Genomic DNA, 57,479 nt, shown 5'->3' with positions numbered 1-57,479 from the left:
GATGACCTGTAAAGAATTAATGACCTATTCTGTCGGCGAAGACCGATTTACAGGAGATTTTTATATGATTGGTTTAAAGAAAATCAAGTCTGGTTACGTGTTGTATGGCAAAACCAAGTACGACCACAATAATGGCTCGGCGGTTTTTATGAAACCCAGACAAATCATTGAAGTTCGTAATGTGCAGTTTGCCGAAAAAGGGTTTGTGATGTTTTTCCACGAAGATTATCTTTCGGGGCATCCGCTGAATGAGCAAATCAAAAAATACGGTTATTTTGAATATGAAATTAATGAAGCGCTTCACATTTCGCCTTCGGAAGAAGTGATTATGTGGGAACTTTACGAGAAAATCAGAAGAGAGTACGAGGAAAACTCTGACGAATTCAGCAGGGAAATTATTCTGTCACATATCGATTCAATTTTAAAATATTCTGACCGTTTTTACAAAAGACAGTTCATAGACCGAAGCCCAAATGTTTCAGGAAGTATGGTTAAAAAATTCCTGACGGTTCTGGATGATTATTTCAAAGCCAACAAACACATTGAAGATGGTTTGCCAAACGTTAATTTTATGGCTGGAGAGCTTGCAGTTTCTCCCCGTTATCTCAGTGATATTCTGAAACAGGAAACTGGAAAAACAGCGTTGGAACACGTTCATATTTATTTAATTAAAGAAGCTAAAAATCTGTTGCTGAGTTCGGAAAGCAACGTTGCAGGAATTGCTTATGATTTAGGTTTTGAAAGTCCGTCTTATTTTACCCGATTATTCAAAAAAGTGGTTGGGGTAACGCCTGTTCAATATAAAAAGGAAGCGGTTAAATAATATTCAAATATTAAAAACTGAACTTTTTTACAAACTAACATTGAGCTTTTTTACAAAGTCTGTCTTTCATTTCTCCTCTAATTTTGTACTATAAATTTTTAGAAATGAAAACAGTAAACAAAATTTACATCAATGGTGAGTTTGTAACGCCTAACGGAACTGAAACTTTAGACTTAATCAATCCCTCTAATAACCAAAAAATAGGAGAGATTACTTTGGCTGACGAAGTTGATACCCGAAATGCCATCACGGCAGCAAAAGAAGCTTTCAAAACCTTTTCAAAATCTACAGTAGATGAGCGAATTTCTTACCTTGAAAAACTGAAAACAGCAGTAGAAAATAAAAAACAGGAACTTATCGACGTGATGATTGAAGAATATGGAGGCAGCAAACAGTTTGTCACTTTAAGCAACAATAACACCAACAGTTGGTTCGATTCAATGATAGAATCTATCCGAAATTTTGAATTTGAACAAACCATTAATTCTTCAAAAGTCCTTTTACAGCCAGTTGGTGTTGTAGGAATTATCACTCCCTGGAATGCCAGCAACAGTTCGGTTTGCAGTAAAGTTGCGACTGCAATTGCTGCAGGTTGCACAGTAGTTATCAAGCCAAGTGAAATGAGCGGTTTGCAGACTCAGGTGTTGATGGATGCCTTTCACGATGCGGGTTTGCCAAAAGGAATTATCAATTTTGTAACAGGGTTGGGCAATGTAGTCGGAACTGAATTAACCATTAATCCTACTGTTTCAAAAATCTCTTTCACAGGTTCTACGGCGGTTGGAAAACTCATTGCGAAAACAGCGGTCGATACCATGAAAAGAGTGACTTTGGAATTAGGTGGAAAATCACCCAATATTATTTTGGATGATGCTAATCTTGAAGAAGTGATTCCGACAGCGATTTTTGGAGCGTATATGAACAGCGGACAAGCTTGTATCGCGCCAACGAGACTTTTGGTTCCTGAAAATCAAATCGATAAAGTGAATGAAATTGCCAAAGCAACCGCAGAAAAAGTGGTGGTAGGATTACCTCAAAATGATACCACAAATTTGGGACCGATGGTGAGTGTAAAACAATTTGAAAGAGTTCAAAACTACATCAAAATCGGATTGGAAGAAGGCGCAGTAGTTTTAGCCGGAGGTGAAGGTAAACCTGAAGGATTGGAAGCTGGAAACTTTGTAAAACCGACCATTTTTACTAATGTAAATAATAAAATGAGAATTGCTCAGGAAGAGATTTTCGGTCCTGTATTGTCTATTATTCCTTATGAAACGGAAGAGGAAGCGATAGAAATTGCAAACGATACGCCTTACGGTTTGGCGGCTTATATCAGTTCTTCTGATGTGGAAAGAGCTCAAAAAGTAGCTTCACAGATTGATGCGGGAAGAGTTTGTATCAATGGCTTTAAGCACGATCCAATGGTTCCGTTTGGCGGTTTCAAACAGTCCGGAATTGGCAGAGAGTACGGAGTGTACGGCTTGGAAGCTTATCTTGAACCGAAAGCTGTGCTGCAATAATATTTTGTAAATTTGATAAAGCGTTGTTGTAAAAAATGGCGCTTTGTCTTTTAGCATTCAATCAAAATGGAAAAATCTGATATTGTCTATTCCTGCTATCACGAGGTAAGCCGAAAAGGCGAAAATTTTGTTCCTCAGCACGTCCTTGCTTTTCAAATTTCGGGGCAATTTGTGCTGTCGGACGGTCAGGAAAAATACGTTGCAAAAGAAGGAGATTTTAATTTAATTCGGAAAAATCAGCTGGTAAAATTTACCAAATGTCCGCCTGAAAATGGGAGTTTTGAAAGCCTGAATATTTACCTGAATCAGGAGGTTTTACAGAATATGGCGAAAGAATATCATTTTTCATCCAATCATTCCGAAGTTTCCAAGCCTTTGGTTTCTATCGAAGTGAATGCTGTGCTGCAGAATTACATCACATCGTTGCAGACCATTCTTGAAAACCCAAAACTACTGACCAAAGATTTTATCGACCTTAAAATTAAAGAGTTATTATTTATCTTAATCGAAACACAGCCTGAACTCAAAAATATTCTCTTCGATTTTTCAGAGCCTTTTAAAATTGACTTGGAATCTTTTATGATTCAAAATTACAAATACAACGTGAATCTCGAACGTTTTGCTTATCTCACGGGAAGAAGTTTGGCGACTTTCAAACGTGATTTTGAGAAGATTTTTCACTCTTCACCACACAAATGGATTTTACAGAAACGTCTGGACGAAGCTTATTTTTTAATGAAAGAAAAACAGCAGTCGCCTTCCGAAATCTATGTAGATTTAGGTTTTGAAGATCTTTCCCATTTTTCTTATGCCTTTAAAAAACAGTTTGGGTTTAGCCCGAAAAATATTCTGGATAAACAAACTGTTTCATAATAATTCGTTTTTAATAGTGTAATTCTGTGCTATTCTTCCGCTGAAATGAGCTACACTTTAGGCTTGAAGCAGATTTAACTTTGTATCAACAAAATGAAATAATTTTAAATCATAAAAAAATGAAAACAATTTCAGTACCCGAAAAAGAACAGCTAAGTTTTGGCACACAGAGCATTTTAGAATCTGTAGAGAAAAAAATGGGGAAAATTCCCAACTTGTATGCCACGATAGGTTATTCATCATCCGCTTTAAAATCGATGCTGGAAACCGAAGCGTCTTTGGCTCACGACTCATCGTTTACGGCAAAAGAAAGAGAAGCTATTAATCTTATCGTTTCGCAAGTCAACGAATGTGATTACTGTTTGGCGGCGCACACGACATTGGCGAAAATGAGAGGTTTCACAGAAGAAGATACACTGGAAATCAGAAAAGGAAGTTTTTCTGAGGTAAAATTAGACGCTGCGATTAAGTTGGCTCACTCCATTGCAAACAATAAAGGAAATGCAGGAAACGGAGCTTTAGAAAACTTCTTCAACGCCGGATATGACGAAAAAGCTTTGGTTGAACTGACGGCTTTGGTAGCGCTCAGAAGTTTTACCAATTATGTATTTGCCAACACTCAGATTCCTATTGATTTTCCTTTGGCACAGGCTATTTAAGAAGTGTTTTAATATAAGTATTTAGTTTTAAGTGAAAGCCTTCCGGAATTTATTTTAGGAAGGCTTTTTTTATTAAGGTGAAACTGTCATTTTCTGACTAATGATAAAATCTTTCCTCAACTTTTCTTCAGCTTCTTTGATTTGAATTTTACTCAAAGGCTTTTCTTCAAACCTTTCATAGACAGAATTATCATTATCAAATGTAATTTTCTCAACAGAATAAATCTCTTTCGGAATATTTCCGCCAAACCATAATTTATCGGGCTTTTGCTTCCACGTTACTTCATATAAAACTGCATTTTTCGGATAATTGGAATCTGAATGTTGTTTTGCATAATCAAAAGCAATTTCATTTCCATATAAAGTTGACATTGTGCTGTCTTTTGGCTGAATTGATGATGTGATGGGATTCATCAACAAAGGATTTTCCTTCAATTCGTCATTTTGTTGAACAGATGCTCCGATATTCAAAAACTCTTTTGATTTTTGTTCGCAGGAAACGATGATTGCCAATGCGAAGAATAGAATCATATTTTTCATTATTTCTGAATTTTTTTAAGTTGAGAAATCAAATACAATGGAGAAGTAAAGACATAATCCCGATTTTCCATCGGCTTGTGACATTCGATACATTCTTTATCAAAATCAGGCGTTTCTCCGTAAGGTTTCAGGTCATTTCCTTTCCATCTTCCCCAAGCCCAGCCTTTGGTTTTCTCATATTTTTTCGCATCTTTTACCATCAATTCCACCTGAACAAATTCTCCGGTTGCAATACTTCCATCGTTATTAACTCTTTGTTTCCAAGCGGTTTTCGCGAAAGAAGTTCCATCAGGCCAAGGATTCGTATTTTTCTCCTGAATGGCTTTTACCGCAATATCATTTCCGAAAATAATGCGCATCGTTCCGTTATCAAAACGGTCTGTCGTGCTGATGGCTTTCCAGTTTCTGTAATCAGGAATATATTGCATACCGTTTGGTGAAGGTTTTACAGTAGGATGTTTCAATTCACCATTAATCCACGAATTGTACTGTTTTTCTGCCGAACTGATTTGCGAACTGTCCGAAATTTTTCTTGAAGCAAGTGACAATGCATAATTTTTAAGAATTTCAATTTGGCGTTCATTCAACTTTGCAGAAGAATGTATCGCAGCATAACTCGGAATGGGCATTTCGCCTGATAAAACTTTATTAATAGCGTAGTAAATTGTAGAGTTTTGCTGAAGTTTTGGCCACGAATTCCATTTAGAGAAATCAAGTGCTTCACGACCTTCTTTGATGTGAGAAGTGACCAAAAAATTTGCAGGCGTAATTTTATCATACCAACGCAAATTGGCTTCCGAAGAATGACAATCAAAACACGAATTTCTTAGAATTGTATTGACTTCTTTGGGAACATTCACAAGGTCTTGCGTAGGTTTTCCGTCATTAATATTTTCAGGTCTGAAAAGCTGAATGAGCAGAAAACCAGCAAGTAAAATCCAAATGAGTTTATTGATGTTTTTCATTAGATTAATTTAAGAATTAATTATAAATCTACAATCATACCTTTCCACGCGGGTCGTCGATATGAATTTTTGAAACATCATAACGAACGCCTTCTCGGTCAATAATTCTAACGTTTTTCACAACAATACTCAAAGCTTTTAAAAACGTTTCCGAATTTTCGTGACGTTCATACGCTTCTTTATCTTTCCAGCCTTCCAAAAGGTGAAATGTGTTTTCATCTGCCAAATCTTGGGAAAAAGCATAATAAATACAGCCTTCCAGTTGATTTGCGGCAATCATTTCTGGGATAACAGCGTCAATGAAAATTTGTCTGTCTTCGGGATGCACTTTGTAATAAGCACTTACCGTAATTTCTGTCGTTTGTGTTTTATCGTGGTTATTGGATGTTCCGATTTTTTCTGAATGATTCATATTATTTATTTTAAAATTAATGATTAAAGAAAAGTCACAAACTCCTCAAATGGTTTGCGCACTTTTTTCTGATTAAGATTCCAGTCATTTTCTGTGTCTCTGTAGCCTAAAGCCAACAGCATTGAACTTCGTAAACCTTTGGATGAAAGTTGTAAAAATTCATCAAGTGCAATTGGGTCAAAACCTTCCATCGGTGTAGAATCTATTCCTTCTGAAGCAGCTTCAATAATTGCTAAACCTAAAGCAATATTCGCTTGTTTTGCTGCATGATGAAAGTTTTCCTCGATGCTCATATTTCCGAAAAACTGCTTTGAAAATGTTCTTTGTTTATCATAATGAGCAGAATCTACACTGCGTTTTTCTGCCAGATAATCGAATACATTATCAATTCTTTCTTTAGAATATTCGTCCCAAACAGCGAAAACTAAAAGATGTGATGATTCAATAATCTGAGGTTGATTCATTGCGATGGGTAATATTTTCTTTTTGATTTCGGGATTACTGATGACGATGATTTCGTATGGCTGTAATCCAATTCCGGAAGGTGCCAAATGAGCCGCTTCCAATATGTTATTGATTTTTTCTGAAGAGATTTTTTCGCCCGTCATTTTTTTTGTGGCGTATCTCCAGTTTAATAATTCTATGATATTTTTCATTTGATTTTATGTTTTAAATCAAGGTAAATGATTACTCGCATTTACCTTGATTGGTTTATTTAAAAAACTCCTAATTGCCCTAAAAGTATCGTTCCCGCATTATAACAATGGAATGATTTTACTTTTCCGTTTTCAATTTTGAAGACGTCACAACAAGGCACTTCGATGGTTTTCCCCGTCGGTTCCAAAGTTCCTGATGCTAATTGAAGCGGTCCGTTATGTGTTCCGTTCAATGATAATTCTACAATTACTGTATTTTCATCTTCCAAGACGTACAATTCGTACAATTCTCTGTGCATATCTGGAAAAGCTGTAGCAAAAATATCCACCGTTTTACCGATGTCCTGACCGTAATATTTGGTTCCGGAAGATACATCCCAGAAATATCCGTCTTCTGCAAAAAGTTCTGTAAATCCTTTTGAATCCTGAACTTCGGCGATTCTATACAATTCACGGATTAATGTTTCGTTGGCTGAATTTTGATTGATTAATGATGCTTTCATATTGTTTTATTTTAAATGTTAAAGATTGAGTTTGATTAAAAATTGAATTAGATTTAAAAGAGAATTTAATTTTTGTTATCTACAAAGACATAAAGTTTCACAGCTTTTCCATTTTCGAAAACGAATAAATCCATTCCTGTTACTGCGTCCGGTTTTTCGGGAGTTCCGTTTTGCCAATACAATCTTGCGATGTTGTGATTGACGTCTATTGCTTTAATGTGAGAGAATTTAGAATTCGGACTTTTCTGTTGTAATCCATCCACAAACCCATTGATTTCTTTATGACCAACTGCGATAAAATGACTGTCTACCATTTCGATATCATCGGCATAGATTTTTGCCATCAAAGCTTCACGTTTTTTAAGGTCTCTCTCGTTCCAAATTGCTAAATGTCCTTCTACTAAAGATTTAATTTCTGCTTCAGAAAGTGTTTTTGAATCTGATTTTTCGGTTTCATTTTTTACAGCATCTTTTGGTGACCATAAAATTGTTGTCGGATTTTTTTTCTCATAACCTTTTCCGTTCGGGTAAGAAACCAATTCCATTTTAGAACCCCACGGTGTTACAAAATACACCCAAGTTTCGCCTTCTGTATCTCCTGATGGCATCAAAAACGGTTCTCCTAAAAATTGAACGCCTTTGCTTTTAAGATACGCTACACTTTTGCTGATATCATTGGTGTAAAAAGCAATGTGACTCGCTCCGATATCGTCTCCTGCAGGTTGTTGAGCACTGCCTTTGTTATCTTGATATTCGAATAACTCGATGTTGGCTCCTGTTCCTGCTTTTAACATTTTGATGGTTACGGGACCAGTTTTAGCGTTCATATGATTGTTCTTTTTCCAAGCATCATCCAAAGGAATCGGACCTAAAGTTGTAACTGCTGAAAATCCTAAAACGTCTGTAAAGAAATTCACTGCCTGTTTCATATTTGGAACGTTTATTCCCACGTGGTCGATTCCAAGAATTCCTGTTCTTTCCTGCGCTGATGTGTTTGAAACTGCTGTTGATAATAAAAGTGCACTTGCTACTACTGTTGCGTTGGCTTTGATTTGTTTTTTTAAATTGCTCATTGTGATAATTTTTTGTTGTTATTGTATGAAGCAAATTTCCAACATTCAGTAGCCTTCTTCCATTGACAAAAGCTTGAAAAAAAAGCAAACAAATGTCAATGAAAATGATGATTTGAATACGAAGCTTTCTCTTTAGCCCCGATTGCAACGGCATCCTTTTGTGGAGCAAAGCGGAACAAAAGATATAGTGGAAAGCGGGAAATAGCTCCAAATAAAAATCAAAAAGGCTGGAACTAAACATTCCAACCTCATCAGTTATGATTTAAAATTATATTTATTCGCTGTATTTTGCCAACCATTTTGCTTTCAATTCGGCTCTGGCATTAATGAATTCCAAATCTGTTCCCTGCGCAACGGCATCCAAAGGAAAACGTAACGGACGAGAACTTTCTTTCATCTGAATCAATTCTAAAATTCCGTCTGCGATGGTTTGCGGATTCATATTAAATTCTTTCATCTTGCCAAATAATGCAGCGCCAATCGCATTAAATTGTTCTGTCGCAACAGGGTCATACAATGTCGCAATTTCTGGTTTGTCTGCATTAACTCCAGCTTTTTCGCCTGTGTTCATTTCTGTCGGATAAACGCCCGGCTGGATGGAAACGTTGTCGATATTGAACTGTTTCAATTCATCCTGTAAACCTTCTGTAATGCTTTCAACACCGAATTTGGATGCAAAATAAGGAACCATAAAGGGCGAAGTATGCGCACTTGCTCCAGAAGTGATATTGATAATCAAACCGCTTTTATTCTCCCTCATAGAAGGCAATACAGCCTGATAAGTTCGGATAACGCCATAGAAATTCACTTCAAACATTTGGCGGATTCTGTCCAAACTATAAGCTTCCAACAATCCAAAACCTGAAACGGCTGCGTTGTTGACTAATACATCGATTTTGCCATACTTTTGAAGTACTTTTTCGAATGCATTGGTTACCGAAATATCGTCGGTTACATCAATTTCAACGACTTCTAAATTAGGAAGTGCTCCTAATTCTTTGGCTACGGTTTCATTTTTTCCTGAAACGCCTCGCATTCCTGCGATTACGGTGTAACCTGCATTGGCAAGTGTGGTTGCTGTTAATTTTCCAAATCCTGTGCTTGTTCCTGTGATAAAAACTGTTTTGTTCATTTTGTCTTATTTTTAATTGTTAATTTTAATAAGACAAAGATGTTGCAAGATGAAGTTTTCTTCCATTGACAAAAGCTTGAAAATAATGCAAACAAATGTCAATGAAAATGAAACGTTTTATTTCTTAACCATATTTCTACGCAGTCTGGTAAGGGTTTCTGGTGTAATTCCAATATAGGAAGCAATCATATGTTGCGGAATACGATTGACGATATGAGGATATTTTTCAAGGAAATTCTGATATTTTTCTTCTGCCGTAAAACTGATATTCGCCAAAATTCTACCTTGAGAAACAATAAAACTCTTCTGAATAATCTGATTGACCATTTGATTCAGTTGAGGAATTTCTGCGCAAAGCTTTTCAAAATCTGCTTTTTCTATTAAAATCAATTCTGTTGGTTCGATTGCATCAATATTAAGACGAGAAGGTGTTCCATTAATTAAACTTTCACGGTCGCCTGTCCAATAATTTTCGGGAGCGAAGTTGATAATATGTTCTGTTCCGTTTTCAGCGATGGAAAAGGTTTTCACCAAACCTCGACAAATAAAAGCGTTGTAATGCCAAACGTCTCCTTCCTGACAAAGAAACTGTTTTTTGCGGAGTTTTTTAGGCTTGCAAACAGATTCTATTAATTGTATTTCCGAAATGGAAAGTTCTATTTTGTCGGTAAGGTATTTTAGGAAAATCTCGAACATTGATTATGAGTTATAGAACAAATTTAATTATTATATCTAAAATTAATCGATTTTAAATTTCAAAACGTATTTCTGTGCTATTTTTCAGCTAAAATGAGCTACCTGCTCCGTTGGGTTTGATGATAACTTTGCTTCATTAAATAACACTAAAAAATTAAAACAATGAGTAAAATAGTTTTTATCACAGGAGCATCAAAAGGATTCGGAAAATTATGGGCAGAAGCACTTTTGGAAAGAGGAGACAAAGTAGCGGCAACAGCAAGAAACATTGCTGCATTACAGGATTTGAAAGATAAATACGGCGACAATATTTTGCCTTTAAAGCTTAATGTCAACAACCGTTCAGAAGTTTTTGAAGTAACGGAACAAGTAGAAAAACATTTCGGAAGAATTGATGTCTTGATTAATAATGCAGGTTTTGGCTTATTTGGAACGACAGAAGAAACGACGGAACAGCAGGCGAGAGAACAAATGGAAACTAACTTCTTCGGTTCACTTTGGGTAGCACAGGCCGTTTTACCGGTAATGAGAAAACAAAAAAGCGGACATATTATTCAGATTTCCAGCTTTTTGGGACTAACGACTTTACCGCTTTTAGGATTGTACAACGCTTCAAAATTCGCAGTAGAAGGGTTGATTGAAACCATCGGTTCGGAAACAGCTCATTTGGGAATTAAAACGACGTTGATTGAACCAAACGGATTTGCCACAGATTGGGCAGGAGCTTCGGCGGTACAGACTTCTTCGGATATTGCAGATTATAATCCGGTGCGGGCGGCTTTTGCAGAAAGTGGAGAAAATCCGGATACCTGGGGAAAACCGGAAGCGACAGTAGAACCTGTTTTGAATCTTATCGACAATCAAAATCCTCCGCAAAGATTATTGTTTGGTAAAATTGCTTATCACGTTGTGAATGAAGTTTACACGAAAAGATTAGACGAAATCCAAAACTGGAAAGAAGTGAGTATCGCCGCTCACGGTCATTAATTAAATAATTATCTGTTTTTTCATAATACAAAATCAGCAGTCATTTTGTCATTCCGTAGGAATCTAAACTGCATTATTTTCAGTTTGTTGAGATTCCTACGGAATGACAAACAAGCTGTAAAAACAAAACTATTATAAATTACGGACATTCATATTAATCAAATTTAAAATCTAAATCGGCGGAAAAAATAACAATGTTTTTTTGTGCTAAAGTTCCGCTGATTTGTGAAATTAATTCCAACTAAATATTCTCAACTTTGAACTACTAAATAACAAACAAAATCTTAATACTTATGAAAACAATAGCTTTAAACGCAGAAACACAATTTGCAGAAATCAACAACAATAAAATTGCTTACAGACAATTCGGAAACGGAGCTCCATTGTTCTTTGTGAACAGATTCAGAGGCATTATGGATACTTGGGACCCTTTGTTCTTAGATTCTTTGGCAGAAAAAAACACCGTTATTCTTTTTGATTATCCGGGAATTGGAAGTTCAGAAGGCGAATTGCCTTTGGATATTGTAGAAGTGGCGAGTACGGTTCCTGCTTTGGCAGACCATTTGGGAATCGATATGTTTAATGTGTTGGGTTGGTCGTATGGTGGATTGGTGGCGCAGGCCGTTACTTTTCAGAATCAAGACAGAGTTTTGAATACCGTTTTAATCGGAACAAATCCTCCGGGAGAAAATGAAATTCCAATGGAACAGGTATTTTTTGACCATGCTTTAAAACCGATTAATGATTTGGAAGATGAATATTATCTGTTCTTTGAGCCGGCTTCCGAAAAAAGCAGACAGGCGGCCCAGGAATCTCACGACAGAATCGGGAAGAGATTAGAACGTTCGTTGATTCCTTCTACAATGGAGGCTTTCCAGAGATATTTTGCAGGTTCGGCAACGATGAAAGAAGATAAACTGAACTTCAGAGAAGGTTATAAAACACTGAAATCTCCCGTTTTGGTTATTTCCGGAGACCACGACATCAGTTTTGCAACAGAAAACTGGTTTCCATTATTGAAAAATGCACCTACAATGCAGCATATTATTTTGAATGATGCGGGGCACGGTCCTCAACATCAGCATCCGGAGCTTACAGCAGGATACATCAACCTTTTTTTAGGATAATAGTAAATCCTGTTTCCGGTAAATTATTTTAACTTAGATAAAATTAAACCGATGCAACATTACAAAACCCTTACCGAATTACATTTGGGTAATCATTGGGACGCTCCGGAACATCCGCTTTTCAGTATGATTGGCTGTCAGTCGGAGTGTAAATTGGGGAACAGAGAGTTTACCACAGATTGTTATGTGATAGCTTTCAAAAAAATAAAATCAGGGATTTTTATGTACGGCCGCACACCGTATGACCACGACAACGGCTGTCTGTTTTTTGCGAAACCGAGACAGATTATCGAGATGAAAAATCTTGAGTTTGAAGAAAAAGGCTATATGCTGATGATTCATGAAGATTATCTCAACGGTCACGAGCTTTTCAAGGAAATTGAAAAATACAGTTTCTTTGATTATGAAGTAACGGAAGCTTTGCACCTTTCTCCAAAAGAAGAGCAGATTATTTTGGAACTTCACTCGAAAATTCAGGGAGAATATTTTAATAATCCCGATGAATACAGTCGTGAGATTATCTTAAGTCATATTTCATCGATTTTAAAATATGCGCAGCGATATTACAAAAGGCAGTTTATCGACAGAGCGCAGGTGACGGGAAAAACGGCTTCGAAATTCAATGATGCGCTCAGAAAATACATCAGCGAAGGTTTGCTGGAAAAAAACGGACTTCCGAATGTTGCATTTTTAGCTGACCAGCTTTTTGTTTCACCAAGATATTTAAGTGATTTATTAAAACAGGAAACAGGGAAAACCGCAATGGAACTCATTCATATTTTTATGATTTCCGAAGCGAAAAATCTGTTGCGATTAGGAGAAAAAGGCGTCGCTGAAATCGCCTATGAATTAGGATTCGAAAATGCGTCTTATTTCACAAGATTGTTCAAAAAACAGACGGGAATGAAACCTTTGGAATTCAGGAAGTCGCAGATGAATTAAACATACATTAATTTTAGCTAGAAAAGAAAATTGGTTTTCTTTTTGAGATCGTGTCAATTGATTTTGGATAATTGTTTAAATAAAGAATCTGTCTCATTTTTGAGACAGATTCTTTATTTAGTATATATTACAAGTTGCAGATCAAATTTATTTTTTCGGTTTTAGAGAAAGGTTGTCCACATAAACTGCTTGATGCACTCCATTTAATAAAACTTTAAGACCTACATGTGAGTCTTTCTTTAAAGAAATAGTAAATGTTTTTTTATCTCCCGTTATTTTTGACGGCTTAGCTATTGAAACAAAAGATTTTGTATCAGCTGTATTGTTGATTGAGAATAGCTCTAATGTAGTTTCTCCTCCATTGTCAGAAGCATCAAGAGTAAGTGTATAATTTCCCGCTTTGATTTTAGGGGTAATTAAATACATGTTTTCTCTAGGACTGGTCATTGAATAAAAGGTGATTTTTTTCTCATTAACGTAAAGCATTGCTTTCCCTTGTTGAGCAGTCCAACATTTGTTAATGTCTTTCCAGGTGTCAAAGTTTTCAGTAAGAGTAGATACGGTTTTGCATTGCGCTTTTGCAGTTAGTAATCCTCCTAAAGTTAATATTCCTGCAAATATTATTTTTTTCATAGTATTATTTTAATCTATTCTAGGTAAAAATAACTAAAAAAAGACTAAGCCATGAGCATCATGTCAAATATCATGTTTTACTATGAATAGATTAAAGACAGATTTTCTAGAGACAAGATGTTGTTAGTGATTCGGTTACGTAATTAAAGTAGCATGATAATTTAAAAAAAACTCATTGAATAATCATCTGATTCCCAACACCTGATACAGTTCCTCTTTTTTGTTCATCGCAATAGAAATAGATTTTCCATTGATCAATTCAGCCATATTTCCATTCAGACTTCGGATGGCTTCCAGATTAATAATAAACGAACGTTGAATTCGGAAGAACTTAGGAAGGGTAAGAACTTCATCCATAGATTTCAAAGTTGCCAGTGTTGTGTATGCTTCATTATTAATTACAATTTTAAGATAATCGCCCTGAGCTTCTATATAAAGGATCTCATCCAAAAGAATCTTCGTGAGTTTTCCATTAGACTTAATGAAAATTCGGTCAGAATTTACCTGATGAACGGTAGAGTTTTGTTTTAAACTGATATACTCTTTTGCTTTGTTTACAGCTTTCAAAAATCGGTCGAATCTAACGGGTTTTACCAAATAATCTGTTGCGCCGGTTTCAAAACCGTCTAAAGCAAAATCTCTGTGAGCCGTTATAAAGATGATAACGGGTGGATTTTCTAAAGTCTTTACGAAGTCTAAACCATTGATTTTTGGCATCTGAATGTCACTGAAAATAATATCAACCGAATTGTTTTCCAAAAACATCAGTGCTTCCACTGGATCTCCAAAAGAGTTAGTCAGTGTCAAAAACGGAATTTCCTTAACAAAATTTTCAATAATTTCTCTTCCAATCGGTTCGTCATCAAGTACGATACAACGTAGTTTTTCCATTTTTACAAATTAATTTTTAGTTCGACTCTGAAGCTGTTTTCCAATGTCTGGATATTCAGAATATGCTGATTTGGGTAAAGTAAATGCAGTCTTTTTTTGATGTTTTCTAATCCGATTCCTCCCCATTCTTTTCTATTTTCGGTTTTATCAATATCATTTTCCAAAACAAAATAAAAGGTATTGTTTTTAATTTCGATTTCTTGTTTGATATATTGATTTTGAGAGCTTCTTAAACCATATTTGAAGGCATTTTCTATAAAAGTAAAAGTCATTAAAGGTGCAATATAAAGTCCTGAAAAATCATTTTCTGCAAAGATTTTCAACTCAATATTTTTATCTTTAGGGTATCGCATTTTTTCAAGCTCAAAATAGTTTTTGATAAAATCAATTTCCTTTTCCAGTGCTACTTTTTCAGTATTGGATTCGTAAAGCGTGTAGCTCATGATATCGGAAAGATTCAAGATGACTTCGGGTGCGGTATCATCTTTTTTGACACTTAAACCGTAAAGATTATTCAGTGTGTTGAAAAGAAAATGAGGGTTCAGCTGAGATTTCAGGAAGTCTTTTTCGATGTTGATATTCTGGATTTCGACTTCCAGTTTTTGCTCCTGTAATTGGATGGCTTTGTTGTAAATTCTTACGATTTCAAATACGATCTTCACAAAGAAAAACGGCGACAATGTATAGATGACAATCATTGCATTAGACAAAACTGTCTCAAATTTGATGGCCTGTAAATAGCTCTGAGAAGCATTTTGACTTATAATATTTTTGAAACGTTCATGATCAATTTCGTAACCTAAATAATGATAAAGACAAAAAATAAAATAATTGACAGACAACCAAATATAAATACAAAATGGGATGCTTATGAGAAACAGTAGAACAGAAATTCCTCTTTTTTTTGAAATGATAAACGGGACAAACAGATAGAAAAAACTGTAAAAAACCACTGCATTATTGATTGCGTTTCTGAGTGTCAGAATAAAGCTATCAAAAACTGATACTCCGAATTCCAGATGATAATTGAGAAACAATAGAGCGGAGCACACGAACCACATCAAAAAATGGAAAATTATTTTCGGACTTTTGTTATAGAATTTCTCAAATTCTAACAAGGTATTTTGATTGGAAATAAATTCGTTTTGGTTAAGTTTTATCTGCATTTTTCTTTTGGCGTTTTCAAAAATAAGCTTTTGAGATTAGAATTAACGGCTGAATGAAGATTTTCAATATTCAGATTTTTATTCTTTTTGAAATTTTACAAAGGTTTTTTGAAAACCTCAGTTTTTCCTTCTTGTGTTAAAGTAAATTTCTTTTTTTCCGGATAGAAAGTTAGCTTTACATTTTCAGATTCAAAATTATGATCTCCCATATTGTTTAATGTGAAATAAATTTGACCAGTTTGAGATGCCTGAAATGTTAGCTTTTTTCCGTTTGAAGAAATCGTTACAGATTCTTTTTTATCATCTCCTCTGTAAGTTCCCTGGATTTTAGAAAATTGATCTTCTGGCATTTCATCAATTGTTTTGAAGTTAGGTAAAACCGCAGCTTTTCGATAAGCGTACCCTAATAAATTTCTCATCACATCGTCCGTATTAATATTTACTGCATTGGTAAGACAGACAAGACCCAATTTTTGTTTAGGAAAATACCAGTATTCTGAAATGAAATTTTCAACACGTCCGCTGTGATCGTATCCTTCGATGTCTGTAAAACCTAATTTCATAATTCCCAATCCGTATTCTCCTCCTTTTTTCGGGAGCATGATTTCTAAATTTTTAGCAGCAATCAATTTCCCTTCAAAAACAGCAGAGATAAATATGTTAACTTCTCTTGGAGTAGAAGTGATTCCGCCACTTCCGGGATGATTAGAATAATGTACGGTTGTATTTTTTAAATAATTATCCTGAATATTGTATGACAAAGCCTCATTTTTGGTTTCATCAATCTCAAAACTATAATAGGTATTCTTTAGATGCAGCGGTTTAATTATTTTTTCATCTAAAATTTCAGCATAGGGCTTCTGATAGATTTTTTCTAAAATAAATCCTAATAATGCGTAATTCGTGTTACTGTATTCATATTCAGCTCCAGGTTTGAAATTGCTCTTTTCTTTTGAAAAATAATTGATGAACTCATCTTCGGTATGGAAGTTTCTTTCCCAATCCAATTCTCCATCTTTTTCTGTGAAATTATAAATTCCTGTTCGATGTTTTAGTAACTGTTCGATGGTTATCTTTTCTGCATTTTTTATTTGAGGGTAATAAGATGATAATTTCGTTGTGAATTTCAGTTTTTGTTCCTCAATGGCTTTTAAAATTAAAACGGCAGTGTAAGTTTTAGTAATGGAACCTACCCGAAATTTGGTGTTTTCGTCGATCAGTTTTTTTGTCTCGGCGTTGGAATAGCCAATCTGCTTAGAATAAATAATGCTGTCTTTGTACGAGATAGCAACACTTCCCATCATTTTTCTATTGTTAAAAAGATGATCTAAATAAGGATCTAAATTTTGTTGAGCCGAGAATTTCTGATTTGCTAAAAAAAGAAGAAGTAGGGTGAAAATTGTGTGTTTCATTTTTTAATATTTTAATTTACAGAAGTCTGATAATTACATTCATTACATTGATTATGTTATGCCCAAGAATCGGGAAAATAAGATTTCCGGAGAATTTTCTTAGAATTCCAAGACTTAACGATGAAATCAAAGTGAGATATATAATTGTGATAATGTCAAATTTTAATTGATGATCCGATGTCAAAACGAATCCATGACTAATTCCAAATAGAAGCGTAACGATGATGAATCCCCAACCAAACTGAATTTCTTTAAAGTTCCAGTTGGGTAAAAATACTTTATCAAAAATCCACAAGTAGATCCCTCGGAATAATAATTCCTCCGTCAATCCGGGTAATGTAGCCTGAAAAGCAAAGGTTTCTAAATCAAATTCGCCCCCTTTGGGAAATAGAATGAATTTAAAAATGAAATCAAAAATCAAGAACCCAAGAAAAACTAAAACACCATATTTTACCTGATCTTTTGAATGGATAGAAGTTGTGAATCCGATTTCTTTTTGACTGTTTTTATTAACCGAAAAAATGAAAATTAAAGAAATTGCTAAAGCTAATAATTTCCCGATCCAGGCGAATTTGAATCCAAAATTTGGCAGGAATTCTTTGCTTACAATCTGAACATAGTTGTCAGCTAAAAAGATAAGGATGAATAATAAAAGAAATTTCAGATTTCCTTTTTGAGATTTGAAAAGGGCAAGAATGAAAATTGGTAGCATTACCAAAAGCCATATAAGTGGAGTGAATAGAGACATTTTTAGTTGTTTTTAATTTCTGATTCAAAAGTAGGCTTGAGGGAAATCGAATACAATTAAAATCGGTGAAAGAGAAATTTTATCGGTCAGAATTTTAGTATTTTCCGATTAATGAAATGTTGATAATTCTGTACTAAAAGCTAATCAGCCATACAAAATAAAAAATGGCAACTATATACAATTTTACACATTGTCATTCTGACGAAGGAAGAATCTAATGATAGCTTAGATTCTTCATTTTACTGCGTTACATTCAGAATGACAGAGTCATAGTAATTAAGACAGCCGAATTAATATAAAATTGTATATAATTATCTAAAAAAATATCTAAAACTGAAGTACAAGAGTAGGCTTTTTAAAAAGAGAAAATATTTAAAATCGAACAAAAATTTTAGATTTACTGTCTGTGTAATGTATAAAAAATAGCAGACTGTAAAAATTTGATAAAGATATTTTATGGCATAAAAAAAGAGACAACTATCAAATAGTTGTCTCTCTATGTACCCAGGACCGGGATCGAACCGGTACTCCTAAGAACTGGTGTTTGAGACCAGCGCGTCTACCAATTCCGCCACCTGGGCTTGATGTTTACTTTAAGCGTTACTGCTTGTTTCAAATTGGTGTGCAAATATAGGAACTTTTCTTTATACTCCAAAGTTTTTTGTAGAAAATTTTTTAGAAATGTATCTCCAAACCATCGTATCCAAGGTGTATTCCGGGTGGAAGTTGCTTGTCTTCAATATCATGCAATCCGAGATGATGACTTATGTGAGTTAAAAATAATTTTTTAGGTTTTAGCTCATCAAATAGCTTTATCACATCCGGAAGGATAAAATGGGCAGGATGAGGATCAAATTTTCGGATACAGTTTAAAATAAGAACATCCAGATTCTTTAACTTCTCTTTTTCCGTATTAGAAATAAATCCTGCATCAGTAATATAAGCGAGGTTTTTAAATTTATAACCAAAAACTGTGATTTTATAATGTATTACTTCAATAGGAGTGATTTCTATGTCCAAAATATGGAAAGGTTTATTTTCAATATCATGAAGATCAAATGCAGGAGCTCCGGGATATCTTACATCTGCAAAAGCATACGGAAAACGATTTTTTACTTCATTTCCGACTCTTGGGGAGCAATAAAGGGGAATATTTTTTCCACTTTTGAAAATCAACGGTCGCATATCATCAAGACCAATTACATGATCATTATGTTCATGAGTAAGCAAAGTGATATCCACGTGAGTTTCGTGGTTTGAAAGCATTTGTTGCCTGAAATCAGGTCCGCAATCGATCAGTATTTTCTTGTTTTCATCTGTAGTTACCATTACAGAAGATCGGAGTCGACTGTCTTTTGGATTTTTTGAAGTACACACTTCACAAGTGCAGCCAATCACGGGTACGCCTTGGGAAGTTCCCGTTCCTAAAAATTTCAACTTCATTTTCTTTTGAGGTTGGTTTAATTTTGGTAAATTTACGAAAAATTTAATGTCCTAATGTATCAGAAACTAACTCCTAAACAAAAAGCATTAACAATTAATCTAGATCCTACTATTTATGGTACTTTCGCAGAAATTGGAGCAGGGCAGGAGACTGTTCGACACTTTTTTAGAGCAGGAGGAGCTTCGGGTACAATCGCTAAAGCAATGTCTGCTTATGACAAAGATTTTAGTGATGCGATCTATGGAAAAGAGGTAAAAAACAGGTACGTTACCCAAAACAGACTTCGAAAAATGCTTCGTTATGAAGTAGCTTTAATTGAAGAAAGAATTTCCAGAGAAAACAATCCAAACCGAAAGTTTTTTTCTTACGCCAATACGGTAACTACCATCAATTTTGATAAGACCGTTAAAGGTCACGGTTGGGTAGGAATCCGTTTTCAGGTAAAAGAGAATGAAGATTACAACGAAATTGTTATTCATGTAAAGTTTAAAGAAAATGATGCTACTTTACAGCAGGAAACTTTAGGGAATCTTGGGGTGAACCTTATTTTTGGAGCTTTCAATTACTATGACAATCCAAGAACGTTGGTAGAATCTCTTTATGATGATGTAGCCAAAGACAACTTGGAAATTGATATGATCGATTTCAGTGGACCGGCTTTTGCATATGTTGATAACAGATTGATGTCATTACAGTTAGTGAAAAACGGAATGACAGATGCGGTAATCTTTAATTCACAAGGGAATAATATGCTTCCTGCAGATATTTTATACAAAAAGAATATTTTTGCGGTAAGAGGAAGTTTCAGGCCTGTAACAAAAGTGAATATTGATATGCTTCAAAATGGTTTGGGCATGTTTATGAAAGACGCAATCTGTACTCAGGATGAAACGGAAGTATTGATTGAGATTACTATCTCAAACCTTCGCGCAGACGGAGATATTGACGAGAGAGATTTCTTAGATAGAGTAGATGTTCTTGCAAAATTGGGGTATACTGTAATCGTTTCAAATTTCTCAGAATATTACCGTTTGATCGATTATTTTTCTACATATACAAGTGGGAATATCGGAGTTGCAATGGGAGTGAATAACCTATTGATGGTATTCGACGAGAAGTACTATAAAGATCTTTCAGGAGGAATTTTGGAAGCTTTTGGTAAATTCTTCAGAAACGGAATGAGAGTGTATTTATATCCTTATAAAGATCCTGAAACGCATGAACTCTTAGACTCTGAAACTTTAAAGGTAGGAGAGAACTTGAAAGAATTGTATAAATACTTCAAACTTAATGAGCGTATTGTAGATATTACCAACTACAATCCTGAGTTTTTGGAAATTTATTCAAGAGATATTTTGAAAAAAATTGGTTGCAATATCAAAGGTTGGGAGACACAGGTTCCTGATGGAGTTGCAGAAATGATTAAAGAACGCGGAATGTTTGGATTTAAAGAAGAACTTTCTTTAAAACAATTTTCTTAAAAATAATATATAATGTCAGAACTAAAGAAAAGACTTTCTTCTATCCTTGAAAGTCCTAAACATAATACAGAAGAGAAACTTGAAAAAGTTTGTCATCTTTTAGATCAGGAAATTTCTTATTTCAACTGGACGGGTTTTTATTTTAAGAATGGAGATAAAGACGAGTTGAAATTAGGTCCTTACGTTGGAGCACCGACAGATCATACAATTATCCCTTACGGAAAAGGAATTTGTGGACAGGTTGCAGTTTCTAACGAAACATTTGTTGTACCGGATGTACATGAAGAAAGCAATTATTTAAGCTGTTCGATCGATACAAAAGCTGAAATTGTAGTTCCTATTTTTAAAGATGGTAAAAACATTGGTCAGATCGATATTGATTCTCATACAATCGATCCGTTTACAAATGAAGACAGAGAATTGTTAGAATGGCTTTGTAATGAAGTGTCAAAAATATTGTAACAGAATATTTTATTAAAAATATAAACTCCGGCTCGAAGAGCCGGAGTTTTTCGTATTACTTAATCGAATGGATAATTGAAAAAAGCTTTTGCTTATTAAGAATTTTGATAAGCGTCAATTTCCAGAAGCAATTCTTTAAAATAGTTTTCACATTTTGCTATATGTGTTCCGTACCAGGAAAACGCTTCTCCATCTACGATCATAATTTTTTTATCAGGATAGAATTCCTTTAATTCCTCAATATGCTTTTCTTTAAAAGGAAAAGGTTCGGAAGAGAGCATGATAATATCGGCTTCTGCCAAATCTTCGGTTTGAATTTCCGGATAACGTGTTTTATCTTTAAAAATATTTTCAAAGCCAATTTCAGCCAAGATCTTATGAATAAAAGTATCTGAACCTATCGTCATATAGGGATTTTTCCATATGAGATAAGCAACTTTTATAGGGGAAGTAATTTTAGCCTGATGTAAAACTTCATAGATTTTAAGATTGAAAAGTTGAGCTTTTTCTTCTTTATTAAAGGTCTTTCCGAGGCTTTTAAGTAAATAATAATTGTCCTCGATAGTTTCTACATTGGTAACAATCACTTTAAACTCATCCATTAAAGCCTCTACCTGTTCTTTGATGTTTTCTTCCTTATTGGCAAGAATTAAATCAGGTTGTAAAGCTTTGATTTTATCAATATTGATGTTTTTTGTTCCGCCAATTACCGTTACATTTTTTACTTTTTCTTCAGGATGAATGCAGAATTTTGTTCTTCCTACAACTTCATTTTCCGTTAAGCCCAAATCAAATAATGCCTCAGTAATAGAGGGAACGAGAGAAACAACTTTCATAGTGCTATTTTAGATCTTGCCTAAAATTACAAAAGTTTGCCGGTTAAGAAAAGTCCTGCTACAGAAAAATAAATGATAAGTCCGGTTACGTCTACCAATGTTGCTACAAACGGAGCAGAAGAGGTTGCGGGGTCGAGTTTTAATTTTTTTAGAATAAAAGGAACCATAGATCCCGAAAGAGTTCCCCAAAGTACAATCATGACTAAAGAAACGCCAACGCTAAGCCCTACAAAAGGCCAATACATTCCATAATTAAAGAAACCTGCTTCATGCCAGATCATGATTCGTAAAAAACCAATAATTCCCAAGATGCTTCCCAAGAATAATCCTGTGAAGATTTCTTTTTTCATAACGTACCACCAGTCTTTCAACCCGATCTCCTGCAGAGCCATTGCTCTAATGATCAATGTTGCAGCCTGAGATCCGGAATTACCTCCACTAGAAATAATTAAAGGGACAAATAAAGCTAAAACAACAGCCTTTTGAATCTCATCTTCAAAATAACCCATTGCTGAAGCCGTTAACATCTCTGAAAAGAATAGGATAATCAGCCACATTCCTCTTTTCTTCACCATTTCGATCAAAGAAGTCTGTGTATAAGGAACGTCAAGGGCTTCAAGTCCCCCGAACTTTTGAATATCTTCAGTATTCTGTGATTCTATCTGATCTAAAATATCATCAATCGTTACAATTCCTACCAGAACTCCAGCTTCGGTGATGATCGGAAGTGCGGCTCTATCATATTTTTCAAAATATTGTACAGCGTCTTCTTTTGATGTGGTCGTTGCAATAGCAACAAAGTGATTGTCGGTGATATCAGATATTAGTGTGTCTTCCTCTGCCAATAATAAACTTCCTAATGCAATATCATCGATCAAACGGTTTCTCTCATCAACTACATACAGATAGTTCATGGTTTCTACCTTGCTTCCCACTTTTTTTATCTGTTGAAGGCACTTTTTTATCGTCCATTCCTTACGGATTTGGATGTAATAAGGCGTCATCAGACGTGCAATAGAATCAGAATTATATCCTAAAAGTTTCAGTGCAATTCTTCTTTCCTGTGGATTAAGGTGATTGATGGAATATTTGATCAGTTCATCCGGGAAATCCTCAAATAAAGCAGTCCTGTCATCAGGAGTCATGGCATTCAAGATCTCGGAAACTTCATCGCTCCCGATACTTCTGATTGTTTCTTCCTGAAAATCAGGGTCAAGATGTGAAAAAACATCAGCTTTGTATTCTTTTGGAACTTTCAAAAACGCCAAAAGCCTCTCATCAGCGGGAAGTCCACTAAGAGTTTCAGCAATGTCGGCAGGATTAAAGATAAGTTCGTCTCTAGAATTCAAAACGTGAAATTTTTGGATATGCAAAAATAATTTAAATTTTCAAGAAACGGGAATAATGAATGAAATTTAAGGAATATTTAAAGACTAGAATTCGGAATCAGTAGTAGATCTTATTTTCTTTAGTTTTTTTAAAATCCCTTTCATAGCACCATTGGTTCCTATTTTTATTGAATTTTCTGTAGAGCCTAATAGACGCATATTTTTACGATAAGTATCGTAATCCGATTCTGTAAGAAGATTCCCTGTAGCATCATAAAGCTTCATACTTACTACAACCTGATTTGAAAATACGTATTTTCCTAAACCTACTTTAAAATATTTCACTTTGGGAACGATAGCAAAATCAGTTGCATTATTGCTGCAATAATCGATGATGGTTTGTTTGTCGATGCTATCATAAGGGATTTGCACTTCAGCTCTCAGCATTTTGTTTCTTTTCATATTGCTGGTATTGTCAGAAACAGTACTGAAAAATGCATTGTTGGTAGGTTCTTTTATTTCCTCAATATCCGGCTCAACTTCAGGATTGAAGTAAAGGACTTTCTTAATTTTATCATCGGAAGTTTTTTGTGCTTTCATTGAAGCATTTCCGATCAATAAAAAAGAAGTAATGGCTAATAAAAATAAAACTCTTCCCATTTGTAATTTCGATTGCAAAATTACTGTCTTTTAATGGGATGACATAATTTTTTTAAGAAATTTTTAACATTTTTTTCTATCAAATTCCATATATGAAATCAATAATGTTTGCAGAATCAAAATAAAGTCGTAATTTTGCAGCCGTTACATAATAATCATTAAACAATATTGGAATGTACTTAACAACAGAAAAAAAAGCAGAAATTTTCGCAAAACATGGAAAATCTGCACAGGACACAGGGAGCGCTGAAGGACAAGTAGCTCTTTTCACTTTCAGAATTAACCACTTATCTCAGCACTTGAAAGCTAATCGTCATGATTTCAATACTGAAAGATCTTTGGTGAAATTGGTAGGTAAAAGAAAAAGTTTATTGGATTATCTTAAGAAAAAAGATATTACAAGATACAGAGCTATTATCGCTGAACTAGGTTTAAGAAAATAATCTGTAAAGATTTTCAAATAAAAGCAACTTCGAAAGAGGTTGCTTTTTTTGTGACTTTTTGTTAAAAATGCAACGAATGATTGAATTTTTAAGATTTTTCCTCGGTTTTCTTAAATGAATATTTAAATTTGTTTCTTTTTTTTAATTAAGATTGATTTTGAAGAATTTTTATACTTATTTTTTGGTTTTATTATCCATTTTATGCAAAGCACAAGAAGCAGACTCTTTAAAACCAAAACTTTGGACAGCCAGTGCAAATGCCGAGTACGGAATGGTTTTACCTACCAATATTCATTTAAAAAGTTATCCTCATAAAGCTTTTGCAGCCTATTCTTTTGAATTTCTAAAACAGACCAATGGAGAGAAGGATTGGGAGTCTTTGTATAATCATCCACAAATTGGAGTAGGTTTTATAGCTTTTGACTTCCTTCAGAATAGACAGATGGGAAGTCCTTTTGCTATTTATGGGATATATAATGCTAAAATTAAACAATGGGGGAGTCTTAAATGGTATCATAATATCAATTTAGGTATTTCTTTTAATTCAAACCCTTTTGATCTGGACAAAGGATATTATAATACTTCTGTCGGCTCAAAAACGAATATGTTTATAGGTTTAGGAACCGGATTATATTATGAAATTGGAAAACATTTTGATTTGGGAATGAATCTTAAATTTAATCATCTTTCCAATGGTTCGTTGAAAATTCCGAATAAAGGATTGAATAGTGTTACGCCTCAATTAAGTTTGGTATATTATCCAGAAAGAGTATCATTAAAAAAAGCTGATACTATTACTCTTAATAAAGAAAAATACAATACATTGGAGTTTTCAGTATTTGCAGGAAGAAAAGATGCTTTTTATAAAGGAGAAAGAAGAGATGAAGTAAAGCTATATGATGGATTTGATTACTCAATATATGGAGCGGAAGCTTTCTATTTACGTCAATATTCAGCTAAATCAGCTTATGGAATAGGTGTAGGCATCACTCAAGACGAAGAATATAATCACAGTATGTACGTATCTGATAGTACCGTATATCAGAAAAAACGTTTTTCAAAAAATCAACTGTTATTTAGTGTTATCCCTACTTACCGTTTAATGATTGGTAATTTATATGTGAATGTTGGAGCTGGATATTATGTGCTCAAAAAAACAACAAAATATGATAAGACAGCTTTCTTTCAAAGAATAGCATTACAATATCAATTTACGGATCGTTTATTTGCTTCATTCGGGATCAATGCGTATGATTTCCATGTTGCCAATTATCTGGAATGGAAATTAGGATACACTTTTTCAAAAAAAGTCAGGAAGTAGAAATTTGAATGTATTAGTTAAGGTAAAACCAAGGAGAATAAGTGCTTTTTTAAACAGCTGAAATCGTTTTGTTTGAATGCAATTTTCATCTAAAAAAAGGTTTTATCCAAATAATACATTAAATTTGCAAACGAAAATTTAAAGAGTTTAAATAATAATCGTACTCAATACGGAGTACAAGAGACGAAAATTTATGAGTATACCTCAAGCGTTTACAGAAACGATTACTCTTGCAGACGGAAGAGAAATCACATTAGAAACGGGGAAATTGGCGAAGCAAGCTGATGGATCTGTGGTAGTAAAAATGGGTGGAACAATGCTTTTAGCAACTGTTGTGGCCAATAAAGAAGCAAATCCTGGAGTAGATTTCTTACCATTAACGGTAGATTACAGAGAAAAATTCTACGCAGGTGGTAGAATTCCTGGAAACTTCTTCCGTAGAGAAGCAAGACCTTCTGATCAGGAAATTTTAACAATGCGTTTGGTAGACAGAGTTCTACGTCCGCTTTTCCCCGAAGATTTCCACGCGGAAGTTCAGGTAATGATTTCATTAATTTCTTATGACGGACAAACAATTCCTGATGATTTAGCTGGTTTAGCGGCTTCTGCAGCAATTGCAATTACCGATATTCCTTTCGACGGACCAATGTCTGAAGTAAGAGTGGTAAGATTCAATGGAGAATTGGCAATTAACCCAAGTTATGAAGCTTTAAAAGATTCAGAATTGGATATTATGGTTGGAGCTACTAAAGATTCAATCGTAATGGTAGAAGGGGAAATGAAAGAAATTTCTGAGCAGGAAATGTTAGAAGCTATTAAATTCGCTCATGTTGAAATTAAAAAGCAAATTGAAGCTCAAGAAAGATTAGCAGAAAAAGTAGGAAAAGCTTTCCCTAAGAGAGAATATTCTCACGAAACTCACGACGAAGAAATTCGTGAAAAAGTTTGGAAAGAAACTTATGATAAAGTATATGAAGTAGCTAAAACTCCTTCAAGCAAAGAAGAAAGAGGTGATAAATTCAAAGCGGTACGTGAAGAATTCCTTGCTCAATATGCAGATAATGCAGAAGAATTAGAAAGAGTAACACCTTTCGTAAAAGTATATTATCATGATGTAGAAAAAGAAGCAATGCGTCAGATGATCCTAGAGGACAATATCCGTCTAGATGGTCGTGATCCTCAAACGATCCGTCCAATTTGGTCAGAAATTGATTATCTTCCGGGAGCTCACGGTTCTGCAATCTTTACAAGAGGAGAAACTCAGTCTTTAACGGCTGTTACATTAGGTTCTGTGAAAGATGCGAACATGGTGGACAGCGTAATCACTCAGCACGACGAAAAATTCTTCCTACACTATAACTTCCCTCCATTCTCAACAGGTGAAGCAAGACCTTTAAGAGGAACTTCAAGAAGAGAAGTTGGACACGGAAACTTGGCTCAAAGAGCTTTACAGGCTGTAATTCCTGAAGAAAATCCATACACAATCAGAATCGTTTCTGATATCTTGGAATCAAACGGTTCGTCTTCAATGGCAACAGTTTGTGCAGGAACATTAGCATTAATGGATGCAGGGGTACAAATTACAAAACCGGTTTCTGGTATTGCGATGGGATTGATCACTGATACAAAATCAGGTAAATTCACAGTACTTTCTGATATCTTAGGAGATGAAGATCACTTGGGAGATATGGACTTTAAAGTAACAGGAACTGCAGATGGTATCACAGCTTGTCAGATGGATATCAAAATCCAAGGGCTTTCTATGGATATCATGGAAAAAGCTTTAATGCAGGCAAGAGACGGAAGATTACATATCTTAAATAAAATCACTGAAACAATTGCTACACCAAGAGAAGATGTGAAACCTCACGCTCCGAAAATGGTAGTAATGGAAATTCCGAAAGACTTCATTGGTGCTGTAATCGGACCTGGTGGAAAAATCATTCAGCAAATGCAGAAAGATACGGAAACGGTTATCGCTATTGAAGAAATTGGTGAGATCGGACGTATCGAAATTGCAGGAACAGACAGAGAGAAAATCAATGCTGCGGTTGCTAAGATCAACGAAATTACTTTCGTACCGGTGATAGGTGAAGTTTATAAGGGTAAAGTTGTAAAAGTAATGGATTTCGGTGCTTTTGTGGCGATTGCTAAAGGAACTGAAGGGCTTCTTCATATTTCTGAAATCGAATGGGCTCGTTTAGACAAAGTTCCTTATGCAGAAGGTGATGAAGTAGAAGTGAAGTTCATGGGGTACGACGATCGTAAGAAAATGAAACTTTCTAGAAAAGTTTTGTTGCCAAGACCTCCAAGACCTGAGAAGAAAGAAGGGGAGCAAAGAGCTCCAAGACCGGAAGGACAAGGGAGACCTGAAAGACCAAACAGACCAGAAGGACAAAATCAAGCTAAACCAGAAGGTGAAAAACCGGCTGATCAGGCTTAATAAATAACAAAAACCATCGAAATTTCGATGGTTTTTTATTTTATATATATTTTCTTGCATTTTAAAGAAAGAGGTTTAATAAAGCGAATTGAGACTCAATTATTTAAATCAATATCGAGTTGCTTTGTGTCTTTATTTTTCGTATATTTGTACATTATCTTAAAGACAGGTTCTCTGCTTTTCGCAGTGTTGTAATTATTTGAAATATCATTTCTTTATTATTTTTCATCTTTTTCTATTGTTCTCAGAACAATTATTCAAATAAAAAGGCAACCGGAAAACATATTACATCTCTTTTAGAAAGATGTATTAATATTACAAAGTTTGAATATTATACCTTATTTAAACTTAAAATAGTACTCAGTAACAATTAAATTTTAAAAAATATATGGCGGATTCTTTCTCTAAAAAAGAAAATTTCAAGAAAAAACAGCAAAAGCTAAAAGAAAAAGCTTTACGTCGTGAAGAACGTAAAGAAAATAATGACAAAGGCAAAAGCCTTGACGAAATGTTCATGTATGTAGATGCAAACGGACAACTGACGTCTACACCACCTGATAACGATGAAAGAGCGGAAATCTCTCTTGATAATATTCAATTAGGTGCAGCTCCAATTGAAGCTGAAGAAACTGTAAAAACAGGAATCGTAACTTTTTTAAGCGAAAAAGGATACGGATTCATCACGGAAGATAAAACAAAAGAAAATATCTTCTTCCACAATAATAACTGCATCGATCAGATTAAGAAAGGAAATAAAGTATCTTTCGAAAAAGAAAAATCTCCAAAAGGATTTTCTGCAGCTGAAATTAGATTGGTAAAATAATTAATCCCACATAAGATTAATTTCTCAGATATAGTAGAATCCCTCAGAAATGAGGGATTTTGTATGTTTAATAGGAAACGAAATTTTAGTTATCTTTAAACAAAAACTTATGAAAAAACTATTCATTCTCTATTTTCTCAGCTTCGTTTCTTATTCTTTTGCTCAAACGGTAAATGATGTTCCTATCAGAGATATTGATGTTGATTACGTTCAGATTATTGGCACCGGAAGATCATTAAGTACAAAAGTAAACGTGGAAATCGATTTCGGACAGGAAACCAAATCAATTTCTTTTAAAAACGGAACGAATATTAAAGATGAAAGAGGACGAAATATGAAGTTCAATTCGATGATGGATGCGCTTAATTTCATGTCTGCAAACGGATATTCTTTTCAGTTTGCCTATACAATGAATGATGAAAAGGATAAAGCAGTGTATTATATTTTGAAGAAAAATAAATAAAACAAAACCACCGAAATTTTCGGTGGTTTTTTATTGTGTCCGTCATTGCGAGGAACGAAGCAATCTCAATTATCCATTCCCAACTCTCTGTTTTAAATCATCTGCGCCGCCTGTTTTCCTAGGCTGTCCGGATTTTCCTGATCCAAAATTATAGGTATAAGAAAGTGTTGCCACTCGAGTGTCACGTCTTACAATAAAGTTTTCTACGTAGCTCGTATAGATATTTCTTGCTTCCGGATTGCTGGTAAAGAAAATATCGTTAAATGAGAATTTCAGTGTACTGTTGTTTTTAAATTTCTTTTGCGCTCCAATATTTACAGACCACATTGGTTTCAGGAACATATATGCATACACTTCTTTTGCTTTATAATTTCCGGTTAGTTCTGCGGTAAATCCGTTTCCTAATTTGAAAGAATTGATGCTGTTAAGATCAAAAGTGAAATTTCCTTGATTTTTAATAGATGTATCAGCAATATTTCCTGTGTAACTTCCGTAGTAGAAGTTTGCGCTATTGTTCATATCCCACCATTTTGCCACTTTTACAGGTGCGATCAGATTCAGTCCGTAATAGGAAGCGGAGCTAAGGTTTTCATTGGCCTGAACTACCACCGTTTTTCCATTTTCTATGGTTGGTTTCAGCACATCGGTAATATTATTCTTGGTTTTACTGTAGCTTAATGTCGCAAAATATTTATTACTAAAACTATACGTAAACTCATAATTCATCGTAGTTTGCGGATTCAGATCAGGATTTCCGGCCTGATAAGTCGTAAGATCCAGATAGAATTTAAAAGGATTCAGCTGTTTATAAGTTGGTCTTGTAATTCTTCGGCTGAAATTGAGCTCAACTGTATTTTTATCATTTACATCATAAGAAAAAACAGCACTCGGAAACAGTTGTGTATAATTCTTTTTGTTGATTTGATTCGTTGTGATCTGATTTCCGGTAATATTGGTATTCTCTATTCTCAACCCAAAATTCACTTTAAATTTATCCCAGTTTTTAATCAAATTTCCATAAACCGCATTGATGTTTTCTTCATAAATAAAATGATTGGTTTTTGAGTCATCAAGAACTAAATTTCCTGAACTTGCATTAAAAAACTGAAGATCATTATCCGCTTTTACGAAACTTGTTTTGATTCCGGTTTCCAATTTCCAGTTCTTTTTAAACACCTTTGTAAGATCAGATTTTAAGGAATATATATTCAGACTTCCACCCAAATCTCCTTTCAGATTATATGGATTTGGATTAAGAGAAGTTGATGGGAAGAGATTTCCATTAACATCATAATTATTGGTAATAAAGTTCTGCAAAGAAGTGTTGGAATAGTTGATATAATCCAAATCCGTTGTAAGCTCGGAGCCCAGAGAATCAATCGTAAGTTTATGATTAAGATTAAAAGATACATTTTTCCAGTGATCTCGGTTGTTACTTTTGGTATTGGAAGTTCCTGAAGGTTGATGGTTATTATCTAAAATCAATGTTTCATTATTGCTTGTCGGATCAAATCTGTTGCTGATAAAACCTACTGAGAATCCGAGAACATTTTTATCATTCATATAATAATCCATTCCGGTTTTTGCGATGTGATTTCGGAAATTCATTTTCAGAAAATTATCCTGAATATAACCTTGCGTAAAATTTCCGTTATCGTAAAAACTTCTGTCGAGAAGCAATTTGTTGTAAAATTCACGGTAGGCAAAACTGTAGTTCGCAAAAAGATTTACTTTTTTATTTCTATGATTGATGTTAAAACTGTTGTTATTTTTAATGTATTTTCCAGTTCCCCAAGCAGTTGAAATGCTTCCGTTTGTTCCCCTTCTCTGATCTTTTTTAAGCTTAATATTAATTATTGAAGTTCCCGCTGCATCGTATTTTGACGACGGATTGGTAATAAACTCTACTTTTTCAACACTTGAAGACGGAATTCCACGAAGATAATTGGCAAGATCAGTTCCTGTCATAGGAGTATTTTTTCCATCGATTTGCACCAGAAGATTTCCTTTTCCGCGAAGGCTTATATTGTCGTTGTTGTCGACTTTCACACCCGGAGCTTTTTCCAGGACTTCAAATGCTGAGTTTCCGGTACTTGCAATACTGTTTTCAACATTGAGGATCATTTTGCCATCCTGTCTTTCAATGTAAGGTTTGGTTTTAGTAATTGTTACTGCTTCAATGATTTTTTCGTTTAATTGAATAGAAGGAAGGGTAGTATTTCCTGTCACGGAAATGTTTTCAGATTGATAGGACTCTGCTCCGTTCTTATTGATCTTTAACAAGTAATTTCCGGATGCAAGATCATTGAAACTGAAATTTCCTTTTGCATCTGCAATTTCTGTTTTTACCAATTTATTTTCAGCATTAAACAGATTGATTTCCATCTGATTTACCTTATCGGAATCTATTTTTCCGGATAAAGAATAATTTTGTATTGATTGAGCTTTCAACATGGTGAACATGGAGAGCAACCAAATAAAAATGAATATACATATTCTGATCATAGTGTTTATTTTTTAGGGTTAAGACAGTTTTTAGATATTTTGAGTAATGCATTGTTCATGATTTCCAGTTCTTCTTTAGAAACACCTTCCAAAGCAAGCTTTCGGTTTTCTTCTACAAGGTTCTGTACTTTTTGTATGATTTCTTTTCCGGATTCTGTGACCTCAAGATTGGTTTTTCTACGATCATCAGGATTTTGATTTCTGATAATGTATTCAGACTTTACCAGTAATTCAATAATTCTTGTCACGGATGCATTGTCTTTAAAAACAAGATCTCCAATTTCATTTTGTGTAATTCCCGGATTTTCCAATATCGCTTTAATAATCAGCCATTGATCGATCGTTATTGTAAATCCATTTGCTTTTAGTTGCCTTTGAGCATAATTTCTATACGATCTGATCGCTTTGTCGATATTGTAAAATATGATTGAATTTAATTTTTCCATGGTAAAGATTGTATTTAAATAATAATGACTAATCAATTATTGATATGTTAATTAATTTGTAGAAACTGAACTAACTTTGTTACAATGAATCAAAAATTATTTTGTAGAAAAAGAAAAACCACCGATTTAATGGTGGTTTATGAGGATTTATTGATAAAGGTTTTCTCTTATTTCAATTAAGATCTTTGTGGTTTTTTCTAAATCCGGATAATCCGGAAGGGTAGAAATAGAGTGATAATGCTCAATCGATCGGATGAGATCTTCCGCTTTTTTCATTACATTTTCATACGACCAGTTTCCGGCTTTGATGTCTAATAATTCATCACGATTTTCTACACGGATATTTAAAGAATTGGTTTTAAAGATCTGTTTACAAGACTGCAAAAGTCTGATCGTATGCATCATGTTTTTGCTGTCGTAGTTTTGCCCATGATGTTGATTGACGTTGTAACGGTCTTCGTTTCGCTCCGAAACCCACTTCCAATATTCACGGTAATCTTTGCAATACGTAGAATAAGCATCGAGGTTGCAGAAGAGATAGGCAATCGGTTTTTCATCTTTAGGAACAGACGAAACCGAAACCTGATTGGCTTCTTCATTTTGGATAATTCCTTTGTAATTTAAATCTCCCGATTCGTTGTAGAAAAGAGCAAACATTCCTTTGGTATTGTCGATGCTCACCAAACCGCATTTTTCCTGAATTTTTCCGTTTTCAGAAAGCCATTTTTTCAAAGGAATTGAACCTTGATTCTGTAAAATATAACAAAAATCAAGAATAGATTTTCTTTCTTGAGCAATCGGGTTTAGGATCTTTTTGTTGAGTCCTTTTGCTTTTTTGATCTGTGAAATCGCATAACCTGCAAACGTATCTTTACAAAGCTTGGAAAGGAAATCTTCAGGTTTCAGCAAATCCATCAACGGATTTTTATGTTGAATACAATCTTCCGGGCTTGCCAGAATTTCTAAAATATTCGGATTGTTTTTCTGTAATAATTCAACCAATCTTCCGATTTCATAATAGGTAATGTCATTCGTTTCATTGGAGATTTGCGGAATATAGTTTAAACCAAAAAAATCTTCTTTCGGCAAATAATATATTCCACGGATATCTGTGTCTGAGTTTTCCGTTGCGAGTCCGAATGAGCGGCTTCCGGAGATGGCTTGGAAGAGAATGAGGTTTTTATTTTTTATGTCATGTAATTTCATTTTTCATATATTATGATTTTCATTTTGTAAAATCTTATATAATAATTTGTAACTAATTAATCTTTATTATCGTCTAACAATTGTTTTAATAATTTTTTTGTTCTAATCAATTCTTTAAACACATTATTTGTAGCAAGTTCAGCCCTTCTCTTAGAAGTACTATACTTCGCTGTAAGATGTGTACTCATTTTAGTAAATGTCTCAAGAAAATCTGCAGTTCCTTCTATTGCTGTTTCTACAGAAGAAATAAAATTAGGTATATTCTCGAGTAATTCATTTTTATTATTTTCATCAAATGAATTTGAATTGATTGTTTTGTAAATAATTTCAGAATAAGATTGTATGCTATTGCTGATAGATTCTCTAAATTCAGCTAAAAGAGCTTCAAAATCGTTAGAATATTTATCTAAATCATCAGCATAGTCATTTGAAACCTTTTTTGCTTTTGTTAAACGTAATCGTTCATCTTTAATATTATTGATTCTATTTAATTGCCTCGTTCTTTCATTAGTTTTGGTACTAAAGAAATTCATTACTAAAGTTAATTTATTAGTTGATGAAGCCAAATCAGATAAAAAGCTATTTGTTTTTTCAATATCTTCTAAAAAAATTTCAATTTCTACATTATAATCTCCTTTGTCGATTTTCATGGCTAATAATTCATACTTATCAACATCTGTTATTTCTGATGAATTAATATCTTTTTTTTGTTGTGCTGATTTTCTAACACTTCTTTTCTTTTTTGAAAATTTATCTCTAACTAAATTTGCTAAATTGATTTGAGCTAAGTTTTTTAAATCCTCTGTTTTTTCAAATTCAGAATATAATATTCCATCTTCCTTTGATATTTTGTCTTTAAAGGTTTTTACTTTTTTAAGCTGTTCAAGATCTATATCATATATATTTTGATTTCCTTCTGTTTTAAAATACATCATAATATGAGTATTTTCTTTATCATTTTCATATTTCTTTTTTGCATTTTCATATTCTTCAAGTGTTCCTGATTCATATCGATTAGTAGGTGTTCCAAACCGCTGCCAGAAAATTCCGATAAAAACATCGTATTCATCATTAATTTGTTCATTAATGACATCTTGTGCGTCGATTCCCTTTCCTGGATAAGTATTTCTTTCCCAATTGATAATTTCGAATTTTATATTTTTATCTTTACCTATTAATAGATCTAAATCATCTTTTAAAGCAAAAATCATTTCTCTTTCTGCTTTAACATCACCAGGAGAAGCTAAAAAAATTCTAAGAACATTTATTTTTTTCATATTATTAAAAGTATTTTATCAAATATATATCTAATTTATATTGAATAATTATGTGTTCCCGTAATTGCTTAATTTTTAAAACAACTCTCCACAATCACCTCCAAAGCCTTTTCCGCATCACAAGCATACAAACCTGAACACCAAGCCGGATTCGCTTCAATCAAAGCCCAACCTTTTCCTTTGATAATTCCGAAATCCAAAACAATTGCTTTTGGAAGCGTTTCAGAATATTGTTTCATGAAATCATTGAAAAACTTAAATAGATCTTTTTGTTCCGTTTCAGAAAGCGGATTGGTATCGAAAACATCGTTTCGCCAATACGAAGAATGAGTTTTTATTTCATTATTTAAAACAAAACATCTCACTTCAAGTTCCCATTCCACGACTTCCGAAGTGAAAACAGTACTTTCTAAATCCAAAGTGTCAAAACCTTTGATATTGGTAACTTTATCGAAAACTCCGGCTTTAAAATTTTTAAAATCAGAACATTTAATGAAAATATTTTCTTCATGTATGAAATCCTTCAGTTGTCCGTATGAAATTTTACGTTTTATAAACTTCTCCGAAATCTTTGAAAGCCAGTTATCGTCTGGTTTTGTTAAAGTTAAATTACACTGTTCTGCAACAATTTCTGCGTAAATATCTTCGCCATACACTGCAATCACATCACTACGAAATTCTTCGGGAACATTCCATTTTGCATTGAAACGGCTCAATTGATAAGGTGAATTGAGCGATGCTTTTTTCAGGTTATTGCTGTCTTCCGTGTACATGGGAGACAGGGCGACTATATTTTTCATGATTTTTTAATTTATTTAAAAATATTACCGATTTCTTCGCTTACTGACCTGTAATGATCTAGTATGTCGTAGTTTATTTTAATTCCTTGATGTTCAATTTCTGTTTCCATTCCATGATAACATCCTGCATAATATCCTTTTTTATCACTTGATAAAATTAGAAATTCTGCTCCTCCACAAGTAGCATATATGTTTAGTCCAATGATTAGATAATCCTGATTTCTTCCCAATTCTTCGTAGCATTGATCTACAAATGCAATGTTCATATGCTGAGCTTCAAATCTATTTTCTTTAAGAATAAATTCAAACTTACTATATTCAATAATTTCCTGAAATTTTTCTTGGTCAAAATCTTTATCATATAGTTCCAAATATCTTTCAATCATATATAGGACGAATTTTTCTGTATAGAAAATTTCTATATAAGGCTCACCTTCTATCCAAAATGGATGATATAAACTATTATTTTTTTCAATATTAAAATAGGTGAACAATTTTTGATAAACGTCAGGAACGATCAATCCATACTCTTTTTTCAAAAACTCACATCTTTCAGTAAAAGGATGAACAGTCGTCTCTTTTTCCATTATTTCTATTTTGTTTTCTTCTTGGAAGTCATTTTTCAAAATATCTATCTCATTATTTTGAATCGTTTTTTTCTTTTTTAAAAAATTGAATATTTTCATTATGTATTTTTAAAGTTCTAGTATTTCTCTAAAAACCCTCTCCATCTCACCTTTATCTCCATTTCCCCCTTTCAGACTTTTCGCTCTTTCCTCACTATCCAGTATCATGTTCTCCAAAAACCCAAACAATTCCCAGTCATTAGGATAATAATAAGATTCTCCTTTTGTGGCTTTTAAAGCAATCAAGTTTTCTATTTTAGTTCTCGTAAAATCATCTACCAAAACTAGTAATTCACTGAACAAAACTGGCGGAACGGTTCCTTTTTCCAAGATCCATTTTCCGGTTAATGTAGTTCGAAGACAGTAGAAATAAGATTTCAGTTTTACTTCATCGTTTCTGCAGGCTTCCAGATATTTTTTGCTCATGCTCAGATAGTGGTAAGAAACCGCTATCGGAGAAAAACATTCATCCGCCAAAGGTTTGAATAAATCGTAAAATTTTTCATTTTTCACATACACGATAGGGGAGTAAAACCAACTGAACAAAGCCGCATTCGATTTCAAGAGCAAGTGAAAAGTCTTTCTCAAATCCCATCCGGAACCATCCAGATCGTCTTCGGTCATAAATTCTATCGTTTCATCCTTCTCCCATGGTGAAAGATACCAGTCTTTTTCGTGTCGGTAGATAAAGCGTATATCATAATCGCTGTCAGGTGAGGCAAAACCCCAGGCTCGACTTCCGGATTCTACGGCAAGAAGTATTTCTATACCACGTATTTTCTCAACTTCTTTTAATTTCTCTAGTATTTTTGGTGTCATTGTTTTTAATTTATAATGCAAAGTAAAAGAGGATATGCGCAATGTTTTTACGTTGTTTTTTTGCATTTGAGAGTTGTTGTATGGAAGATTTTAATCTTTTTAACGCAAAGTTTTTATTTTGCGGGATAACTTTATTTAGTGAGCAAAGAAGAATCAACAGAGTTGATTTGATGAAGCTATATTTTCACGCTTCGCGAAGCAAATTTTATTTGCCTTTGCCTTCTAAAAATAAAACGGATGAAAAGAAAAGCTTTGCGTTATTTCATATTAAGAACAAAGAAAATAGATTGAAAAATTAAATAGCTGTTTAATACCCAGAATTTAGTAATTTGCATCCCATCATTTACTCTAATAAAAAGACAAAAAACTACATTACATCAATGTTAGCAGACGAATTACAACACAAAATCGATTTCAAGACAAAACCATTAGGCGCGTTAGGATTTTTAGAACAATTGGCTCATAAAATCGGAATGGTTCAGCAGACAACTTCTCCTAAATTAGTCAAACCTCATATGGTTGTTTTTGCAGCCGATCACGGAATTGCAACAGCCGGAGTAAGCGCTTATCCACAGGAAGTTACTTATCAGATGGTGATGAATTTTTTAGGAGGTGGAGCGGCGATTAATGTTTTTTGCAGACAGAATGGAATTGATATAAAAATTGTAGATGCAGGAGTCAATTTTGATTTTCCGGAAGGCTTGGATTTGATCGATAAAAAAGTCAGAAAATCCAGTAGAAATATTTTAGAAGAACCTGCTATGACTATTGAAGAATATCAACTGGCATTAGAAAACGGGAAGTCTGTTGTTAAAGAAATTGCTGAAACAGGCTGTAATATCATCGGTTTTGGGGAAATGGGAATTGGTAATACTTCGGCTTCTTCGTTAATGATGAGTCAGCTATTTAATATTCCGATTGCGGATTGTGTAGGAAGAGGAACCGGTTTAAATGACGCTCAGTTGCAGAATAAAATTGATCTCCTTTCAAAATCAATAGCAAAGTATCCGGATCTTGAAACGGTGGACGAAATTGCCCAAACTTTCGGAGGATTGGAAATTACTCAGATGATGGGGGCAATGGAAGAAGCGTACCGACAAAATATGCTGATCCTGATTGATGGGTTTATTGCAACGGTTGCCATTTCTGTCTTATTTAAAAAGGATCCTGAAATTGTAAAGAACTGTATTTTCTGTCATGTCAGTGATGAATATGCACATATCAAGTTACTAGAATTATTAGGACAAAAAGCATTGCTGAATCTTAATCTGCGAGTAGGAGAGGGAACAGGCTGTGCATTGGCTTATCCGCTGATTCAAAGTGCGGTCAATTTCCTGAATGAAATGTCGAGTTTTGAAGATGCGAATGTTTCAAATAAAGATTAAATGAAAGCTGTAAAGAATGAACTGATCTACTTCGCGACGGCGCTGATGTTTTTCACCCGGATTCCTGTTCCGTTCAAAGTTCCCTATTCAAGTGAGATAATGAACAGATCTCAGAAATATTTTTCATGGGTGGGATTATTGGTTGGAATCATCAATGCGGCTATTTTCTATCTTTCCTTTCAGCTTTTTAACCTTGAAATAGCGATTGTTTTAATGATGATTTCGAGTGTTTTGCTAACGGGGGCTTTTCATGAAGATGGATTTACTGATGTTTGCGACAGTTTCGGAGGCGGTTATGGTAAAGAGAAAATCATGACCATTATGAAAGACAGTCGGGTAGGAGCTTATGGAGCGATTGGAATCATTCTATTATTTGCTTTAAAATTTTTGAGTATTCAGAAGTTAGGAAGCCTGGATGTAATGAAAACATTAGCTGTTATTATTTTTGCCCATACTTCAAGCCGGTTTATTTCGGGAACAATGATTTATACGCATCAATACGTTACGGATATTGACGTGAGCAAATCAAAACCATTGGCGAATACACCTTTGGATGGACAGTCTTTATTCATAAGTTTTTTAGCAGTTCTTATTGCATTTTCATTACTTCCTGATTGGAGATTAATCCCTGCTTTTATATTAGCTTATATCGGAAAAATCTACTTGGGTTGGTATTTTAAAAAACATATTGGAGGGTATACCGGTGATTGTTTGGGAACCGTTCAGCAGGTTTGTGAGGTTTTATTCTATTTAGGAACAATCATCGTATGGAAATTCATTTAATTCGCCATACCGCAGTAGAAAATCCTGATCATTTGTGTTACGGATTTGCTGAGATGCCTTTAAGAAAAGACTTTGAAGAAGATTTAAGGGCTGTTCAAATGGATAAAGATTTTGATGTAATAATTTCAAGTCCGTCTCAGCGTTGTCAGTTATTGGCAAAATATTTTCGGCTGAATTACGAAACGGATGAAAGAATCCGAGAAATGAATTTCGGCGATTGGGAACTCAAAAAATGGTCGGAAATCCCGGAAGAAGAAATCAATCCTTGGTATGAAGATTTTATTACTATAAAAGCCAAAAACGGAGAGAATTTATTGGAAATGCAAACCCGTGTCTGTGAATTTTGGAATGAGTTGATTTCAAAAGAAAATATTGATAAAGTCTTAGTTGTTACTCACGCCGGAGTTATTCGGTTGATCCTTCAATCTGTTTTGAAATTTCCTTTGGAAAATATGTTCAATATTCAGATTGATTATGGGAAAAGAACTGTTATTGATTTGAGAAAGGGATTAGTTTCTATTAGAAATATAAATTTATAAAGCTCTCGCAGATTGAGCAAATTAAGCAGATTTTATAAACACAATCATCTGCGAAATCAGCATAATCTGCGAGAGAATAAAAACCTTGTAAATCATTATAGTTTACAAGGCTAATTATTAATTATTTATTTAAAGACAAAAGAAATATTAAGCTTTTCTAAACTTCTTCTTTTTCTTCCAAGGCGCATTCTTCTGAACATCACCCGCCATAATACATCCGTAAGGCATTACTTCATCCAAAACTTTGCAAAGTCCGTATTCTTCAATCTGTGCTCTTACATTTTTAGCGCTTTTGTAAGCTGTCGGAAGTTCAGAAATATCAATTTCATTCGAGAAAAAACGGATATCTAATCCTTGGGTTTCCTCTGCAAAAACTTCTTCAATCGTCTTATGAGCTAAAGATTTTTTATGCTGACTTCTGCTGAAATTTCTTCCCGCTCCGTGTGGCGCAAAACCAAGATTTCTTTCATTCGTTTTTCCTTGAACAATTAAAACGGGTTCTGACATATTTAGCGGAATCAATCTTGGTCCCGTAATATCCGGCATAAATTTATCATCCAAAGGTGTTGCTCCTTTTGCATGGTAAAACAAATCTCCATCCTTGAAAACAAAATTATGCTCATTCCAATATCTGTCTTCTTTTTCAATTCCCAGTTTATTTAAAGTCGCATCATGAATAGAAGTATGGTTTTCTTTCGTCCATGTTCTGATCAGTTGAAGTGCTTCCCAATAGGATTTTCCTTCTTCCGTTTCGTACGGAATCCAAGCGTTTTCTCTCAATGTTTCAGGCGAAATTTCTTGTCTAAATCGATTCGCTATTTTCATTCCTTTATCATACAAAGCAGCTCCCGGAGCTCTCGATCCGTGGTGGGTCACCAACATTGTATTTCCGGTATTTTTTGAAATTCCGACAAATAAGAAGTGGTTTCCGTCACCTTGAGTCCCCATATGAGAACGGGCGATGCTTATCAGTTTCTCATCATTAAGGAAATCATTTTTTCTAAAAGCATCCATTAATTCCTGAGACATTTCCATTTGTTCACCTCTTGGTCTTCCTCCGTATCCGAAATGCGTGATAGAATGAGCAGCATCCAATACTTCTTTTGGATCCGCTTTTCCAAAATCCGTCAACATTACCGAACAGCAGATATCTGCACTATGGAATCCCGGATGAATCGCATTTTTCGCCACCACAACTCCCCCAACCGGAATCTGACCAACCGGACCTGTCGGACACGCATCGGGCATGATGGCACCAGAAACTAAAGTTGGTGTTTTCATCAACACTTTCATCGTGTTGATTACTTTTTCCACATTGTCATTTTCACTTTCATGTTCAGCTCGGATGTTGATGACAAAATCTTTTGCCGTTTCATGAAGCGGAATTAGTTCCGGTTGTTTGAATTGTTCCAAATATTCCTTAATTTGATTATCATCCAGTTTATTTTCGTTGATATACGCAATGGCTTCTTTAAACCATTTTGCGGATCTATATCCTAATTCGATCAAGTTGTTTCCATTAAATTCCATGTGTTCTTTTATTTTGTTGATGCAAAGTAATTACTTAAATGCGCAATAATTTTGCGTAGAATAATTTATTTTAATTATTTTTGATAAAATTTAAATAAAATGTTATTCGAACAATTAGAAAAGTCAGCAGAAGAAATTCAGTTTAAAGAAGTGATTACATTTATTGATGAGCATTATGATTTTACTCCGACAAAATTTACAAACGGTAATTTAGTAAATGAAGCAGATCAGAATAATGGATCTTGTAAAGTTTTTAGTTTTGCTAAATTAAATGACCTGTCAAAAGAAGAAACTCTTTCTCTTTTCGGGGCTTTTTACAGAGAAGATGTTTTGCAAAATCCTGAAGGAACAGACCATCAGAATATCAGAAATTTTATGAATTTCGGATGGGATGGGATTTCTTTTGACGGAAAACCTTTGGTGAGAAAGTAAATTGAGATTCACCTGCTTTTTGAAAGGAAAATTAAGAGCCTGTTTAAATTTGATTGATTCTTAAAAATGACCATTCATTTTTTTGACGCAAAGATTTTATTTAAGGACTGATTATTATGAAGTGAGTAAAGAAGAATCAACAAGTTGATTTTATGAAGCTGTGTTTTCAAGCTTCGTGAAGCAAATTTTATTTGCCTTTGCTCCCTAAAAATAATGGGTTGAAATGGAATTAAAACTTTGCGTTAAAAAATAACAGAATCATAAAAATATTAAATTTAAATAGGTTCTAAAACTTTAATAATGGAATACAAACAAGAAAAAATATTTTGTAAAGGAAAAGTCAAACTTATTACAGAATTAAATGAATTCAGAATGTCATTATGGATTAATGGTTTTGTACTTGACAATGTATTGACAGGTGAGGAAATTATTCCAGTAATTTCAATTTTCAATCTTGATGATATTGAAGAGATTGATGAAGAAATTTTAAAAATAAAGTTTAGAATTTATCCAGATGGTTTACAATATTATGTGGTAGAAGTAAATCCATTTTTGAAAAACTTTGTACATGAAGACAAAATGTATTCAATAGACAATTTTTTTAAAACTTTTACAGGGGAAGAGTGGAAGTAATCGTTTTGAGAAAAAGATATACTGATATAAACTAATTTTTCTGGCAGATGAAATACAAATTTAGTTTTAAGTTTAAATGTATTTCAGCCTTTATTTTAATTTAAAAACTCAAAAAATGTCATCCAATAAAAATGCCCTGATCCGATATAAAACTTTAGATAAATGTCTGAAGAATAAATACAAAAAATATACTTTGGAAGATTTGATCGACGAATGTTCTGAGGCGTTATTTGAATTTGAAGGAAAAGAATCTTTTGTAAGTAAGAGAACTGTACAGCTTGATTTGCAGAATATGCGAAGTGAAAAATTTGGGTATGAAGCTCCAATTGAGGTGTATGAAAGGAAATATTACCGCTATAGTGATCCTGAGTATAGTATTCATAATATTTCGGTGAATGAAAGTGATCTGAAGGCGATGAATAATGCAGTGCAGATCCTAAAGCAGTTCAAGGATTTTTCGATGTTTAAAGAAATGAACGGGGTGATTCAAAAACTGGAAGATTCTATTCATTCGACCAACCAGAAATCGATTATTCATTTAGATAAAAATGAACAGTTAAAAGGTCTGGAACATATTGATATCCTTTATGACGCAATTTTAAATAAAAAAGTCTTAAATATAATTTATAAAAGCTTTAAAGCGAGAACATCAGATTCTTATGTTGTTCATCCACAATTGTTGAAGGAGTTTAATAATCGTTGGTTCTTGATTTGTTCGAATAAACACTATGTGTACAATCTGGCTTTGGACAGAATGGAAGACATTCAGATTGAAGAAAAGATTGAGTATATTGATATGAATCTTGATGGTGATGAATATTTCAAAGATATTGTCGGAGTGAGTGTTTCTCCAACAATGGCTTCGAGAAATGTGGTGTTTTTCGTAGATGCTGCGAATGCACCTTACGTTAAAACAAAACCTTTTCATGCAAGTCAGGAGATTGTAAGTGAAACCCATGAAGGAACGATTTTCAAAATCTGTGTCCAGTTGAATTTTGAATTGGAAAGACTGTTGTTAGGTTTTGGTGAATCTTTGGTGGTTCATAAACCGAGAAAACTAAGGCTCCGACTACAGGAAAAGTTTATGGAAGCTCATAAAAATTATAAAAATCTTGTCATGGATGATGAAGACTAAAAATTCGATTAAAGGTTTATGGCTTGAAAATTGTATCTCTTAAAAACATAAAAAAATAAATAGTATGAAATCAAGAATCTTAAAAGCTGTTCTCGCTATCGTTGCGCCTTTGGTAATTGAATTTATAGTAAAAAAAATATCAGAAAAACTAGATAAAAAACCACAGGAAACAGAACCGAATAAACTTCCTGCATCAAATTAAAAGTAGTTAGATTTAATATTATAGAAAAGAGACTGTTGATTTTGTAACAGTCTCTTTTTGTTTTTATATGAATATGCTGTCATTCTGACGAAGGAAGAATTTCAACAATTAAACAAAATCATACACTCCATTCTTCCAGCCCAAGACTTTAGAAGAATCAGCATTCAGCCAGTTTTTTAGAATTGTAGCATACACTTTTCTGAAATCCTCAGAATAGATCAAATCTCCTTCGTTCAAATTAGTTAAATCCGGAAGCGTATTTAAAAGTCCTTTCTTTTTTAATCCTCCACTAATAAAAAACATCTGATTTGCCGTTCCATGATCCGTTCCGTTACTCGCATTTTGAGCAACACGACGACCAAATTCTGAGAAAGTCATCAGTAAAATATTATCAAAAAGTCCATTACTTTTCATATCAGTCACGAAAGACTTTACGGCTTCGTTGATATCTCCAAACAGTTTTTGCTGTCTCTCATTTTGATTCACATGGGTATCAAAACTTCCGATAGAGAGGTAATAAACTCTTGTATTGATGTCAGATTTTATCAAAGAAGAAACGGTTTTGAAATCTTTTCCTAGCTGAGAATTTGGATAAGTTTGTTCTGTTTTTTTAGCCTTACTCTTTTCAAAAATATAATCAGCATTGTTGATCGTAGAACCCAAAGTCTGATATAAATAAGAAACCGTTTCATCATCGTGGTGGTGATCGTATAATGATTTAAAATATTTTTCCTGACTGGTTTGATACAGTCTTTTCGGATCTTTAAAAGCAAATGCCTTATTGTTTTCACCTTTTAAAGCCAGACTCAGCATATCATCAACTTCCAATGCCTGAGTCGGATGATCACATTTGTAGCATTCTTCATCTAGAAATCTTCCTAACCAGCCAGTTTCCAGATACTGATCGCTTCTGCTTGCGGAATGCCAAATATCCATACTTCGGAAGTGGGATTTATCAGGATTTGGATAGCCGACATTGTTCATCACAGAAAGCTCACCATTATCATACAGCTCTTTAAAATAGGAAAGGGCAGGATTGATTCCGGCTTCATCCGTTAATTGTAGTGAATTTTGAATGGCTATTTTATTTCTTTCTTTAAAATAAATATCGTTTCGGGTAGGAATGATGGTATTCAAGCCGTCGTTCCCACCTGTGAATTGTAATACGACCAATATCTTTTGATCAGGAACTAATGCATCGTCGAATGTCATTGCTTTCAGGAAATTCGGCATCAGCAAAGATGCAGTAGCCAATGAACTTATTTTTAGGAATTCTCTTCTTTTGATTAACATAAAAATTAGGTTTTAGGGTAAAGATTGCAGGTTGCAGGTTTTACAGTTGGGTTTTAACTATCAGCTAAAATCTGTAACCTGCTAGCTAAAAACTACATTAACTGATATTCAGGCGTTGACATTAGATTAATAACATTCATTTTTACACTGTTGTCTGAGAAGTTTTTCACAGAATTTAAATCCAGAGATTTACTGTTTTGAATCAAATAATCTTCCACATTCTTACCATTAAAAATCTTTTCTAAACGACTCCAATCAATTGTGATATTCGGGTTTTTAAAACTTTTTGCCAGTGCATTAGTATTATTTTTCAATCCCATATCAAGATCATCATCTTCTTTTGGTCGGTAATCGAGTGGTCGTAACCCTGACCAGATCTGAGGAATTTGAAGTCGTAACATCAAGGTTGAACTGTCAATCCAGGATTTTCCGTTTGGCCAACCTGCAACATTGGGCGGATACAACAGCATTTGTCCCAATAATTTCTGATATACAATCAGGTTTTCCGGATTTTGGATATTCATAGGAAGCGTTCTCATCATTCCGGCCATGAGTTCGATTGGAGATTTTATTCTGTTTCCAATATTTTTTTTATCATAAAACCATGAGCTTGAAAAAATATCTTTCATCAGTTTTTTGATGTCGTAATTGGATTGATAAAAGCTTTCACTTAGTTTGTTGACAATAGATTCATCTACTGTTTCATTAACAAAGAATTTGTAAATCTTGGTAGTGATAAATTTTGAAGTGGCTTTTTGTTCAAGAATGATATCCAAAGCATCAGTTCCTGTAAAGTTTCCGGTTTTACCCAAAAATGTTTTTGTGCCTTCATCATGCAGTTTTTTTCGCTCTATAAAATTTCCTTCCTTATCAAATCCCCATCCTGTAAAGGCTCTTGCTCCCTCTCTAATGTCTTTTTCAGTATAATTTCCTCGTCCCATGGTGAAAAGCTCCATCACTTCGCGTGCAAAATTTTCATTAGGATGATCTTTTTTATTCTGTTGATTATTTAAAAAACTCAACATCGCAGGAGTCTGACTTACTTCAAATAAAAGATCTTTGAAATTTCCTAATGCATTTTTTCGGATAACATTTAAAATTTGTCTGTTGAATTTAGGATTTACGACTCTTGACGCAAAATGACCATGCCAGAAAAAAGCCATCTTTTCTTTCATCTGTTCTTTGCTGTTGACCATTTTATCCAGAAAATTTAGATTGAGTTCCTCATTTTGTTCGCGGTAAACTCGCTGCATTTCCTTTTTCTTTTCGGCAGGTGCTTTGTCGTTCATCATATAATCGCCGCTTTCGACAATATCCGGAGTATCATAATTAATATAAAGAAAGGTTTCTTCTCTAAACAAATCATTAATCAAATCCTTATTATTCTTTTTATGGAGGTCTTCAAGCTGGTTGATTCCCGCACCAAAGCCTGCGCGCCAGAGAAGATGTTTGTTGTTGGTGAGTGAAGAGAGTGTCATGTCAGTATTTTGTTTTTGGATAGATTTGGTGAAAAAAGGTTAAAATAATAACGGGTTAATAATTCTTAATATTGCTTTTTACGAAAAATTGATTAAACAACCATTTAAATTTATATAAATATAATTATTTGAAAATTAATATTTTATGTTTTTTATTAATGTTAAAATAGTTGTTTTTTCTTTGCTTGGCACGATTTTTACATCTTCTTGAGTAGTAAAATTTAAAAAATCAGAGTTATGAAAATGTTTAAACAAGCAATTTTATTTGCTGGAATTTTAACAGCGGGTGTATTAAGTGCGCAGGACTCAAAAATGAATAATATGATTAAAGTAGGAGCAAATGCTGGTTTAGCTGTTCCTTCAGATAACGTTTCTGCTGCAGCTGGTGTAGATGTTGCCTATCAGAATCTAATTACACCGGGATTCGGTTTGGGTATTGCAACAGGATATACTCATTATTTTGGAAAAGATAACAACGGATATAGCAATAACGATGTAGGGGTAATTCCTGTAGGAGCGTTAATCAGAATATATCCGAAACAAACCGGATTTTATTTTGGAACTGACTTAGGATACGGATTCCTGGTTGGTGATGACAAAGTAGCTTCTAACTCTACAGTAGATAGACCGGATGGTGGTTTTTATATCAAACCGGAGATCGGATACCACAACCAAAACTGGAATTTCTTTGTGCAATATCAGAAAGTATTTGTAGGAGATAAAGGCGATTTAGCCGGACAGGACTACAATGTAGGGAATATCGGAGTAGGATTCTCGTATAATATTCCATTAGGAAAATAATAATATATCATTATAAACAATTATTAACCAAACCTTTTCATTTTTGTGAAAAGGTTTTTTCTTTCTCTATAGAATTTACAAAAAGTATTATTATATTTGATAAAATTTGAGATTATGAACTTAAATCCAAAATTTCCGCTTTATTTACCAGGAGTAAAGAATGGTAATAATGACAATGTTTCAATTATAGGAGCAAGCCTTAGTGAAGATGTGACGACATTAGGTTATTTTGTTTCCAGTAATGAAGGGCTAGATATAAAGATTCAGACTAATTATCCTACCAAATCGTTTTCTTCTTTTTCTGAGATTTTAGAAAAATTTATTCAGGATAATAAGCTTGAAAACGTTAAACGATTAGGGATAGCAATTCCAGGTCCCGTAATGAATGGGAAAAGCCATCCGATACGATTGGGTTGGAGTTTTGATCAGGAAGAATTTATTACCAAGTTTGGTTTTGAAAGAGCTGATATGCTAAATGACCTTGAGGCTTCTGCTTATGGAATGGCGCTTTTAGAGGATAATGATTTAGATCCTATCTATACAAGTGGTCATTTGGAAAAAGGAAATGTAGCGATTATAGCACCCGGAAACGGACTAGGTGAAGCCGGATATTTCTTTGATGGGAAATATTTAAGACCTTTTGCTTCAGAAGGAGGTCACTCCGAATTCTCTCCGCGTACCAACGTAGAGGTAGAATTCTATCAATTCTTAAATAATATTTATGGAATTGTAAGTTGGGAAAATGTACTTTCAAAAACAGGATTATTTAATATCTACAGATTTTTAAGAGACGTAAAAAGGCATCCGGAACCAGAATGGTTGGCTGAAAAACTTACAAAAGGAGATTTTGTTCAGGAGTTGTTTAAAGCGGCGATGGAAGAAGATGTTCTTATCTGTAAGATTGCATTAGATACGTTCTTGGAGTTTTTAGCGAGAGAAGCAAATAACCTTGCTCTTAAACTTAAAGCGACTGGAGGTCTTCTGATTGCAGGAGATGTTCCTCAATCGATAAGAGAGTATATCAATAAAGAAAATTTCTACGAAAAATATAAAATCAGTGACAAGATGGAAGAGATGCTGAAAAGCATTCCAATTTATCTGATAAAGAATAGTAATACGCCATTAAACGGAGCAGCGCTCTATACAGCTTATTATCAAGAGTAAACAAGATCTCCGAAGAAATTCGGAGATTTTTTTTGCTGATATGATTCATAAAAATAATTGATTTTATTGATGTACATCAATGAAATCTATCAGGGAAGTTAGCTACATTTGCAGTGTTAAATAAACAAGTAAATAACTTAATTCAATGAAAAAAATATTTTTATTAGCAGTTTTAGCTGGTGGATTAGCTTTCGGGCAAACAAAAAAAGTAGTAGCATCTGATGTTCACTGGTGGGGATATAAAGTAGCTAAATCTGAAGCAAGTTCTCATGACGGAACGATCAAAGTAAAGTCTGGTAACGTAGTGTTGAAAGGAAATCAGGTTGTAGGAGGTACTTTCGTTTTGGATATGACTTCTATTAATGCAACAGACCTTTCAGGAGAATATCAGCAAAAGCTTAACGGACACTTGAAGAACGGTGATTTCTTCGAAGTTGAAAAATTCCCTACAGGTACTTTTAAAATCACTTCTGTAAAGAAAAACAACGATAAAACGTACAACAGCTTAGTAACTGGAAATCTTACAGTAAAAGGTAAAACAAACGCTGTTTCTTTCCCTGCTAAAATTGCGGTTGCTAACGGAGCGGTAACAATTGAGTCTAATAAATTCTCTTTTGACAGACAAAAATTTGATGTTGCTTACAAGTCTACAATGCAGGATGTTTTTGTGAAAGATGACATCGACATGACAGTAAAAGTAACTGCTAAATAATTTAAACAAAAAAAGATTGTTAAAAGTGTAGAAATTCTACACTTTTTTTTATTTTTGTTGAATTGTAAATAAAAAAGAATGAAAAGATTATTATTGTTGGCTATGATGTGTGTTTGCATGTCATTTGTTTTCGCTCAAAAGAAAGGAGATAAAGTAATAAAGGTAACTTCGTCTGAAATAAGATGGTGGGGCTATAAAGTAGTGAAAACTCAGGAGACATCGCACTCAGGAACGGTAAAGCTTAAAAGCGGAAAGTTTAATTTCGACAAAACAGTTTTGATTGACGGTGAATTCATCATTGATATGAGAAGCTTAATGGCGGGAGATGTTTCTGAAGAAGATCAGATAAAACTTACGAATGACCTGAAAAGCACAAATTTCTTTGAGGTTAAAAAATTCCCAACAGCAAAATTTCATTTAACTAAAATATTGCCATTAGCAAACGGTACTTATAATTCTACAGTATATGGTGATTTTACGTTGAAAGGAGTGAGAAAGACGATTTCTTTCCCTGCAAACGTATACATCACTCAGTTTACTGTAATCATCGAATCTGCTAAATTCTCATTGAACAGAAGAGACTTTAAAGTATTCTACCAGTCTTCATTGAAAGATTACTTCATTAAAAATGAAATGGACATTCAGTTTAAGATTTCTACAGAGAAATTGGATAACGAAAACAGAGTTCCGGTAAAAAAGAAATAAATTTTTTTTAACAATATTTAAATATGGGCAGCTTTCAGAAGTTGCCCATATTTTTTATTTTAGTAGTATGAAAATTTATATAGTAAGCGGTTTAGGTGCAGATTTTAAAGTGTTGGAGAAACTACAGTTTCCTGCGCGACATGAAATTGTTTTCATAGACTGGCTGATTCCTGAGAAAGATGAAAGCTTTACAGCATACGTACAGAGAATGGCGGAGAAGATTGATGATTCACAGCCGTTCTATCTTTTAGGCTATTCTTTCGGAGGAATAATGGTGCAGGAAATAAATAAACTGAAGCCTGCTGAGAAAGTAGTCATTTTGGGAAGTATAAAATCCGACAAAGAAAAATCAAGATTGATAAGAGCCGGAGAAATTACAAAAATTCCTAAAATTTTACCCGTAAGCTTATTCAATGAGAAAACGACCAAAGCTTATTCGGTGCTCAGAAAGTTTTTTGATCCTAAAAATCCTAGAGTTTTACAATATTTCAGAGTCAAAGATCCATATTATCTGAAATGGTCTGTAGAAAAGATCTCAGAATGGAAATTTGAAGAAACATCAAAGGTCGTTCAGATATTGGGCGACAGAGATATTGTTTTTCCTATTAAAAATTCAAAACCCGATTATATTATCAAAGGAGGGACTCATCTTTTTCCAGCAACAAAATTTAAAGAAGTATCCCGTATTTTAGAGGGGGAGTTTGAATAAAAATATATTTTATTTTTAAATTTAATATTAAATTAATGGGGTTGTTTTAAAATTTTATACTTTTATTGAAAAATTATTCCTATTTTTGATGGGGTAATTATAAATTTTATGAAAGTAGGACTTAAATGGGTGGTCTCTTTTACGATCATTTCTTTAGTTGCAGTTGGTGGACTATTTTGGAGTCCGATTGTAGATTTTCCGAACACCGGAGAATTTTTAGATGAAAGTAAAATTGTTGGGGCAGATGTTGCATGGATTTTGGCAGCGGCAGGTTTGGTTTTATTGATGACTCCTGGGTTGTCATTTTTCTACGGCGGTATGGTTGGAAAGAAAAATGTAATCTCTACAATGCTGCAAAGTTTTATTGCTTTGGGAGTGATCTCTATCCTGTGGGTAGTTATTGGTTTTTCACTTTCTTTCGGTGATTCTATAGGTTTTACAATTAATGGAGAACATTACGGAATTATCGGAAACCCTTTAAGCTATCCTTTTTTCAGCAGAGTAGGAGTTTTGCCTCACAAAGCGATGGCTTCTACGATTCCTTTTATCCTTTTTGCATTATTTCAAATGAAATTTGCGGTGATTACACCGGCTTTAATTACAGGATCTTTTGCTGAAAGAGTGAGATTTATATCGTACCTGTTGTTTATGGTACTCTTCAGTTTGTTTATTTATACCCCTTTATGTCATATGGTTTGGCATCCGGACGGACTTTTAAATAAATATTTCGGGGTGAAAGACTTTGCGGGGGGAACTGTAGTTCACATGAGTGCAGGTTTTGCAGCGTTGGCAGGAGCAATTGTTGTAGGAAACCGAAAGAATCCGCATCATGAGCCGTCTAATATTTCATATGTTATGTTGGGAACCGGAATGCTTTGGTTCGGTTGGTTTGGTTTCAATGCAGGTTCTGCTTTAAGTGCAAATGCAACGGCTGCGACAGCTTTCGGAACAACAACCATCGCCTCAGCTTCAGCAATGATGACATGGATATTTTTTGACAGAATTAATAAAAGAAAAGTTTCGGCTTTAGGAGCATGTATTGGTGCAGTAGTAGGTTTGGTTGCGATAACACCTGCATGTGGCTTTGTATCTATTTCAGAAAGTCTTTTCATTGGTTTTATTTCCGCGATTGTTTCCAATATAATGGTTAACTGGAAAGCTTTAAAGAAGATAGATGATACTTTGGATGTATTTGCTTGTCATGGAGTAGGAGGAATTATGGGAATGATCTTAACGGCAATTTTTGCTCATGGTGAAAATGCAAGTCTGCTTCATGGGGGAATTGGGGTATTTGCTCATCACATGATTGCTTTAGCTCTGGTTTCGTTATTTGCATTTTTCGGATCATTGCTTTTATATAAAATTACAGATAGTATGATCACTTTACGAGTATCCGAAGAATCAGAGAGTATGGGATTAGATATTTCGCAACACGAAGAAAGTATATGCTAAAAGATCAGACCAATAAAAAGAAAGTACTAGGATTTTAATAGAGTCCATATTAAATATTTTGAGTTCATATAGTTTTAATTTTGAAGCCGGAGGTGATTTTTCATCTTCGGCTTTTGCTTTTCAATTTATCGTGTATCTTTGCGATTAGGATAAAATGATGAATTTTCTATATGGAATCAATATCGGTTTTTGAGATTATTAAAGTGGGAATAGGCCCGTCTAGTTCGCATACTATGGGACCTTGGAATGCAGCTTCTGCATTTATTAGAATTATAAAAAGAGAAAGATCAATCGATGAGGTGAAGGAAGTGTTCGTTGAGTTTTTCGGTTCATTGGCAAAAACGGGGATCGGACACGGAACAGACATTGCTGGAATGCTTGGTTTAGCTGGAGAAGACTTTAAGACAATCGACACGACAAAAATTGATGAAAAAATTGATGAGATAAAAACAACTCAGATTTTAAATCTTGGAGGTGAGAAAGAAATATCTTTCATCTACGGTCATCATTTAATTTTGAATATGAAAAAATCTCTTGATTATCATCCGAACGGAATGATCTTTAAGGCGGTTTTCGAAGACGGGACTGAGCTTGTGCAGGATTTTTATTCTGTAGGTGGAGGATTTATCATGAGTCAGGAGAAAAAATCGATTCAGAAACATTGTATCCGTACGTTGTACCCTTGTCATAAATCCTCAGATATTGTAAAATATTGTGGTAAGCTAGGGTTGAGTAAAATTTCAGATTTGATTCTGATGAATGAAGAAAGCTGGAGAACTCAGGAAGAGACAAGAGAAGAAGCCCTTTATATTTGGCAGCAGATTAAAGAATGTATCTATAAAGGGGTGAATAAAGAAGGAATTCTTCCGGGTGGCTTGAATGTTACGAGAAGAGCTGCCGGAATGAACAGGAAATTATTAGGCGACAAGATCTATAAAAATAAAGACGAATGGTTCCAGCAAGTAGTAGATGCTGAAGAGAACTTTACCAATATCAATAAATGGATCGCTTGTTTCGCATTGGCTGTTAATGAAGAAAATGCAAGCTTCGGAAGAATTATCACTGCTCCTACAAACGGTGCAAGTGGAGTGATTCCGGCAGTTTTGATGTATTCTCAGGCTTTCACAGATTCTATAAGTGAAGAAGATATCGTAAGATTCTTATTGGTGGCAGGTGAAATTGGAACCTTATTTAAGAAAAATGCGACGATCTCTGCAGCAATGGGAGGTTGTCAGGCGGAAATCGGAGTTTCTTCGGCAATGGCAGCAGCAGGTTTGACGGAAATTTTGGGAGGAAGTGTAGGTCAGGTTTTAATGGCAGCGGAAATCGCGATGGAGCATCATTTAGGACTTACATGTGATCCGATCAAAGGATTAGTTCAGATTCCTTGTATTGAAAGAAATACAATGGGAGCGATAAAAGCGATTACAGCAGCAAATATTGCATTAGAAAGTGATCCGACAAAAGCAAAAGTAACTTTAGATGAAGTGATTCAGACCATGTGGGAAACTGCTTTGGCTATGAGTGATCGTTTTAAAGAAACTTCAGAAGGAGGATTGGCAATTGCTGTGAATGTTCCGGAATGTTAAGAAAACTTTTAATTTAAATAGAAAAAAACCTCAGATTTTATGTCTGAGGTTTTTCATTTATTTTTTCTTGTTGAATAAAAACTTTCCGCCGCCTTGCTCCAGCTGCATTTCTTCTTTTTCAGGGAAGAAAGTCATCTTTAGACCGGCATTGTCAAATTTAAACTGATCTTTTTCTATATGTTCCAGTGGAAACTCAGGTTGTCCTGTTCCCTGTCCGAATAATCCTCCGTTTTTAACGAAAACTTTAAGACCAAGAGGAATATCTTTACAAGAGTAATCTCCAATGTATTTCTTTAGCTCTGTTTCTGAAATTTTTGTTGTTGAAAAATTAGGCAAACTGAATTCTTTATTATAAAGTATACTTAAAATATCAATCGTGAAATTATTAGCTCCTATTCTGTCTGCGTTCAAAGAATAAGAAATTGAAATATCATCTTCACCGTTATAGATCATTAATGAATTAGTTCCGTAAGTTCCGCCGCTGTGTCCTACAAACATTTTCGAATAAAAAGGAACCAAAGCGAGTCCCATTCCAAACCTGTCCACTTTAGGCATCATTTCAGAAAGACTTTCCTTAGAAACAATTTTCCCCGCAAAAAGTGAATTCAGGATAATGTTCAAATTAGTTGGAGTAGTAGCAATGTCCCCCACACCGACTACATTGTTGAAATCAAAATCTTTTACAGGCTCCCATGCATTGGCGTAGCTGTAAGAACTGAAAACATTTGTAGGTTTCTGACTGACTGTATAAAAGTTTTTCAATTGTAAAGGCTGTACAAATGTTTCCTTTAAATTATCTGCATAAGACTTTTTACTGATCTTTTCTAAAATCTTGGTCAGTAAATAATACCCTGAATTTGAATACTGAACTTTCGTTCCCGGTTCAAATAAAGATCCCTGTTCAATAATGTGATTCATGATCTGTTCCTCAGAAACCTTTTCTGTAAGCCATTTCATTGTGTTTTTCCCGACAACATAATCTCCAAGTCCAGAAGAGTGATGAAGCAGCTGTGAAATTGTTATTTTTTCAGCATTCGGAATTGTAGGATAAAACTTTGAAAGTTTATCATTAAGATCCAATTGCTTTTTTTCGATAAGCTTAAACAACATCATGGCGGTCATCGATTTTGTGATAGAGCCAATTTGGAAAGTTACTTTGTCTTTTTGAGAAAGACCAGTTTCTCCAAAATTTCTTTTGTAAACCTCTTTTCCTCCTTTGAAAATTGAGATTTCACCTGCTTCTGCATTGTTTTTCTCTAAATAAGAAATGAAATCATCAATTTTCTTTAAACTTTGTGATAGGTTATCTGATAATTTTAAAACTTCAAGATGTACATCGTCTTTATCATCTTTATCATCCTTTTTATCATAAGGCTTTAAAACTAAAGGAAAAGGTTTTCCATTCTGGATGAAATCACCTGAAATAGTATTGTTTTCAAGTTTTCCTTTATAAGAAGCATTCGCATTTGCAATTTCTAAGATCAATTCATTATTGATGAAAGAGGTCTTGTCAGCAGGAATACCTTCAACTCCTTGTGCAGGACTGTCAAGCAAAGCTTTGTAAGAATTTTTATCCTTCTCTATATGAATGATAACAGGAAGTTTGTTCTCTTCAATATCTAGATTTCCTTTCCATGAACCGACTATTTGTTGGGCAAAAATCTGTTGAATACTTAATAAGAAGAGAATAAATAAAGTTTTAGTTTTCATAGTTTTTAAAATATAAATTGACAAGTGATGGTGATAACAAGAATTAGGAATGCGAAAATGACAATCTGTTTCCAGTTTTTTAGATTGGTAGCAGTTTTGAACCCATTGTAGATAAGAGTCATTCCGTAAGCAATTAACAAAAGAGCCGAAAAACTGAAAATACAAACAATAATAAGGTCTACAGGAGAGATATTTGTCGGATTTTTTTCTGCCATCAATTGTATAGACTCCATACTTTTGCTAATAATAGGCAGTTCACTGATTAGGATAATTAAAATTCCCGGGATTTGAGAAATTAAAATAGTATTGACAATATCAATAAGTCTCGTTCTTTTATTATAAATCTTTCCGAGAATGAAAAAAAGAATAATTGCAATGACATAGCTAATTAGGCTGTAGCCGATACTTTCTAACAAAGAAATTTTATCATCCGCATATCTGTAATGGAAAATACTGTCTACTTGTAAACCAAATACATTACATAATAATAAGGTAATTCCTAATGATAGTATTCCTGCAATAAGAAGCTGATTCTCGCTATATTTTGAAAAAGGGTTGAAAATTGTTTTCCAGTTCATGGTGATGAGGTGTTGAATTTAGTTTTTTAATACATCGATTTTTTGAATGAGATCATCCATTTTATTTCGCATGGTAGGATAGGAGAGATCTGCTTGCTTTGCCATTTCCTTAATGCTTCCGCTGGATAAGAAAAAGTTGAGAATAAACTCCTGCTCATCACGGTTGAGTTTTAAAATCACAGGAAGTTCATAGTCTCCGCTTACTTCAGTAGTGCAGTTGGGGCATTTCATTTGACTTACATTTAAAGTATGGTCACAACTGGGACAAACAATAGGTAGTTTCATTGAAAATGTTTTTACAAATGTAATATTAATTTTAATAAAATTAAAAAATATTTTAATAAAGTTAAATTTTTAATTGAGGATTTGAAATAAAAAAACTTCCGATAAAGGAAGTTTATAACGTGTTATTTAATATAACTGATTATTTATCAAGGATTTCTCTTATTTTATTCGCATTTGAAATTAATTCCCCCAAATATTCATAGTTTTCTTTTTCTAAAGCCGATTTGAATTTTCTTAATTGTGAGATATGTTCATTCAAAACATCAAGAACATTTTCCTTATTCTGCTTAAAAATGGGAACCCACATTTCCGGATGTGATTTTGCCAAACGTACAGTACTTGAAAATCCGGAACTCGCCAACTGAAAAATAGTTTCCTCTTCACGCTCCTTTTCCAATACTGTATTGGCTAATGCATAAGAAGTGATATGGGAAATGTGAGAAATATATGCCGTATGAATATCATGATCTTTAGCATTCATATATATAGGATGCATATCCAAAGCATAGACAATCTTTTCGACCAATGTAAAGGCGTCCTTGGCAGATTCCTCCTTATTGCAAATAACTCCGGCTTTTCCTGAGAAGCTTTCCGCTATGGCAGATTTCGGACCATTATTTTCCGTTCCCCACATCGGGTGAAAAGCAACATACCTGGATCGCTTAGGATGGTTTCGAACCATTTCCACAATTCCTGATTTTGTAGAACCGCAATCCATTACCGTTTGATTGTCGGAAACTAGATCCAGAACTTTAGGAAGTAATGTTCTTGTTGTATCTACCGGGATCGCAAGAATGATGAGGTCGGAGTTTTTTATTCCATCCTCCAGGTTTGCTTTTTCATCAATAATATTTAGATCCAAACCCTCTTCGAGATGGATACTATTATTATCAATCCCGTAAATATATTCTGTAATACCTTTTTGTTTTAGCTTTAATGCGATGGAGCCGCCTATTAATCCTACACCAATAATACTTATTTTCATTTTTCTTTATTTTAAAAATCAAAAAACCCCGTCTTAGGACGAGGTTTGAATTATATATACATAAGAATTCCTTATCCCATAGCTGAGTTAAAAATTCTATAATAATATGTTCTTATGTTAGAAACCATAATGCGAAGGTATAAAATAATTTTCAAATGCAGATATTTATACTATATATAATAAGATGTTTCCAATTATCCATTATCAAAACAAACTCAGAAAGCATTTAAAGAATAAC

General features: G+C 34.0%; 59 protein-coding genes and 1 tRNA gene (1 of these 60 running past the window's edge). 28 read left to right on the top strand and 32 right to left on the bottom strand.

Annotated elements, in window-relative coordinates; genetic code table 11:
* The 4 genes from RM51_RS18200 to RM51_RS18185 form a co-directional block, all read left to right on the top strand.
* Positions 1–823: the 3' portion of a helix-turn-helix domain-containing protein gene (locus RM51_RS18200; protein ID WP_084111217.1), read on the top strand. 86 nt of this gene lie to the left of the window's left edge; only the last 823 of its 909 coding nucleotides appear in the window; the start codon falls outside the window, past its left edge; it ends in the stop codon at positions 821–823.
* A gap of 104 nt (positions 824–927) precedes the next feature.
* Positions 928–2,343, top strand: coding sequence for an aldehyde dehydrogenase family protein (locus RM51_RS18195; RefSeq protein WP_039372944.1), 1,416 nt, complete (start codon positions 928–930; stop codon positions 2,341–2,343).
* 66 nt (positions 2,344–2,409) lie between these two features.
* A complete protein-coding gene (locus RM51_RS18190) occupies positions 2,410–3,216 on the top strand; it encodes a helix-turn-helix domain-containing protein (protein WP_039372941.1) in 807 nt (268 codons plus the stop codon).
* A gap of 119 nt (positions 3,217–3,335) precedes the next feature.
* Positions 3,336–3,875 (top strand): carboxymuconolactone decarboxylase family protein, encoded by a 540-nt coding sequence (locus RM51_RS18185; protein WP_039372938.1) that lies wholly within the window; start codon positions 3,336–3,338, stop codon positions 3,873–3,875.
* Positions 3,876–3,947: 72 nt separating this feature from the next.
* Here RM51_RS18185 and RM51_RS18180 read toward each other — a convergent pair whose 3' ends face one another.
* The 8 genes from RM51_RS18180 to RM51_RS18145 all read right to left on the bottom strand — a co-directional run bounded on the left by RM51_RS18180 (position 3,948) and on the right by RM51_RS18145 (position 9,852).
* Complete coding sequence (locus RM51_RS18180; RefSeq protein WP_039372937.1) at positions 3,948–4,415, bottom strand: hypothetical protein; 468 nt, start codon at positions 4,413–4,415, stop codon at positions 3,948–3,950.
* Positions 4,415–5,380 carry a cytochrome P460 family protein gene (locus RM51_RS18175; protein ID WP_039372935.1) on the bottom strand — a complete coding sequence of 322 codons (966 nt, stop codon included), beginning with the start codon at positions 5,378–5,380 and terminating at the stop codon, positions 4,415–4,417. Before RM51_RS18175 ends, RM51_RS18180 begins: the two co-directional genes overlap by 1 nt.
* Positions 5,381–5,414: 34 nt before the next feature.
* A complete protein-coding gene (locus tag RM51_RS18170) occupies positions 5,415–5,792 on the bottom strand; it encodes a putative quinol monooxygenase (protein ID WP_039372933.1) in 378 nt (125 codons plus the stop codon).
* A 23-nt stretch (positions 5,793–5,815) separates the two neighbouring features.
* Positions 5,816–6,448 (bottom strand): NAD(P)H-dependent oxidoreductase, encoded by a 633-nt coding sequence (locus tag RM51_RS18165; RefSeq protein ID WP_039372931.1) that lies wholly within the window; start codon positions 6,446–6,448, stop codon positions 5,816–5,818.
* Between the two features lie 59 nt (positions 6,449–6,507).
* Positions 6,508–6,951, bottom strand: coding sequence for a nuclear transport factor 2 family protein (locus tag RM51_RS18160; protein WP_039372930.1), 444 nt, complete (start codon positions 6,949–6,951; stop codon positions 6,508–6,510).
* Positions 6,952–7,016: 65 nt separating this feature from the next.
* Complete coding sequence (locus RM51_RS18155; RefSeq protein ID WP_039372928.1) at positions 7,017–8,024, bottom strand: VOC family protein; 1,008 nt, start codon at positions 8,022–8,024, stop codon at positions 7,017–7,019.
* A gap of 274 nt (positions 8,025–8,298) precedes the next feature.
* Positions 8,299–9,156, bottom strand: a complete 858-nt coding sequence (locus RM51_RS18150; RefSeq protein ID WP_039372926.1) for an SDR family oxidoreductase — start codon at positions 9,154–9,156, stop codon at positions 8,299–8,301.
* Between the two features lie 117 nt (positions 9,157–9,273).
* A complete protein-coding gene (locus tag RM51_RS18145; protein WP_039372923.1) occupies positions 9,274–9,852 on the bottom strand; it encodes a Crp/Fnr family transcriptional regulator in 579 nt (192 codons plus the stop codon).
* A gap of 162 nt (positions 9,853–10,014) precedes the next feature.
* On the opposite strand from RM51_RS18145, the gene RM51_RS18140 reads away from it, so the two are divergent.
* From RM51_RS18140 to RM51_RS18130, 3 genes are all read left to right on the top strand, one after another.
* The gene (locus RM51_RS18140) at positions 10,015–10,839 is read left to right on the top strand and encodes an SDR family NAD(P)-dependent oxidoreductase (protein ID WP_039372920.1); all 825 of its coding nucleotides are present in this window, start codon (positions 10,015–10,017) and stop codon (positions 10,837–10,839) included.
* Positions 10,840–11,132: 293 nt separating this feature from the next.
* Entirely contained in the window at positions 11,133–11,966 is an 834-nt protein-coding gene (locus tag RM51_RS18135; RefSeq protein ID WP_039372919.1) for an alpha/beta fold hydrolase, read from the top strand.
* Between the two features lie 51 nt (positions 11,967–12,017).
* Positions 12,018–12,908, top strand: coding sequence for a helix-turn-helix domain-containing protein (locus RM51_RS18130; protein ID WP_039372916.1), 891 nt, complete (start codon positions 12,018–12,020; stop codon positions 12,906–12,908).
* Positions 12,909–13,055: 147 nt separating this feature from the next.
* Here the strand turns inward: RM51_RS18130 and RM51_RS18125 are convergent, their stop codons facing one another.
* The 7 genes from RM51_RS18125 to RM51_RS18095 all read right to left on the bottom strand — a co-directional run bounded on the left by RM51_RS18125 (position 13,056) and on the right by RM51_RS18095 (position 19,201).
* Positions 13,056–13,541 carry a hypothetical protein gene (locus RM51_RS18125; RefSeq protein WP_039372914.1) on the bottom strand — a complete coding sequence of 162 codons (486 nt, stop codon included), beginning with the start codon at positions 13,539–13,541 and terminating at the stop codon, positions 13,056–13,058.
* Positions 13,542–13,724: 183 nt separating this feature from the next.
* Positions 13,725–14,432 (bottom strand): LytR/AlgR family response regulator transcription factor, encoded by a 708-nt coding sequence (locus RM51_RS18120; RefSeq protein ID WP_039372912.1) that lies wholly within the window; start codon positions 14,430–14,432, stop codon positions 13,725–13,727.
* A gap of 2 nt (positions 14,433–14,434) precedes the next feature.
* Positions 14,435–15,598 carry a sensor histidine kinase gene (locus RM51_RS18115; RefSeq protein WP_039372910.1) on the bottom strand — a complete coding sequence of 388 codons (1,164 nt, stop codon included), beginning with the start codon at positions 15,596–15,598 and terminating at the stop codon, positions 14,435–14,437.
* A 95-nt stretch (positions 15,599–15,693) separates the two neighbouring features.
* Complete coding sequence (locus tag RM51_RS18110) at positions 15,694–17,010, bottom strand: serine hydrolase domain-containing protein (RefSeq protein WP_052248565.1); 1,317 nt, start codon at positions 17,008–17,010, stop codon at positions 15,694–15,696.
* 16 nt (positions 17,011–17,026) lie between these two features.
* Positions 17,027–17,758, bottom strand: a complete 732-nt coding sequence (locus tag RM51_RS18105; RefSeq protein ID WP_039372908.1) for a CPBP family glutamic-type intramembrane protease — start codon at positions 17,756–17,758, stop codon at positions 17,027–17,029.
* Between the two features lie 501 nt (positions 17,759–18,259).
* Positions 18,260–18,339, bottom strand: a tRNA-Leu gene (locus tag RM51_RS18100).
* A 94-nt stretch (positions 18,340–18,433) separates the two neighbouring features.
* Entirely contained in the window at positions 18,434–19,201 is a 768-nt protein-coding gene (locus RM51_RS18095; RefSeq protein WP_039372906.1) for an MBL fold metallo-hydrolase, read from the bottom strand.
* Between the two features lie 54 nt (positions 19,202–19,255).
* Between RM51_RS18095 and RM51_RS18090 the strand changes: the two genes are divergently transcribed.
* Together RM51_RS18090 and RM51_RS18085 are read left to right on the top strand one after the other, a co-directional pair.
* A complete protein-coding gene (locus RM51_RS18090) occupies positions 19,256–20,683 on the top strand; it encodes a hypothetical protein (protein WP_039372905.1) in 1,428 nt (475 codons plus the stop codon).
* Positions 20,684–20,695: 12 nt separating this feature from the next.
* The gene (locus RM51_RS18085) at positions 20,696–21,145 is read left to right on the top strand and encodes a GAF domain-containing protein (protein ID WP_039372904.1); all 450 of its coding nucleotides are present in this window, start codon (positions 20,696–20,698) and stop codon (positions 21,143–21,145) included.
* A gap of 95 nt (positions 21,146–21,240) precedes the next feature.
* Here RM51_RS18085 and RM51_RS18080 read toward each other — a convergent pair whose 3' ends face one another.
* The 3 genes from RM51_RS18080 to RM51_RS18070 all read right to left on the bottom strand — a co-directional run bounded on the left by RM51_RS18080 (position 21,241) and on the right by RM51_RS18070 (position 23,987).
* Complete coding sequence (locus RM51_RS18080; protein ID WP_039372903.1) at positions 21,241–21,981, bottom strand: ABC transporter substrate-binding protein; 741 nt, start codon at positions 21,979–21,981, stop codon at positions 21,241–21,243.
* Between the two features lie 26 nt (positions 21,982–22,007).
* Positions 22,008–23,330 (bottom strand): magnesium transporter, encoded by a 1,323-nt coding sequence (mgtE, locus tag RM51_RS18075; protein WP_039372901.1) that lies wholly within the window; start codon positions 23,328–23,330, stop codon positions 22,008–22,010.
* 84 nt (positions 23,331–23,414) lie between these two features.
* The gene (locus RM51_RS18070) at positions 23,415–23,987 is read right to left on the bottom strand and encodes a pyruvate decarboxylase (protein ID WP_228375831.1); all 573 of its coding nucleotides are present in this window, start codon (positions 23,985–23,987) and stop codon (positions 23,415–23,417) included.
* Between the two features lie 155 nt (positions 23,988–24,142).
* On the opposite strand from RM51_RS18070, the gene rpsO reads away from it, so the two are divergent.
* The 5 genes from rpsO (at position 24,143) to RM51_RS18045 (ending at position 29,462) form a co-directional block, all read left to right on the top strand.
* Positions 24,143–24,412 (top strand): 30S ribosomal protein S15, encoded by a 270-nt coding sequence (gene rpsO, locus RM51_RS18065; protein ID WP_034704056.1) that lies wholly within the window; start codon positions 24,143–24,145, stop codon positions 24,410–24,412.
* A 157-nt stretch (positions 24,413–24,569) separates the two neighbouring features.
* Complete coding sequence (locus RM51_RS18060; protein ID WP_131667100.1) at positions 24,570–25,733, top strand: acyloxyacyl hydrolase; 1,164 nt, start codon at positions 24,570–24,572, stop codon at positions 25,731–25,733.
* Between the two features lie 193 nt (positions 25,734–25,926).
* Positions 25,927–28,176, top strand: a complete 2,250-nt coding sequence (locus tag RM51_RS18055; RefSeq protein ID WP_039372895.1) for a polyribonucleotide nucleotidyltransferase — start codon at positions 25,927–25,929, stop codon at positions 28,174–28,176.
* A gap of 388 nt (positions 28,177–28,564) precedes the next feature.
* Positions 28,565–28,999: a cold shock domain-containing protein gene (locus tag RM51_RS18050; RefSeq protein WP_039372893.1), complete on the top strand. Its 435-nt coding sequence runs from the start codon at positions 28,565–28,567 to the stop codon at positions 28,997–28,999.
* A 109-nt stretch (positions 29,000–29,108) separates the two neighbouring features.
* Complete coding sequence (locus RM51_RS18045) at positions 29,109–29,462, top strand: hypothetical protein (protein ID WP_039373106.1); 354 nt, start codon at positions 29,109–29,111, stop codon at positions 29,460–29,462.
* Positions 29,463–29,531: 69 nt separating this feature from the next.
* On the opposite strand, the gene RM51_RS18040 is transcribed toward RM51_RS18045, so the two are convergent.
* From RM51_RS18040 to RM51_RS18010, 7 genes are all read right to left on the bottom strand, one after another.
* Positions 29,532–31,967 (bottom strand): TonB-dependent receptor domain-containing protein, encoded by a 2,436-nt coding sequence (locus RM51_RS18040; protein ID WP_084111214.1) that lies wholly within the window; start codon positions 31,965–31,967, stop codon positions 29,532–29,534.
* 5 nt (positions 31,968–31,972) lie between these two features.
* On the bottom strand, positions 31,973–32,413 hold the full coding sequence (locus RM51_RS18035) for a MarR family winged helix-turn-helix transcriptional regulator (RefSeq protein ID WP_039372888.1): 441 nt from the start codon (positions 32,411–32,413) through the stop codon (positions 31,973–31,975).
* A 147-nt stretch (positions 32,414–32,560) separates the two neighbouring features.
* Positions 32,561–33,619 (bottom strand): nucleotidyltransferase domain-containing protein, encoded by a 1,059-nt coding sequence (locus RM51_RS18030; protein WP_039372885.1) that lies wholly within the window; start codon positions 33,617–33,619, stop codon positions 32,561–32,563.
* Positions 33,620–33,675: 56 nt separating this feature from the next.
* Positions 33,676–34,896, bottom strand: a complete 1,221-nt coding sequence (locus tag RM51_RS19230) for a DUF4062 domain-containing protein (RefSeq protein ID WP_052248564.1) — start codon at positions 34,894–34,896, stop codon at positions 33,676–33,678.
* A gap of 68 nt (positions 34,897–34,964) precedes the next feature.
* Complete coding sequence (locus RM51_RS19225; RefSeq protein ID WP_052248563.1) at positions 34,965–35,696, bottom strand: ATP-grasp domain-containing protein; 732 nt, start codon at positions 35,694–35,696, stop codon at positions 34,965–34,967.
* An 11-nt stretch (positions 35,697–35,707) separates the two neighbouring features.
* On the bottom strand, positions 35,708–36,382 hold the full coding sequence (locus RM51_RS18015) for a hypothetical protein (protein WP_039372883.1): 675 nt from the start codon (positions 36,380–36,382) through the stop codon (positions 35,708–35,710).
* Positions 36,383–36,391: 9 nt separating this feature from the next.
* The gene (locus RM51_RS18010) at positions 36,392–37,141 is read right to left on the bottom strand and encodes a nucleotidyltransferase domain-containing protein (protein WP_039372881.1); all 750 of its coding nucleotides are present in this window, start codon (positions 37,139–37,141) and stop codon (positions 36,392–36,394) included.
* Between the two features lie 380 nt (positions 37,142–37,521).
* On the opposite strand from RM51_RS18010, the gene cobT reads away from it, so the two are divergent.
* The 3 genes from cobT to cobC are packed head-to-tail and all read left to right on the top strand — an operon-like array spanning position 37,522 to position 39,848.
* A complete protein-coding gene (gene cobT / locus RM51_RS18000; protein ID WP_039372876.1) occupies positions 37,522–38,526 on the top strand; it encodes a nicotinate-nucleotide--dimethylbenzimidazole phosphoribosyltransferase in 1,005 nt (334 codons plus the stop codon).
* A complete protein-coding gene (locus RM51_RS17995) occupies positions 38,527–39,309 on the top strand; it encodes an adenosylcobinamide-GDP ribazoletransferase (protein ID WP_039372873.1) in 783 nt (260 codons plus the stop codon).
* Entirely contained in the window at positions 39,294–39,848 is a 555-nt protein-coding gene (gene cobC / locus RM51_RS17990; protein ID WP_052248562.1) for an alpha-ribazole phosphatase, read from the top strand. The genes RM51_RS17995 and cobC overlap by 16 nt, the downstream gene beginning before the upstream one ends.
* A 147-nt stretch (positions 39,849–39,995) precedes the next feature.
* Here cobC and RM51_RS17985 read toward each other — a convergent pair whose 3' ends face one another.
* Positions 39,996–41,378, bottom strand: coding sequence for an RtcB family protein (locus tag RM51_RS17985; protein WP_039372871.1), 1,383 nt, complete (start codon positions 41,376–41,378; stop codon positions 39,996–39,998).
* 99 nt (positions 41,379–41,477) lie between these two features.
* Between RM51_RS17985 and RM51_RS17980 the strand changes: the two genes are divergently transcribed.
* The 4 genes from RM51_RS17980 to RM51_RS19570 all read left to right on the top strand — a co-directional run bounded on the left by RM51_RS17980 (position 41,478) and on the right by RM51_RS19570 (position 43,780).
* The gene (locus tag RM51_RS17980) at positions 41,478–41,810 is read left to right on the top strand and encodes a HopJ type III effector protein (RefSeq protein WP_039372868.1); all 333 of its coding nucleotides are present in this window, start codon (positions 41,478–41,480) and stop codon (positions 41,808–41,810) included.
* Between the two features lie 300 nt (positions 41,811–42,110).
* On the top strand, positions 42,111–42,443 hold the full coding sequence (locus RM51_RS17975) for a hypothetical protein (RefSeq protein ID WP_039372866.1): 333 nt from the start codon (positions 42,111–42,113) through the stop codon (positions 42,441–42,443).
* A 115-nt stretch (positions 42,444–42,558) separates the two neighbouring features.
* Positions 42,559–43,578 carry a helix-turn-helix transcriptional regulator gene (locus RM51_RS17970; protein ID WP_039373095.1) on the top strand — a complete coding sequence of 340 codons (1,020 nt, stop codon included), beginning with the start codon at positions 42,559–42,561 and terminating at the stop codon, positions 43,576–43,578.
* A gap of 64 nt (positions 43,579–43,642) precedes the next feature.
* The gene (locus tag RM51_RS19570; RefSeq protein WP_165585022.1) at positions 43,643–43,780 is read left to right on the top strand and encodes a hypothetical protein; all 138 of its coding nucleotides are present in this window, start codon (positions 43,643–43,645) and stop codon (positions 43,778–43,780) included.
* A gap of 108 nt (positions 43,781–43,888) precedes the next feature.
* Here the strand turns inward: RM51_RS19570 and RM51_RS17965 are convergent, their stop codons facing one another.
* Entirely contained in the window at positions 43,889–45,073 is a 1,185-nt protein-coding gene (locus RM51_RS17965; RefSeq protein WP_052248561.1) for a DUF1501 domain-containing protein, read from the bottom strand.
* A gap of 92 nt (positions 45,074–45,165) precedes the next feature.
* Positions 45,166–46,551, bottom strand: a complete 1,386-nt coding sequence (locus tag RM51_RS17960) for a DUF1800 domain-containing protein (RefSeq protein WP_039372864.1) — start codon at positions 46,549–46,551, stop codon at positions 45,166–45,168.
* A gap of 237 nt (positions 46,552–46,788) precedes the next feature.
* On the opposite strand from RM51_RS17960, the gene RM51_RS17955 reads away from it, so the two are divergent.
* The 7 genes from RM51_RS17955 to RM51_RS17925 all read left to right on the top strand — a co-directional run bounded on the left by RM51_RS17955 (position 46,789) and on the right by RM51_RS17925 (position 53,683).
* Positions 46,789–47,352 (top strand): hypothetical protein, encoded by a 564-nt coding sequence (locus RM51_RS17955; RefSeq protein ID WP_039372860.1) that lies wholly within the window; start codon positions 46,789–46,791, stop codon positions 47,350–47,352.
* 114 nt (positions 47,353–47,466) lie between these two features.
* Complete coding sequence (locus RM51_RS17950; RefSeq protein ID WP_039372858.1) at positions 47,467–48,516, top strand: glucokinase; 1,050 nt, start codon at positions 47,467–47,469, stop codon at positions 48,514–48,516.
* 145 nt (positions 48,517–48,661) lie between these two features.
* Positions 48,662–49,228: a YceI family protein gene (locus RM51_RS17945; protein WP_039372856.1), complete on the top strand. Its 567-nt coding sequence runs from the start codon at positions 48,662–48,664 to the stop codon at positions 49,226–49,228.
* Positions 49,229–49,306: 78 nt separating this feature from the next.
* Positions 49,307–49,933 carry a YceI family protein gene (locus RM51_RS17940; RefSeq protein WP_039372854.1) on the top strand — a complete coding sequence of 209 codons (627 nt, stop codon included), beginning with the start codon at positions 49,307–49,309 and terminating at the stop codon, positions 49,931–49,933.
* 67 nt (positions 49,934–50,000) lie between these two features.
* The gene (locus RM51_RS17935) at positions 50,001–50,642 is read left to right on the top strand and encodes an alpha/beta hydrolase (RefSeq protein ID WP_039372850.1); all 642 of its coding nucleotides are present in this window, start codon (positions 50,001–50,003) and stop codon (positions 50,640–50,642) included.
* A gap of 108 nt (positions 50,643–50,750) precedes the next feature.
* Positions 50,751–52,094 (top strand): ammonium transporter, encoded by a 1,344-nt coding sequence (locus RM51_RS17930; protein ID WP_039372847.1) that lies wholly within the window; start codon positions 50,751–50,753, stop codon positions 52,092–52,094.
* Between the two features lie 170 nt (positions 52,095–52,264).
* The gene (locus tag RM51_RS17925) at positions 52,265–53,683 is read left to right on the top strand and encodes an L-serine ammonia-lyase (RefSeq protein WP_039372845.1); all 1,419 of its coding nucleotides are present in this window, start codon (positions 52,265–52,267) and stop codon (positions 53,681–53,683) included.
* Positions 53,684–53,740: 57 nt separating this feature from the next.
* Here the strand turns inward: RM51_RS17925 and RM51_RS17920 are convergent, their stop codons facing one another.
* The 4 genes from RM51_RS17920 to RM51_RS17905 all read right to left on the bottom strand — a co-directional run bounded on the left by RM51_RS17920 (position 53,741) and on the right by RM51_RS17905 (position 57,241).
* Entirely contained in the window at positions 53,741–55,393 is a 1,653-nt protein-coding gene (locus tag RM51_RS17920) for a serine hydrolase domain-containing protein (RefSeq protein WP_131667099.1), read from the bottom strand.
* A gap of 5 nt (positions 55,394–55,398) precedes the next feature.
* A complete protein-coding gene (locus RM51_RS17915; RefSeq protein ID WP_039372843.1) occupies positions 55,399–55,971 on the bottom strand; it encodes a YIP1 family protein in 573 nt (190 codons plus the stop codon).
* Between the two features lie 18 nt (positions 55,972–55,989).
* Positions 55,990–56,256, bottom strand: a complete 267-nt coding sequence (locus RM51_RS17910; RefSeq protein WP_039372841.1) for a DUF2089 family protein — start codon at positions 56,254–56,256, stop codon at positions 55,990–55,992.
* Positions 56,257–56,395: 139 nt separating this feature from the next.
* Positions 56,396–57,241 (bottom strand): prephenate dehydrogenase, encoded by an 846-nt coding sequence (locus RM51_RS17905; RefSeq protein ID WP_039372838.1) that lies wholly within the window; start codon positions 57,239–57,241, stop codon positions 56,396–56,398.
* Positions 57,242–57,479 lie beyond the last annotated feature (238 nt).

The organism is Chryseobacterium taiwanense, from assembly GCF_000813825.1.
Classification (GTDB): domain Bacteria; phylum Bacteroidota; class Bacteroidia; order Flavobacteriales; family Weeksellaceae; genus Chryseobacterium; species Chryseobacterium taiwanense.
The sequence above is the reverse complement of the archived record's forward strand: the minus strand, read 5'-3'. Positions and strand labels throughout refer to the sequence as shown.

Coding starts and splice junctions, on each gene's coding strand:
- RM51_RS18195 (WP_039372944.1), top strand. CDS start 928: ATGAAAACAGTAAACAAAATTTACATCAATGGTGAGTTTGTAACGCCT.
- RM51_RS18190 (WP_039372941.1), top strand. CDS start 2,410: ATGGAAAAATCTGATATTGTCTATTCCTGCTATCACGAGGTAAGCCGA.
- RM51_RS18185 (WP_039372938.1), top strand. CDS start 3,336: ATGAAAACAATTTCAGTACCCGAAAAAGAACAGCTAAGTTTTGGCACA.
- RM51_RS18180 (WP_039372937.1), bottom strand. CDS start 4,415: ATGAAAAATATGATTCTATTCTTCGCATTGGCAATCATCGTTTCCTGC.
- RM51_RS18175 (WP_039372935.1), bottom strand. CDS start 5,380: ATGAAAAACATCAATAAACTCATTTGGATTTTACTTGCTGGTTTTCTG.
- RM51_RS18170 (WP_039372933.1), bottom strand. CDS start 5,792: ATGAATCATTCAGAAAAAATCGGAACATCCAATAACCACGATAAAACA.
- RM51_RS18165 (WP_039372931.1), bottom strand. CDS start 6,448: ATGAAAAATATCATAGAATTATTAAACTGGAGATACGCCACAAAAAAA.
- RM51_RS18160 (WP_039372930.1), bottom strand. CDS start 6,951: ATGAAAGCATCATTAATCAATCAAAATTCAGCCAACGAAACATTAATC.
- RM51_RS18155 (WP_039372928.1), bottom strand. CDS start 8,024: ATGAGCAATTTAAAAAAACAAATCAAAGCCAACGCAACAGTAGTAGCA.
- RM51_RS18150 (WP_039372926.1), bottom strand. CDS start 9,156: ATGAACAAAACAGTTTTTATCACAGGAACAAGCACAGGATTTGGAAAA.
- RM51_RS18145 (WP_039372923.1), bottom strand. CDS start 9,852: ATGTTCGAGATTTTCCTAAAATACCTTACCGACAAAATAGAACTTTCC.
- RM51_RS18140 (WP_039372920.1), top strand. CDS start 10,015: ATGAGTAAAATAGTTTTTATCACAGGAGCATCAAAAGGATTCGGAAAA.
- RM51_RS18135 (WP_039372919.1), top strand. CDS start 11,133: ATGAAAACAATAGCTTTAAACGCAGAAACACAATTTGCAGAAATCAAC.
- RM51_RS18130 (WP_039372916.1), top strand. CDS start 12,018: ATGCAACATTACAAAACCCTTACCGAATTACATTTGGGTAATCATTGG.
- RM51_RS18125 (WP_039372914.1), bottom strand. CDS start 13,541: ATGAAAAAAATAATATTTGCAGGAATATTAACTTTAGGAGGATTACTA.
- RM51_RS18120 (WP_039372912.1), bottom strand. CDS start 14,432: ATGGAAAAACTACGTTGTATCGTACTTGATGACGAACCGATTGGAAGA.
- RM51_RS18115 (WP_039372910.1), bottom strand. CDS start 15,598: ATGCAGATAAAACTTAACCAAAACGAATTTATTTCCAATCAAAATACC.
- RM51_RS18110 (WP_052248565.1), bottom strand. CDS start 17,010: ATGAAACACACAATTTTCACCCTACTTCTTCTTTTTTTAGCAAATCAG.
- RM51_RS18105 (WP_039372908.1), bottom strand. CDS start 17,758: ATGTCTCTATTCACTCCACTTATATGGCTTTTGGTAATGCTACCAATT.
- RM51_RS18095 (WP_039372906.1), bottom strand. CDS start 19,201: ATGAAGTTGAAATTTTTAGGAACGGGAACTTCCCAAGGCGTACCCGTG.
- RM51_RS18090 (WP_039372905.1), top strand. CDS start 19,256: ATGTATCAGAAACTAACTCCTAAACAAAAAGCATTAACAATTAATCTA.
- RM51_RS18085 (WP_039372904.1), top strand. CDS start 20,696: ATGTCAGAACTAAAGAAAAGACTTTCTTCTATCCTTGAAAGTCCTAAA.
- RM51_RS18080 (WP_039372903.1), bottom strand. CDS start 21,981: ATGAAAGTTGTTTCTCTCGTTCCCTCTATTACTGAGGCATTATTTGAT.
- rpsO (WP_034704056.1), top strand. CDS start 24,143: ATGTACTTAACAACAGAAAAAAAAGCAGAAATTTTCGCAAAACATGGA.
- RM51_RS18055 (WP_039372895.1), top strand. CDS start 25,927: ATGAGTATACCTCAAGCGTTTACAGAAACGATTACTCTTGCAGACGGA.
- RM51_RS18050 (WP_039372893.1), top strand. CDS start 28,565: ATGGCGGATTCTTTCTCTAAAAAAGAAAATTTCAAGAAAAAACAGCAA.
- RM51_RS18045 (WP_039373106.1), top strand. CDS start 29,109: ATGAAAAAACTATTCATTCTCTATTTTCTCAGCTTCGTTTCTTATTCT.
- RM51_RS18040 (WP_084111214.1), bottom strand. CDS start 31,967: ATGATCAGAATATGTATATTCATTTTTATTTGGTTGCTCTCCATGTTC.
- RM51_RS18035 (WP_039372888.1), bottom strand. CDS start 32,413: ATGGAAAAATTAAATTCAATCATATTTTACAATATCGACAAAGCGATC.
- RM51_RS18030 (WP_039372885.1), bottom strand. CDS start 33,619: ATGAAATTACATGACATAAAAAATAAAAACCTCATTCTCTTCCAAGCC.
- RM51_RS19230 (WP_052248564.1), bottom strand. CDS start 34,896: ATGAAAAAAATAAATGTTCTTAGAATTTTTTTAGCTTCTCCTGGTGAT.
- RM51_RS19225 (WP_052248563.1), bottom strand. CDS start 35,696: ATGAAAAATATAGTCGCCCTGTCTCCCATGTACACGGAAGACAGCAAT.
- RM51_RS18015 (WP_039372883.1), bottom strand. CDS start 36,382: ATGAAAATATTCAATTTTTTAAAAAAGAAAAAAACGATTCAAAATAAT.
- RM51_RS18010 (WP_039372881.1), bottom strand. CDS start 37,141: ATGACACCAAAAATACTAGAGAAATTAAAAGAAGTTGAGAAAATACGT.
- cobT (WP_039372876.1), top strand. CDS start 37,522: ATGTTAGCAGACGAATTACAACACAAAATCGATTTCAAGACAAAACCA.
- RM51_RS17995 (WP_039372873.1), top strand. CDS start 38,527: ATGAAAGCTGTAAAGAATGAACTGATCTACTTCGCGACGGCGCTGATG.
- cobC (WP_052248562.1), top strand. CDS start 39,294: ATGGAAATTCATTTAATTCGCCATACCGCAGTAGAAAATCCTGATCAT.
- RM51_RS17985 (WP_039372871.1), bottom strand. CDS start 41,378: ATGGAATTTAATGGAAACAACTTGATCGAATTAGGATATAGATCCGCA.
- RM51_RS17980 (WP_039372868.1), top strand. CDS start 41,478: ATGTTATTCGAACAATTAGAAAAGTCAGCAGAAGAAATTCAGTTTAAA.
- RM51_RS17975 (WP_039372866.1), top strand. CDS start 42,111: ATGGAATACAAACAAGAAAAAATATTTTGTAAAGGAAAAGTCAAACTT.
- RM51_RS17970 (WP_039373095.1), top strand. CDS start 42,559: ATGTCATCCAATAAAAATGCCCTGATCCGATATAAAACTTTAGATAAA.
- RM51_RS19570 (WP_165585022.1), top strand. CDS start 43,643: ATGAAATCAAGAATCTTAAAAGCTGTTCTCGCTATCGTTGCGCCTTTG.
- RM51_RS17965 (WP_052248561.1), bottom strand. CDS start 45,073: ATGTTAATCAAAAGAAGAGAATTCCTAAAAATAAGTTCATTGGCTACT.
- RM51_RS17960 (WP_039372864.1), bottom strand. CDS start 46,551: ATGACACTCTCTTCACTCACCAACAACAAACATCTTCTCTGGCGCGCA.
- RM51_RS17955 (WP_039372860.1), top strand. CDS start 46,789: ATGAAAATGTTTAAACAAGCAATTTTATTTGCTGGAATTTTAACAGCG.
- RM51_RS17950 (WP_039372858.1), top strand. CDS start 47,467: ATGAACTTAAATCCAAAATTTCCGCTTTATTTACCAGGAGTAAAGAAT.
- RM51_RS17945 (WP_039372856.1), top strand. CDS start 48,662: ATGAAAAAAATATTTTTATTAGCAGTTTTAGCTGGTGGATTAGCTTTC.
- RM51_RS17940 (WP_039372854.1), top strand. CDS start 49,307: ATGAAAAGATTATTATTGTTGGCTATGATGTGTGTTTGCATGTCATTT.
- RM51_RS17935 (WP_039372850.1), top strand. CDS start 50,001: ATGAAAATTTATATAGTAAGCGGTTTAGGTGCAGATTTTAAAGTGTTG.
- RM51_RS17930 (WP_039372847.1), top strand. CDS start 50,751: ATGAAAGTAGGACTTAAATGGGTGGTCTCTTTTACGATCATTTCTTTA.
- RM51_RS17925 (WP_039372845.1), top strand. CDS start 52,265: ATGGAATCAATATCGGTTTTTGAGATTATTAAAGTGGGAATAGGCCCG.
- RM51_RS17920 (WP_131667099.1), bottom strand. CDS start 55,393: ATGAAAACTAAAACTTTATTTATTCTCTTCTTATTAAGTATTCAACAG.
- RM51_RS17915 (WP_039372843.1), bottom strand. CDS start 55,971: ATGAACTGGAAAACAATTTTCAACCCTTTTTCAAAATATAGCGAGAAT.
- RM51_RS17910 (WP_039372841.1), bottom strand. CDS start 56,256: ATGAAACTACCTATTGTTTGTCCCAGTTGTGACCATACTTTAAATGTA.
- RM51_RS17905 (WP_039372838.1), bottom strand. CDS start 57,241: ATGAAAATAAGTATTATTGGTGTAGGATTAATAGGCGGCTCCATCGCA.